This is a genomic window from Methylobacterium sp. Leaf456, from assembly GCF_001425465.1.
Lineage (GTDB): Bacteria > Pseudomonadota > Alphaproteobacteria > Rhizobiales > Beijerinckiaceae > Methylobacterium.
In genome coordinates this window covers 114,831-170,008 of the sequence record NZ_LMQV01000002.1, presented here as the reverse complement: position 1 = coordinate 170,008, position 55,178 = coordinate 114,831, and the positions used below count along the sequence as shown (strand labels likewise).

At 71.0% G+C, this 55,178-nt stretch carries 52 protein-coding genes and 1 pseudogene (2 of these 53 cut by a window edge); 30 read left to right on the top strand and 23 right to left on the bottom strand.

What is annotated here, in order from left to right; all coding sequences use genetic code 11:
* Positions 1 to 963: the 3' portion of an L-lactate permease gene (locus ASG52_RS02890; protein WP_056238733.1), read on the top strand. 768 nt of this gene lie to the left of the window's left edge; the window shows 963 of its 1,731 coding nt (coding positions 769–1,731); its start codon lies off the left edge, out of view; the stop codon is at positions 961 to 963.
* An 83-nt stretch (positions 964 to 1,046) separates the two neighbouring features.
* Here the strand turns inward: ASG52_RS02890 and ASG52_RS02885 are convergent, their stop codons facing one another.
* Entirely contained in the window at positions 1,047 to 1,466 is a 420-nt protein-coding gene (locus tag ASG52_RS02885; protein WP_156383762.1) for a DUF983 domain-containing protein, read from the bottom strand.
* A 196-nt stretch (positions 1,467 to 1,662) separates the two neighbouring features.
* Between ASG52_RS02885 and ASG52_RS02880 the strand changes: the two genes are divergently transcribed.
* The 3 genes from ASG52_RS02880 (at position 1,663) to ASG52_RS02870 (ending at position 3,894) form a co-directional block, all read left to right on the top strand.
* Positions 1,663 to 2,193: a GNAT family N-acetyltransferase gene (locus ASG52_RS02880; protein ID WP_056238728.1), complete on the top strand. Its 531-nt coding sequence runs from the start codon at positions 1,663 to 1,665 to the stop codon at positions 2,191 to 2,193.
* Positions 2,194 to 2,395: 202 nt separating this feature from the next.
* Entirely contained in the window at positions 2,396 to 3,127 is a 732-nt protein-coding gene (locus tag ASG52_RS02875) for a response regulator (RefSeq protein ID WP_056238726.1), read from the top strand.
* 251 nt (positions 3,128 to 3,378) lie between these two features.
* Entirely contained in the window at positions 3,379 to 3,894 is a 516-nt protein-coding gene (locus ASG52_RS02870) for a hypothetical protein (protein ID WP_056238723.1), read from the top strand.
* Here ASG52_RS02870 and ASG52_RS02865 read toward each other — a convergent pair.
* Positions 3,870 to 4,718, bottom strand: a complete 849-nt coding sequence (locus ASG52_RS02865) for a LysR family transcriptional regulator (RefSeq protein ID WP_056238721.1) — start codon at positions 4,716 to 4,718, stop codon at positions 3,870 to 3,872. The two genes, ASG52_RS02870 and ASG52_RS02865, sit on opposite strands and share 25 nt — an antisense overlap.
* A 98-nt stretch (positions 4,719 to 4,816) precedes the next feature.
* Here ASG52_RS02865 and ASG52_RS02860 point away from each other — a divergent pair, with 98 nt between their 5' ends.
* Positions 4,817 to 5,221, top strand: coding sequence for a tautomerase family protein (locus ASG52_RS02860; RefSeq protein ID WP_056238717.1), 405 nt, complete (start codon positions 4,817 to 4,819; stop codon positions 5,219 to 5,221).
* Positions 5,222 to 5,246: 25 nt separating this feature from the next.
* Here ASG52_RS02860 and ASG52_RS02855 read toward each other — a convergent pair whose 3' ends face one another.
* A complete protein-coding gene (locus ASG52_RS02855) occupies positions 5,247 to 7,112 on the bottom strand; it encodes an ABC-F family ATP-binding cassette domain-containing protein (protein WP_056238713.1) in 1,866 nt (621 codons plus the stop codon).
* A 135-nt stretch (positions 7,113 to 7,247) separates the two neighbouring features.
* On the opposite strand from ASG52_RS02855, the gene ASG52_RS02850 reads away from it, so the two are divergent.
* Entirely contained in the window at positions 7,248 to 8,474 is a 1,227-nt protein-coding gene (locus ASG52_RS02850; protein ID WP_056238710.1) for an acyl-CoA dehydrogenase family protein, read from the top strand.
* 66 nt (positions 8,475 to 8,540) lie between these two features.
* Here ASG52_RS02850 and ASG52_RS02845 read toward each other — a convergent pair whose 3' ends face one another.
* The gene (locus tag ASG52_RS02845; protein ID WP_056238707.1) at positions 8,541 to 9,995 is read right to left on the bottom strand and encodes a hypothetical protein; all 1,455 of its coding nucleotides are present in this window, start codon (positions 9,993 to 9,995) and stop codon (positions 8,541 to 8,543) included.
* Positions 9,996 to 10,261: 266 nt separating this feature from the next.
* Here ASG52_RS02845 and mutL point away from each other — a divergent pair, with 266 nt between their 5' ends.
* Positions 10,262 to 12,217, top strand: a complete 1,956-nt coding sequence (gene mutL, locus ASG52_RS02840; protein WP_056238705.1) for a DNA mismatch repair endonuclease MutL — start codon at positions 10,262 to 10,264, stop codon at positions 12,215 to 12,217.
* Between the two features lie 16 nt (positions 12,218 to 12,233).
* Here mutL and ASG52_RS27775 read toward each other — a convergent pair whose 3' ends face one another.
* The gene (locus ASG52_RS27775; protein WP_200945560.1) at positions 12,234 to 12,392 is read right to left on the bottom strand and encodes a hypothetical protein; all 159 of its coding nucleotides are present in this window, start codon (positions 12,390 to 12,392) and stop codon (positions 12,234 to 12,236) included.
* Between the two features lie 85 nt (positions 12,393 to 12,477).
* On the opposite strand from ASG52_RS27775, the gene ASG52_RS02835 reads away from it, so the two are divergent.
* A complete protein-coding gene (locus ASG52_RS02835) occupies positions 12,478 to 12,810 on the top strand; it encodes a cupin domain-containing protein (RefSeq protein ID WP_056238704.1) in 333 nt (110 codons plus the stop codon).
* A 70-nt stretch (positions 12,811 to 12,880) separates the two neighbouring features.
* Positions 12,881 to 15,109, top strand: a complete 2,229-nt coding sequence (locus ASG52_RS02830) for a glycosyltransferase family 2 protein (protein ID WP_056238702.1) — start codon at positions 12,881 to 12,883, stop codon at positions 15,107 to 15,109.
* 160 nt (positions 15,110 to 15,269) lie between these two features.
* Here the strand turns inward: ASG52_RS02830 and ASG52_RS02825 are convergent, their stop codons facing one another.
* Positions 15,270 to 16,163: a LysR substrate-binding domain-containing protein gene (locus ASG52_RS02825; RefSeq protein ID WP_056238699.1), complete on the bottom strand. Its 894-nt coding sequence runs from the start codon at positions 16,161 to 16,163 to the stop codon at positions 15,270 to 15,272.
* A gap of 114 nt (positions 16,164 to 16,277) precedes the next feature.
* Between ASG52_RS02825 and ASG52_RS02820 the strand changes: the two genes are divergently transcribed.
* Positions 16,278 to 16,493: a hypothetical protein gene (locus tag ASG52_RS02820; RefSeq protein ID WP_056238698.1), complete on the top strand. Its 216-nt coding sequence runs from the start codon at positions 16,278 to 16,280 to the stop codon at positions 16,491 to 16,493.
* Positions 16,494 to 16,619: 126 nt separating this feature from the next.
* Positions 16,620 to 17,372: a sulfite exporter TauE/SafE family protein gene (locus tag ASG52_RS02815; protein WP_056238697.1), complete on the top strand. Its 753-nt coding sequence runs from the start codon at positions 16,620 to 16,622 to the stop codon at positions 17,370 to 17,372.
* Between the two features lie 31 nt (positions 17,373 to 17,403).
* Here the strand turns inward: ASG52_RS02815 and ASG52_RS02810 are convergent, their stop codons facing one another.
* Positions 17,404 to 18,306, bottom strand: coding sequence for a LysR family transcriptional regulator (locus ASG52_RS02810; RefSeq protein ID WP_056238695.1), 903 nt, complete (start codon positions 18,304 to 18,306; stop codon positions 17,404 to 17,406).
* A 97-nt stretch (positions 18,307 to 18,403) separates the two neighbouring features.
* Between ASG52_RS02810 and ASG52_RS02805 the strand changes: the two genes are divergently transcribed.
* Positions 18,404 to 19,351 (top strand): alpha/beta fold hydrolase, encoded by a 948-nt coding sequence (locus tag ASG52_RS02805; RefSeq protein ID WP_286158920.1) that lies wholly within the window; start codon positions 18,404 to 18,406, stop codon positions 19,349 to 19,351.
* A 92-nt stretch (positions 19,352 to 19,443) separates the two neighbouring features.
* Here the strand turns inward: ASG52_RS02805 and ASG52_RS02800 are convergent, their stop codons facing one another.
* From ASG52_RS02800 to ASG52_RS02790, 3 genes are all read right to left on the bottom strand, one after another.
* On the bottom strand, positions 19,444 to 20,304 hold the full coding sequence (locus tag ASG52_RS02800; RefSeq protein ID WP_056238693.1) for an AprI/Inh family metalloprotease inhibitor: 861 nt from the start codon (positions 20,302 to 20,304) through the stop codon (positions 19,444 to 19,446).
* Entirely contained in the window at positions 20,301 to 21,272 is a 972-nt protein-coding gene (locus ASG52_RS02795) for a 2-hydroxyacid dehydrogenase (protein ID WP_056238689.1), read from the bottom strand. The genes ASG52_RS02800 and ASG52_RS02795 overlap by 4 nt, the downstream gene beginning before the upstream one ends.
* Before the next feature lie 213 nt (positions 21,273 to 21,485).
* On the bottom strand, positions 21,486 to 21,698 hold the full coding sequence (locus ASG52_RS02790; protein ID WP_056238686.1) for a hypothetical protein: 213 nt from the start codon (positions 21,696 to 21,698) through the stop codon (positions 21,486 to 21,488).
* A 471-nt stretch (positions 21,699 to 22,169) separates the two neighbouring features.
* On the opposite strand from ASG52_RS02790, the gene ASG52_RS02785 reads away from it, so the two are divergent.
* The 4 genes from ASG52_RS02785 (at position 22,170) to ASG52_RS02770 (ending at position 27,442) form a co-directional block, all read left to right on the top strand.
* Complete coding sequence (locus ASG52_RS02785) at positions 22,170 to 24,830, top strand: histidine kinase dimerization/phosphoacceptor domain -containing protein (RefSeq protein ID WP_056238683.1); 2,661 nt, start codon at positions 22,170 to 22,172, stop codon at positions 24,828 to 24,830.
* Positions 24,831 to 24,842: 12 nt separating this feature from the next.
* Positions 24,843 to 25,427: a biliverdin-producing heme oxygenase gene (locus tag ASG52_RS02780; RefSeq protein ID WP_502691019.1), complete on the top strand. Its 585-nt coding sequence runs from the start codon at positions 24,843 to 24,845 to the stop codon at positions 25,425 to 25,427.
* Positions 25,428 to 25,656: 229 nt separating this feature from the next.
* The gene (gene tmk / locus ASG52_RS02775) at positions 25,657 to 26,370 is read left to right on the top strand and encodes a dTMP kinase (protein WP_056238681.1); all 714 of its coding nucleotides are present in this window, start codon (positions 25,657 to 25,659) and stop codon (positions 26,368 to 26,370) included.
* On the top strand, positions 26,360 to 27,442 hold the full coding sequence (locus ASG52_RS02770) for a DNA polymerase III subunit delta' (RefSeq protein ID WP_056238678.1): 1,083 nt from the start codon (positions 26,360 to 26,362) through the stop codon (positions 27,440 to 27,442). Before tmk ends, ASG52_RS02770 begins: the two co-directional genes overlap by 11 nt.
* A gap of 5 nt (positions 27,443 to 27,447) precedes the next feature.
* Here the strand turns inward: ASG52_RS02770 and ASG52_RS02765 are convergent, their stop codons facing one another.
* Positions 27,448 to 29,037, bottom strand: coding sequence for an acyltransferase family protein (locus ASG52_RS02765; protein WP_156383761.1), 1,590 nt, complete (start codon positions 29,035 to 29,037; stop codon positions 27,448 to 27,450).
* A gap of 216 nt (positions 29,038 to 29,253) precedes the next feature.
* On the opposite strand from ASG52_RS02765, the gene metG reads away from it, so the two are divergent.
* From metG to ASG52_RS02750, 3 genes are read left to right on the top strand one after another with little or no spacing between them, the layout of a single operon-like run.
* Positions 29,254 to 30,816: a methionine--tRNA ligase gene (metG, locus tag ASG52_RS02760; RefSeq protein ID WP_056238675.1), complete on the top strand. Its 1,563-nt coding sequence runs from the start codon at positions 29,254 to 29,256 to the stop codon at positions 30,814 to 30,816.
* 43 nt (positions 30,817 to 30,859) lie between these two features.
* Complete coding sequence (locus tag ASG52_RS02755) at positions 30,860 to 31,657, top strand: TatD family hydrolase (protein ID WP_056238673.1); 798 nt, start codon at positions 30,860 to 30,862, stop codon at positions 31,655 to 31,657.
* A gap of 16 nt (positions 31,658 to 31,673) precedes the next feature.
* Positions 31,674 to 32,495, top strand: a complete 822-nt coding sequence (locus ASG52_RS02750; RefSeq protein WP_056238672.1) for an MBL fold metallo-hydrolase — start codon at positions 31,674 to 31,676, stop codon at positions 32,493 to 32,495.
* 87 nt (positions 32,496 to 32,582) lie between these two features.
* Here the strand turns inward: ASG52_RS02750 and ASG52_RS02745 are convergent, their stop codons facing one another.
* Positions 32,583 to 32,975 (bottom strand): group III truncated hemoglobin, encoded by a 393-nt coding sequence (locus ASG52_RS02745; RefSeq protein WP_056238669.1) that lies wholly within the window; start codon positions 32,973 to 32,975, stop codon positions 32,583 to 32,585.
* A 54-nt stretch (positions 32,976 to 33,029) separates the two neighbouring features.
* Positions 33,030 to 33,842, bottom strand: coding sequence for an SGNH/GDSL hydrolase family protein (locus tag ASG52_RS02740; protein WP_286158919.1), 813 nt, complete (start codon positions 33,840 to 33,842; stop codon positions 33,030 to 33,032).
* 542 nt (positions 33,843 to 34,384) lie between these two features.
* On the opposite strand from ASG52_RS02740, the pseudogene ASG52_RS28145 reads away from it, so the two are divergent.
* Positions 34,385 to 34,579, top strand: a pseudogene (locus ASG52_RS28145) (potassium-transporting ATPase subunit KdpA); the annotation flags it as partial.
* 145 nt (positions 34,580 to 34,724) lie between these two features.
* Here ASG52_RS28145 and ASG52_RS02735 read toward each other — a convergent pair.
* The 4 genes from ASG52_RS02735 to ASG52_RS02720 form a co-directional block, all read right to left on the bottom strand.
* Entirely contained in the window at positions 34,725 to 35,777 is a 1,053-nt protein-coding gene (locus tag ASG52_RS02735; protein ID WP_056238667.1) for a sensor histidine kinase, read from the bottom strand.
* A 98-nt stretch (positions 35,778 to 35,875) separates the two neighbouring features.
* Positions 35,876 to 36,805 (bottom strand): DMT family transporter, encoded by a 930-nt coding sequence (locus ASG52_RS02730; protein ID WP_056238663.1) that lies wholly within the window; start codon positions 36,803 to 36,805, stop codon positions 35,876 to 35,878.
* A 132-nt stretch (positions 36,806 to 36,937) separates the two neighbouring features.
* Positions 36,938 to 37,339, bottom strand: coding sequence for a hypothetical protein (locus tag ASG52_RS02725; protein ID WP_056238662.1), 402 nt, complete (start codon positions 37,337 to 37,339; stop codon positions 36,938 to 36,940).
* Positions 37,340 to 37,344: 5 nt separating this feature from the next.
* Positions 37,345 to 37,578 (bottom strand): DUF433 domain-containing protein, encoded by a 234-nt coding sequence (locus tag ASG52_RS02720; RefSeq protein WP_056238660.1) that lies wholly within the window; start codon positions 37,576 to 37,578, stop codon positions 37,345 to 37,347.
* Between the two features lie 232 nt (positions 37,579 to 37,810).
* Here ASG52_RS02720 and ASG52_RS02715 point away from each other — a divergent pair, with 232 nt between their 5' ends.
* Genes ASG52_RS02715 through ASG52_RS02705 form a run of 3 tightly spaced genes read left to right on the top strand, consistent with a single transcriptional unit; the run spans position 37,811 to position 41,047 of the window.
* The gene (locus ASG52_RS02715; protein ID WP_056238657.1) at positions 37,811 to 38,635 is read left to right on the top strand and encodes an SDR family NAD(P)-dependent oxidoreductase; all 825 of its coding nucleotides are present in this window, start codon (positions 37,811 to 37,813) and stop codon (positions 38,633 to 38,635) included.
* A gap of 4 nt (positions 38,636 to 38,639) precedes the next feature.
* Positions 38,640 to 39,554 carry an alpha/beta hydrolase gene (locus ASG52_RS02710; RefSeq protein ID WP_056238655.1) on the top strand — a complete coding sequence of 305 codons (915 nt, stop codon included), beginning with the start codon at positions 38,640 to 38,642 and terminating at the stop codon, positions 39,552 to 39,554.
* Positions 39,551 to 41,047, top strand: coding sequence for a flavin-containing monooxygenase (locus ASG52_RS02705; RefSeq protein WP_056238652.1), 1,497 nt, complete (start codon positions 39,551 to 39,553; stop codon positions 41,045 to 41,047). Before ASG52_RS02710 ends, ASG52_RS02705 begins: the two co-directional genes overlap by 4 nt.
* Here the strand turns inward: ASG52_RS02705 and ASG52_RS02700 are convergent.
* Positions 41,014 to 41,295, bottom strand: a complete 282-nt coding sequence (locus ASG52_RS02700; RefSeq protein ID WP_286158918.1) for a hypothetical protein — start codon at positions 41,293 to 41,295, stop codon at positions 41,014 to 41,016. The genes ASG52_RS02705 and ASG52_RS02700 overlap by 34 nt on opposite strands.
* Before the next feature lie 120 nt (positions 41,296 to 41,415).
* On the opposite strand from ASG52_RS02700, the gene ASG52_RS02695 reads away from it, so the two are divergent.
* The 4 genes from ASG52_RS02695 (at position 41,416) to ASG52_RS25865 (ending at position 45,205) form a co-directional block, all read left to right on the top strand.
* Complete coding sequence (locus tag ASG52_RS02695) at positions 41,416 to 42,894, top strand: MFS transporter (RefSeq protein WP_056238650.1); 1,479 nt, start codon at positions 41,416 to 41,418, stop codon at positions 42,892 to 42,894.
* A 159-nt stretch (positions 42,895 to 43,053) separates the two neighbouring features.
* The gene (locus ASG52_RS02690) at positions 43,054 to 44,064 is read left to right on the top strand and encodes an alpha/beta hydrolase (protein ID WP_286158917.1); all 1,011 of its coding nucleotides are present in this window, start codon (positions 43,054 to 43,056) and stop codon (positions 44,062 to 44,064) included.
* Positions 44,065 to 44,298: 234 nt separating this feature from the next.
* Complete coding sequence (locus ASG52_RS02685) at positions 44,299 to 44,733, top strand: hypothetical protein (RefSeq protein WP_056238644.1); 435 nt, start codon at positions 44,299 to 44,301, stop codon at positions 44,731 to 44,733.
* A 211-nt stretch (positions 44,734 to 44,944) separates the two neighbouring features.
* A complete protein-coding gene (locus tag ASG52_RS25865) occupies positions 44,945 to 45,205 on the top strand; it encodes a DUF3892 domain-containing protein (protein WP_082552312.1) in 261 nt (86 codons plus the stop codon).
* A gap of 207 nt (positions 45,206 to 45,412) precedes the next feature.
* On the opposite strand, the gene argF is transcribed toward ASG52_RS25865, so the two are convergent.
* The 4 genes from argF to ASG52_RS02665 form a co-directional block, all read right to left on the bottom strand.
* Positions 45,413 to 46,378, bottom strand: coding sequence for an ornithine carbamoyltransferase (gene argF / locus ASG52_RS02680; protein WP_056238642.1), 966 nt, complete (start codon positions 46,376 to 46,378; stop codon positions 45,413 to 45,415).
* A gap of 71 nt (positions 46,379 to 46,449) precedes the next feature.
* Positions 46,450 to 47,646 carry an aspartate aminotransferase family protein gene (locus ASG52_RS02675; protein ID WP_056238638.1) on the bottom strand — a complete coding sequence of 399 codons (1,197 nt, stop codon included), beginning with the start codon at positions 47,644 to 47,646 and terminating at the stop codon, positions 46,450 to 46,452.
* Positions 47,647 to 47,812: 166 nt separating this feature from the next.
* Positions 47,813 to 48,700 carry a helix-turn-helix domain-containing protein gene (locus ASG52_RS02670; protein ID WP_056238635.1) on the bottom strand — a complete coding sequence of 296 codons (888 nt, stop codon included), beginning with the start codon at positions 48,698 to 48,700 and terminating at the stop codon, positions 47,813 to 47,815.
* A 563-nt stretch (positions 48,701 to 49,263) separates the two neighbouring features.
* Entirely contained in the window at positions 49,264 to 49,464 is a 201-nt protein-coding gene (locus tag ASG52_RS02665) for a hypothetical protein (protein ID WP_056238633.1), read from the bottom strand.
* 408 nt (positions 49,465 to 49,872) lie between these two features.
* Between ASG52_RS02665 and ASG52_RS02660 the strand changes: the two genes are divergently transcribed.
* Complete coding sequence (locus ASG52_RS02660) at positions 49,873 to 51,159, top strand: HlyD family secretion protein (protein WP_056238630.1); 1,287 nt, start codon at positions 49,873 to 49,875, stop codon at positions 51,157 to 51,159.
* On the top strand, positions 51,156 to 53,306 hold the full coding sequence (locus ASG52_RS02655; protein WP_056238628.1) for a peptidase domain-containing ABC transporter: 2,151 nt from the start codon (positions 51,156 to 51,158) through the stop codon (positions 53,304 to 53,306). Before ASG52_RS02660 ends, ASG52_RS02655 begins: the two co-directional genes overlap by 4 nt.
* Positions 53,307 to 53,546: 240 nt before the next feature.
* Here ASG52_RS02655 and wrbA read toward each other — a convergent pair whose 3' ends face one another.
* Positions 53,547 to 54,146: an NAD(P)H:quinone oxidoreductase gene (gene wrbA, locus ASG52_RS02650; RefSeq protein ID WP_056238625.1), complete on the bottom strand. Its 600-nt coding sequence runs from the start codon at positions 54,144 to 54,146 to the stop codon at positions 53,547 to 53,549.
* A 133-nt stretch (positions 54,147 to 54,279) separates the two neighbouring features.
* On the opposite strand from wrbA, the gene ASG52_RS02645 reads away from it, so the two are divergent.
* Positions 54,280 to 55,178 carry the 5' portion of a LysR family transcriptional regulator gene (locus tag ASG52_RS02645; protein ID WP_056238622.1) on the top strand. Its footprint extends 19 nt past the window's final position, so the window shows 899 of its 918 coding nt (coding positions 1–899); it begins with the start codon at positions 54,280 to 54,282; its stop codon lies off the right edge, out of view.

Genomic DNA, 55,178 nt, shown 5'->3' with positions numbered 1-55,178 from the left:
ATCTCGATGGGCTGCCTCGTGCTGTTCCTGAAGTTCTGGCAGCCGGCCAAGGTCTGGACCTCGCCGGCCCTGCGCGGCCACGATCCGTCGATCGGCTACAACAGCCCCAAGGCACTGGGTGCCGGCGTGCCCGGCGAGCCGCCGCGCGCGGTCTCGATCAAGCGCACCGCCACATCCTCCGAGATCATCATGGCCTGGGTGCCGTGGATCGTGCTCTCGGTGATCCTCGGCTTCTGGGGCACCAAGTGGTTCAAGGACATCGTCGACCCGATCTTCACGTGGAAGTACGAGGTCCCGGGCCTTCACAACGTCATCCTGAAGGTGCCGCCGGTCGTCGATAAGCCGATCGCGGAGAAGGCCGTCTTCGCCTTCACCTACATGTCCTACACCGGCACCGGCGTGCTGCTCGCCGCGATCATCTCCGGCTTCATCATGCGGTTCTCGCCGCAGCGCCTGGTGATGGTCTACCTCGAGACGATCTGGGTGCTGCGCTACTCGCTCATCACCATCGTGGCGATGCTCGCGCTGGGCGTGCTGACGGGCTACAGCGGCATCGACGCGACGCTCGGCCTCGCGTTTGCCGGCACCGGCATCCTCTACCCGTTCTTCGGCACCTTGCTCGGCTGGCTCGGCGTCGCGCTGACCGGCTCCGACACCGCCTCGAACGTGCTGTTCGGCAACCTGCAGAAGATCACCGCCGAGCAGCTCGGGCTGAACGGCGTGCTGATGGCCTCGGCCAACTCCTCGGGCGGCGTGATGGGCAAGATGATCGACGCGCAGTCGATCGTCGTCGCCTCGACCGCCACCGGCTACTTCGGCCAGGAGAGCAAGATCCTGCGCTTCGTGTTCTGGCACTCCATCATCCTGGCCTGCCTCGTCGGCGGTCTGGTGATGCTCCAGGCCTACGTGCCGCCGTTCACCCACATGGTGATTCCCGCCCCCGTCGTGACGGGCGGCCACTGAGCCTCACCCGACACGCGATACGAAAAGAAGGCCCGCCCCGTCGCCACGGGGCGGGCCTTTCTCGTTCGGGCGGTGTCGGCGGCTCAGGCCGGGCCGGACGATCCCGGCTCGGCGGGCGCCGCCGGGGCGGGGCGCGCCAGCCGCCCTTCCGCCGCCCGGTGGATGTACTGGCTCGCCACCAGCCAGCCCTTGAAGAAGCGCAAGGGGAGCGTGCAGGTGATGAGCACGACCGGCAGCGTCAGCACGAAGTGGAGCCAGACCGGCGGGTCGTAGGTCAGTTCCAGCCACAGGCCGAAGGCGACCGCGGGGATCGCCGTCGTCATCATCACGAAGAAGGCGGGGCCGTCGGCCGGGTCGGCGAAGGAGAAGTCGAGCCCACAATTGTCGCAGGATGGCGCGACCTGCAGGAACCCCTTGAACAGGTGGCCGCGGCCGCAACGCGGGCAGGCGCTGCGCATGGCGCAGGACAAGGGCGACTGGGCGGTATAGGCGGGATCGGGCATCGAACCTGTTCGGACCTCGTCTGACATCTCCTGTCGGGGCAACGGGCCCCGGCCGCGATGGTTCTTTCCCATCACGAACCCGCGACATCCCGGCAAGGGCCGGGCGGACCCGGCTGGTATACGCCGCCGGGCCGGGATTAGGCTTGCCATGTCGGACGTGCCTTTCCCCGCCCGTCCACGCGCCCACATGCCAGGGATGTTGTTCCGGCGCGCCCGCAGCGAAAGCCTCCTCGACCTGCCGCGGATCGAGACCGAGCGGCTGGCGATCTGTCCGCTGGAGCGGGCCGATGCGGCGGCCCTGCACCGACTCACCGACGATCCGGCCATCACCGGCGCCATCGACTTCCTGCCCGATCCCTTCACGCTCGCGGATGCCGAGGGGCTGATCGCAGGCGGGCGGCACGGGCGCGACCGCTTCCTCGGGGCGTGGCTGCATGAAGACAGGACGCTGGCCGGCATCGTCGGCGCGCATCTGCGCGGGGAGGGCGCCCTTGAGATCGGCTACTGGGTCGGGGGCGCGGCGCGCGGGCGCGGCTTCGGCACCGAGGCGGTGGGCGGCGTGCTCGGCCTGCTGCGGACGCGCTTCCCCCGCCGGGCGATCCTGGCCGAGTGCCGCCGCGGCAACGTCGCCTCCTGGGGCCTGCTGCACAAGCTCGGCTTCCGCGAGACCGGCTCGGAAGGACACCGTCCGGGCCGGCGCCAGCTCGTGCTGGAGGGCGGCGCGTGATTGGACGAAAGCACGGGCAGCCAGCTTTTTGAAAATGCCCTAATACTGGAGAGAGATCGATCGACGATGGTTCATCCTCGATGGCCCGCGCGACGGCGTGGCGGCGATCGTCCGCCGGGCGCATGGATCAGGCCACCGGCCCTGTTCCATGCAGCCTAGTAGAGACCGGGCCCTCTCGGCCCATCGGAAGGCGTGACCCGCGATGATGGCCAGCGCAACAACCGATCCGGCGCATGAATCTGCTCATGGGCCCGCCCCGCGCGCGGGGGAGGGCGCCCTGCGGCTCCTACTCGTCGACGACCACCCGCTGTTCCGCGAGGCGCTGGCGAGCGCCATCGCCCTGGCCTTTCCCGGCGCCGAACTGCACGAGGCCGACGGCATCCGCGGCGCCTGCGACATCCTCGACCGCAATCCGGCGATCGACCTGACGCTGCTCGACCTCACCATGCAGGGGGTGGCGGGCTTCGACGGGCTCGTCACCATCCGCACCCGGTTTCCCCGCGTGCCGATCCTGATCGTCTCGGGGCTCGAAGAGCCGCGCATCATGCACGAGGCCCTGCGCCACGGCGCGGCGGGCTTCGTGCCCAAGGCCGTCGACAAGGCGACGCTGACGCGGGCCATCTCCGAGGTGCTCGGCGGCGCCCTGTTCATGCCGCCCGACCGCGCGGCCCCGCCCGCGCCCGCCCGCCCCAACAGCAAGAAGCCGCCGCTCGCCGAGCGCGTCGCCCGGCTGACGCCGCAGCAGATGCGGGTGCTGACGATGATCCGCCAGGGCAAGCTCAACAAGCAGATCGCCCACGAGCTTCAGGTCGGCGATTCGACCGTGAAGGCCCACGTCTCCGAGATCCTGCGCAAGCTCGAAGTCATCAGCCGCACCCAGATCGTGATCGAGACCGCCTATCTCGACTTCGACCAGACCGGCGGGGGGTTTTGAGAGTCCGCTCGTCCGCCCCCCCCTCATCCTGAGGTGCTCAGCCGCAGGCTGAGCCTCGGAGGAGGGCTCCAGCCAGCCGCGCGATATCTGGAGACCTCCTTCGAGGCCTCTGCTGCGCTGCGGCACCTCAGGATGAGGGGAGGGTTGGGAAAAACCGCGGCTCGTCGGACGTTGTGCAAAAAGAATCCGGTCGCCGGACGGCATGCGATGCACGATAGTGCTGACGTCAGGCGAGGGTCGAGGGGCGTGACATGGCCGAGGGTGGCATCGCCGTGCCTGAGATGGCCGAACCCGGAACCGGCATCGCGGCGGAGAGTCCGTCCGCGCCCGTGACGCTGGCGGAGTCGCTGATGCGCGAGGCCGGCTGGGGCCCGGCGCAGTTCGGCCGGGAGGGCCCGAACCCGCCCTACCTGCGGATCGGCGGACGCCTGCGCCTGTCGCTCTCGGCCTACGAGCCGTGCTTCGCCGCATTCCACCGCGACCGCGGACCGTTTCGCTCCAAGGTCGGCATGGCGGCGCATCTGGCCCAATACGACGCCCTGATGGTCGATCCGATCGCCTTCGAGGACTATTTCGGGGCCGGCGAGGGCAACGAGACGGTGTTTCCCTTCGGCGCGTGGCTCACCGTCCGCCGGGTCGGCTTCGGCGGGCTGGAATTGTGGGGCAAGCGCCAGGGCGCCGTGACCCTGCCGCTGGAGCCGCTGACCGTGGCATCCGCAATCTGGCTGCGGCGGGCGGCGACTCAGGCACCGCGCAACATCGACTGAACCGCGGCCTCCAGCGCACGGGCCGCCGCGGCGGCGACCGGGGAGTGGGCGCGGGCGAACATCACGATCTCCGAGGGCGGGAGCGCAGGCAGGTCGTAGCGCGGTCCCACGTCGCCCATCCGCCCGGACGCGACCGCGCCCATCGGCGCGATCCCGAGGCCCGCCCGCACCGCGGCGACGAGCGCGCTGCACGAGCCGCCGACGAAGGCCTCGCGCCAGGGCCGGTGGGCGGCATCGAGATGGCGCAAAGCCATCGAGCGCACGCCGCAATGGGGGCCGAGCGTGACGAGGGGGATCGGCCGGTCCGGCGCGACGATGTCCTCCTCGGTGGCGCGCCAGCCCAGCGGATCGAGCCCCAGCACCTCGCCGTCGGCGCCGCCGGCCTCGCGCCGGATGATGACGGCATCGAGTTCGCCCGCGTCGAACGCCGTGCGGATCGGCTGCGACAGCCCGAGGCGCAGCTGGACCGCGCTGCGGTGGGGAAGCGCCGCGCGCACGTGCCGGATCACGTGCTCCAGCCCGGTGCCCAGCGCGTGGTCGCTCGCTCCGATGACGAGGCGCACGCTCGGCGCGTCGTCGAAGTGCATCGCCGCGTCGTGCGCCGCCATCAGCGCCCGCGCCTTGGCGAGGAAGGCGAGGCCGTCCTCGGTCGGCCGGACGAAGCGGGGCGTGCGCTCCAGGAGCTTGCGGCCGAGCGCCGCCTCCAGCGCCTTGATCCGGGCACTGACCACCGGCTGCACCGTGCCGGCGGCCTCCGCCGCCCGCGTCAGGTTGCCGAACTCGACCGCGAGGAGGAACAGCCGCACCGAGGCGAGATCGAGCATGATCTGGTTTTGCTATGATGACGACAGCGCATCATAGCGTTTCGCATTGATGCTGCAACGGCCAGATTGCTCCTGCGACCCGCACACAGGAGGCTCCCATGCCGATGATCATCGTCCGCTACGTCACGCCCACGCCCCGCCCCGACCTGCGTCCCCGCATCGCCGAACTGGCCGCGCGGCTCGGTGCCGAAAAGCTCGGCAAGGACCCCGGCGTCACCGCCGTGCTGATCGAGGAGGCCGACCCGAAGAGTTGGTTCATCGGAGCCGAAAACCCCACCGACGACGGCCTCTCGGCCTTCTGGATGGACTTCAAGATCACCGCCGGCACCAACACCAAGGACGAGACCACGGCCTTCGTGAAGGCGGCGTTCGAGGGCATGGAGGCCCTGCTCGGGCGGCTGCACGAGGAATGCTACGTGCTGGTCCACGCTGCCGACGGCGACGCCTACGGCTATGGCGGGCGCACCCAGAACGGCCGCTGGGCCGCGGCCCATCCGGGCTGAGCGAACGGCGCGCGGGCTTCGAGCCCTACGCCGCCCCCTCGATCTCGCCGCTCACTTCCAGCCACTCTTCCTCGGCCTTGGCGAGCGCCTCGGCGGCCTCCGCCCGCATCCGGGCGAGGTCGCCGGCCTTGGCCGCGTCCTTGAGGAAGGCGGTGCCGTCGGCGAGCGCCGCGTCGATCTTGGCGATCGCCCCCGAGAGCTTGCCCATCCTGGCCTCGATCCCGTCGAGCCGCTTCTTGAGCGGCGCGAGCGCGGCCCGGCGCTCGACCGCGGAGCGGCGCGCCTCGGCCTTCTGGCCGCCGGTGGATTCACCCGCGGACTCCGCCCGCTCCGGGCCGGCGAGCACGAGGCGGCGGTAATCGTCCATGTCGCCGTCGAACGTCTTCACCGAACCGTCGCGCACCAGCCACAGCCGGTCGGCGCAGGCCTCGATCAGGAAGCGGTCGTGGGAGACGAGGATCACCGCGCCCTCGTAGTCGTTGATCGCCTCGACCAGCGCCTGCCGGCTCTCGATGTCGAGGTGGTTGGTCGGCTCGTCGAGGATGAGCAGATGCGGCCCGTCGAAGGCCGCCAAGCCCATCAGCAGCCGCGCCTTCTCGCCGCCCGAGAGCTTTTCCACCGGCGTGTCGGCCTTGCTCGCGGGAAACCCGAGCCGGGCTGCGGCCGAGCGCACCTTCGCCTCCGGCGCGTCGGGCATGCGGTCGCGCACATGCGCCACCGCGCTCTCGCTGGGCCTGAGTTCGTCGAGCTGGTGCTGGGCGAAATAGGCCACCTCCATCTTGGAGGAGCGCTTCATCTCGCCCGAAAGCGGCGGCAGGCGCCCGCCGATCAGCTTGCAGAAGGTCGACTTGCCGTTGCCGTTGGCGCCCAAGAGCGCCACCCGGTCGTCGGGAGCGAGCGACAGGTTGAGCCCGGACAGCACGATGCGCTCGCCGTAGCCGGCCTGGACCCGCTCCATCGCGACGATCGGCGGCGAGAGCGGTTTTTCCGGGCTCGGCAGATGGATCACCGGCACGTCGTCCTCGATCAGCGCCGCGATCGGCTCCATCTTGGCGAGCCGCTTCATCCGCGACTGGGCTTGGCGCGCCTTGGTCGCCTTGGCCTTGAACCGATCGACGAAGCTCTGGAGATGCGCCCGCTCGGCGTCCTGCTTGGCCTTGGCCTTGGCCTGGAGCACCCGCTTCTCGGCGAGTTGGCGCGCGAAGCTGGTGAAGCCGCCGCGGTAGATCGTGAGCTTTCCGCGATCCAAATGGAGGATGTGATCGACGCTCGTGTCGAGCAGTTCCCGGTCGTGGCTGATGATGATCGCCGTGCGCGGGTATTTTTCGAGGTAGTCGTAGAGCCAGAGCGTGCCCTCGATGTCGAGGTAGTTGGTCGGCTCGTCCAAGAGCAGCAGGTCGGGCTCGGAGAACAGGACGGCGGCGAGCGCCACCCGCATGCGCCAGCCGCCGGAGAAGTCCGCGCAGGGCCTCCCTTGCGCTGCCGCATCGAAGCCGAGCCCGTGCAGGATCGCCGCCGCGCGGGCCGGGGCAGAGTGGGCGCCGATATCGACGAGTCGGGTCTCGATCTCGGCGCGGGCCACGCCGTCCGCGTCTTCCGCCTCCCGCATCAGCCGGGCGCGCTCGGTGTCGGCGGCGAGCACGACCTCGTGCAGGGTCTCGGGGCCGGCGGGCGCTTCCTGCGCCACCGCGCCGATCCGCATGCCTTTCGGCACCGAGACCGCGCCGGTGTCGATGGCCAACTCGCCGAGGATCGCCCGGAACAGGGTGGTCTTGCCCGCCCCGTTCCGGCCCACCAGCCCGACGCGGGCCCGGTCGGGGATCGCGAAGGAGGCGGATTCGAGGATGACCCGCTCGCCGATGCGGTAGGTGAGATCGTTGACGCGCAGCATGGCCGCGTTCTGAGGGCGGGCGGAGGCGAGCGCAAGCCCGCAAGACCCTACGGAATTCGCGGCCTGCGCGAACGTTTCGCCGCCTCGAACGTTCGGCTCCCACGAACAAACGTTGCCGTGGGAGGGTGGGACGCGATGGGCAAGCCCGAGACGATGGAGCCGCGCCCGCCGGAACTGCTCTCGCCCTGGCGCACCGACGCCCGCGTCGCCCTTCAGGAAGAAGCCCGCGCGTTTGCCCGCGACGTCATCCTGCCGCTCGCCGACGAGCTCGATCCGCAGAAGGGCGAGATGCCCCGCGCGCTCATCGACCAGATGGCGCAAAAAGGCTGGTTCGGCATCACGATCCCCGCCGAGTACGGCGGCATGGGCTTGGGCGTCTTCGAATACTGCCTGATCTCGGAGGAATTGGCCCGGGCGTGGCTCTCCACCGGTTCGATCCTCGCCCGCGGCCAGGGGCTCGGCACCCAGACGCTCGACGACGAACGCCGCACGGCGCTGCTCGGAAAATCCGCGCGCGGCGCGTGGATCGGCTCGATCGCCCTGTCCGAGCCCACAGCCGGCTCGGATCTCGCCGGCGTGCAGACGCGGGCCGTGCGCGAGGGGGACCACTGGTATCTCACCGGCACCAAGCGCTGGGCCGGCTTTGCCCAGGGCGCCGACTTCATCGAGGTCTTGGCCCGCGTGCGCGACCCAAAACCCGGCGAATCGCGCTCGGCCGGGCTCGAACCCTTCCTCGTGCTGAAAGAACCCGGCACCTTCCCCGAGGGGATGACCGGCACGGTCATCGACAAGATCGGCTATCACGGCTTCCTCACCTTCGAGCTCAAGCTCGACCGGGTGAAGGTGCCCGAGCGTGACCGGCTCACCGGCCTCTACGGCGACGAGGGGGCGGACGCCGATTCCGGCGGCTTCGCGTCGGTCCAGCGCGGTCTCAACATCGCCCGCGTCCACACCGCGGCGCGTGCCGTCGGCGTGGCCCGCGCGGCGGTCGAGGATTGCACCGCCTACCTGCAGGAGCGCGAGCAGTTCGGCCGGCCGATCGGCCAGTTCCAGGCGCTGCGCTTCGCGCTCGCCGACATGGCCGCCGAGGTGGCCCAGGCCCGCGCCTACTGGCAACAGGTCGCCCACCTGCTCGACGAGGGCCTGCCCGCCGAGAGCGAATCGGCGGCGGTGAAGCTCTTGGCCACCGAAATGGCGGTGCGGGTGACGAACCAGGCGATGCAGCTCCACGGCGGCAACGGCTACACCACCGAGCGGCGCGTCGAGCGCTACTGGCGCGACGCGCGGCTGACCACGATTTTCGAAGGCACCAGCGAGATCCAGCGCCGCATCATCAGCGACCGGATGCTGCCGCGGGGGTGAGGACGCGGGAATAAATGACGTTTGGGCCGGCCCTCGCAGGGAAGGCTGGCCCCTGCGCGCGACCGGTTACTGCTGCGCGTTGATGATGAAGCTGTGATCCGAGGCCTTGTTGGAAGGCGAAGCGGTCGCCCCCGTGTGGCATTGCACGCAGCCATACGTCGCGGCCCCCGGCTTCACGTAGGTCTCGATGACTGAGTTGCCGAGTTGCACCGGATTGGGATTGAGAGTCTCGCCCAACCACTGCGCCGAGATCAGCTGGTAGAAGGCGAACGGCGTACCCTGCAGCAAGCCCTGGAAGTTCGGGTTCCGGCTGATCGCCGCGCCGTCCGGTTGGATCACCGGCACGACCTGCGTCGGAGGATTGAGAGGCTTTCCGGTGGCGTCGAGTTCCCGGTAAGGCACGAGCGTCGGCGGCTGGTTCGCCACGCAGGTGGTGCAGGCGGGGTTGGCGAAGGAGCGGGTGGTGTTGTCGACCTGCTCGAAGGTCGCCCAGACCCAGTTGGGCTGACTCTGCGTCTTGCGCACGAGATGCAGCCCCGCGAGGCCGACGGTGACCGGGTTCGGGCCCGGGCTCGGGCTGCTGTCCTCGTCGTTGTAGACGATCGCCGTCTGCGTCAGGAACCGGCTCGCGTCGTCGCCCGCGCCCAGCACCTTCCAGGCCGCCTTGACCTCCATCGAGCCGAGCGCCCCGGTGCTCTTGCTGCTGGCCGGGAAGGAGATCGTCGTGACCTTCTGCTGGCCCGCCTTGGTCCAGAGGTCGTTGGCCGTTAGGTAGGCGTACTCGACATCGTTCATGAAGACCGAGTAGCGCGCGAAGCGGCCGTTCTGGTCGACGACGGGCTGGCCGGTCGCCTGGAGGATGCCGGAGACCGGCACCGCGTCCGCGCCGGCCAGCGCCATCCGGTCGTGCAGCAGGCCGGCGCCCTTGGCGTTGTGGGACAGGAACAGCGACACCTGCGGATGGGCCTCGGCCAGTGCCCGCACCTTCTCGGGCAGCCGCGCGACCCGCGCCGCCCGCTGGGCGGCGAGCGCCTGGAGCCGCAGCTCCGCCCCTTGCAGGGATTGTTGCGCGGCTTGGCCCGCGCCGACGCCTTGAGGGCACCACGGCGCCGGGACCTGGCCCGCCGGCACGAAGACGCTGGTGTCGGAGGCGTAGGTCAGCCAGACCGGCGCGACGGGAGCCGACAGGATCGAGACGCCCTTGTCCGCCGTGCAGGTCGCCGGATCGACCGGCCAGTTCACGGCGACGAAGCTCAGCCACGCGAACAGATCGACATTGCCTTGCGCCGAACCTCCGGGGACATCGATGGGCAGGGCTGCGCAGCTCGCGTCGATCTGCGTCGGCGCGGGTGGGAAGAAATTGGGCGAGCTCGGGATCTGCCCGCAGGTCACCGGGGTCGTCGCCTGCGCCGTTTGCGCCCGTGCCTCGGGCGGCGCGAGGAGTGGAACGAAGCCGATCCAGCCGGCCAGGGCCGCGGCGAGGCCGGCGGCGGACGAGATGCGTGGTGCCGTCACGGTCATGTTCCCCCTCGTATGCGCCGGGTCCCTCATGCGTCCGGACACGCTCCCGCCCGGAGCGCCCGGCCGATCGCTCGGGCGCCCTGGAACACGAGGTTCGTTTCGTGCCGGTGATTCTCTTTGAGGTTGGCCCAGGGAGGGTGCATTCGTCGGGAGGCCGACGCAAGCGAAAGTTGTGACGTTCGGACGGCCGGAGCGGTGAAGAGTCGAGGGGAACCGGCCGCGCCCGCTATCGAACCGACCGGGCGCGGCCTATATTCTCGGGACAGATGTCCGCCGCCTCCGCCCTCCTGCCGCCGCGTGCCGGCGTCCGCCGCCTCGATCCGATCCTGGTCGATCGCATCGCCGCGGGCGAGGTGGTCGAGCGACCGGCCTCCGCGGTCAAGGAACTGGTCGAGAACGCGATCGATGCGGGCGCGCGCAGCGTCGAGGTGACGATCGAGGCCGGCGGACGGCGCCTCATCCGCGTCGTCGATGACGGCATCGGCATGGGAGCCGAAGATCTGGCGCTCGCGGTCGAGCGCCACGCCACCTCGAAGCTTCCCGACGGCGACCTCACCCGGATCGGCTCGCTCGGATTCCGCGGCGAGGCCCTGCCCTCGATCGGCGCGGTCTCGCGGCTGTCGATCACCTCGCGCACCGCGGACGGGGAGGGGGTGAGCCTTCTGATCGAATCCGGCGCCAAGGGCCCGGTGCGGCCGGCCCCCGCGTCGCGCGGCACCCGCATCGAGGTGACGGACCTGTTCGCCGCGACGCCGGCCCGGCTCAAGTTCCTCAAATCCGACCGGGCCGAGACCGCCGCCGTCGCCGAGGTGTTGCGGCGCTTGGCCGTCGCCCAGCCCCAGATGCGCTTCACGCTCCGCACCGAGAGCGGCAGCCCGACCGTGTTCCCGGCCGAAGCCGAAGCGAATGAGGCCGCGCTGCTGCGCCGGCTCGGCAGCGTGCTCGGGCCGGATTTTCCGGCCAACGCCGTGCCGCTGTCGATGGCCCGCGAGGGGTTTTCGCTGGAGGGCCATGTCGGCCTGCCGACCTTCCACCGCGGGGTCGGCACCCACATCCACTTCGTCGTCAACGGACGCCCCGTACGCGACCGGCTGCTGCTCGGCGCCGTGCGCGGGGCCTACGCCGACACGATGAGCTCCGACCGCCATCCGGTGCTGGCGCTCTACCTCGCCTGCGAGCCCGGCCTCGTCGACGTCAACGTGCATCCGGCCAAGACCGAACTCCGCTTTCGCGAGCCGGGGCTGGTGCGGGCGCTCGTCGTCAGCGCGATCCACGAGGCCCTGCGCCGGGCCGGCGCCCGCTCGTCCACGACCGGCGCGCGCGCCGCCCTCGACGCCCTGCGACCGGGGGGTGACCCGGTGGGGGAGGGGCGTTTCACGGTCCATACCGGCGCCACCGTGCCGAGCCTGATGCCGCGCCCGGCCCGCACCCTGTTCTCCGGCCCCTCGCTCGCCGCCCCCTCGGGCTGGCGTGCGCCTGCTGCCACGATGCCGGATCGGTCGGGCTTCGCCGAGACGCCGCAGGCCGCCTTCGCCCACGACAGCGATGCGCCCGACTTGGCCCCGCCCTCCGCCGACCTGCGCCCGGAGGCCGCAACCGAGGAAGCCGAGGCCCATCCGCTGGGCGCCGCACGCGCCCAGATCCACGGCACCTACATCGTGGCCCAGACCCGCGACGGGATCGTGCTGGTCGATCAGCACGCCGCCCACGAGCGCCTCGTCTACGAGCGGTTGAAGGCCGAGCGGGCCGGCGGCGGCGTGGCGCGGCAGGGCCTGCTCATCCCCGACGTGGTCGAGATGGCGCCGGAGGCCGCCGACCGCCTCGTCGAGGCCGCCCCCGAACTGGAGCGGCTCGGCCTGTCGCTGGAAGCCTTCGGCCCCGGCGCGGTGCTGGTGCGCGCCGTCCCCGCGGCTTTGGCCGGCGGCTCTATAAAAAACCTCGTCCTCGACGTGCTCGACGCGCTGGAGGCCAGCGGCGTCGAGGAGGGCGGCCCGGCGGGCGCGGGCGATCCCGACCCGGTCAGCCGGCGCCTCGACGCGCTGCTGTCGCGGATGAGCTGCCACGGCTCGATCCGCGCCGGGCGGCGTCTGAAGCCCGAGGAGATGAACGCGCTCCTGCGCCAGATGGAGGCGACCCCGCTCTCCGGCTCGTGCAACCACGGCCGCCCGACCTTCGTGAGCCTGGGGCTCGCCGACATCGAGCGGTTGTTCGGGCGGCGGTAGGTATTTGCGGGAGCGATCAGTCCCCGGTCTTGCCGTCCGCGTCGTCTTCGGAGGCCGGTTCCGGCGGAAGCTTCGGCGGAAGCTTCGGCGGCGGCACCCGGCCGGGGCTCGGCGGGGTCGGCAGGCCCGCATCCGGGTCGGCGGGCGGGGGCGGCGGGGGATCGGTCTCGGGCATGGCGCGGCTCACGGGCGGTTGGGCTGTCCGTCAACGCCGCCGGGGCGCATCGGTCGCAGGCCGGCCGATCACGAAGGCGACGTGGATGAGCGACGAGACACCGAACCTGTTCGCCGGCCTGCCACCGGAGGGCGCCACCGAGGAGGCCTTCGCCACGCTGCTGGCCGCGCCGGGCGCCCGGATCGAGCGGATCGTCTCCCGCGGGCAGGCGAGCCCGCCGGGCTTCTGGTACGACCAGGCCGAGGACGAGTGGGTTGCGGTGCTCGCTGGCAACGCCACGCTCCGCTTCGAGGACGCGCCCGAACCACTGCATCTCAAGGCCGGCGACCATGTGCTGATCGCCGCGCCTCGCCGCCACCGCGTCGAGGCGACCGCCGATCCGACGATCTGGCTCGCGGTTCACCTCGCGAGGCGCTAGGTACCTGTGCCGCATCGGCTTTTCCGAAAGCCGTTGCCACCTTTCGGGCCGATGCTCTAACCCGGCCGGCATGATCGCCTGTCATATCGAACCGAAGGGACAGCTGGAGCCGGAGGGCGAGGGCCTGTGGCGCTCGACCGGGGCCGACCCGCAGTTCCGCCTCACCCGCCCCGGCGGCGGGCGGCTGTTCCGGTTCCGCCTGAGGGGCGGTTGGGTGCGGCTGCGGCTCGATCTCGCCCCCCTGGGCACGACCAAGCTCGTCCCGCTCCTCTACGTCGATGACGGCTCGGGCTTTCGCGAGGACGGCGCGCTGCGCCTCGAGCTCCGGGAGGCGGGCGGGATCGACGATCTCGTGCGCCTGCCGCGCCGGGTGCGGGGCCTGCGCCTCGATCCGCTGGCCGCGAGCGGGCGGTTCCACTTGGCCCGGGCCAGCCTCGAACCCCTGAGCGGACCCCGCGCCGCGCTTGCCGTCGCCCGGCGGCTCCTGGCGCGGCTGGAGCCGGACGAGCGTCGCCCCGCCGCCCTCCTCCCGCGGCTGGCCCGGCTCGCCCTGTCGCGCCCGCCCGGCGCCCTGTGGAAGAAATTCTGGGACAGCGCCCGGCCGCGCCCGGCCGCGGCCTCCTACGCCGCCTGGATCGAGCGGATCGAGCGGCCGGCCCTGCCGAGCCCGGAGGCGATGCGCGCGGCCATCGAAGGCTTCGCGCTGCGCCCCCGCATCTCCATCGTCATGCCGGTCTACAACACGCCCGAGCCCTATCTCGCGGCGGCGCTGGCCAGCATCCGGGCCCAGGCCTATCCCAACTGGGAGCTGTGCCTGTGCGACGACGCCTCATCCGCCCCCCACATCGCCCCGATGCTGGCGCGGCTGGCGGCGCAGGAGCCGCGGGTGCGCCTGCATTCGCGGAAAAAAAACGGCGGCATCGTCGCGGCGAGCAACGACGCTTTGGCGCTCGCCAGCGGCGACTGGCTCACCCTGATCGACCACGACGACACGATTCCCCCCCACGCCCTCTTCGCCCTGGTGGCGGCGCTCAACGACGCCCCGGAGACCGACTTCGTCTATTCCGACGAGGACAAGATCACGGTCGACGGCGAACGCTACGAGCCGTTCTTCAAGCCCGACTGGTCGCCCGAGACGCTGGAGGCCTGCATGTACACGGCCCATCTGGCGCTCTACCGGATGGACATCGTGGGCCGTGTCGGCCGCTTCCGGGCCGAATGTGAGGGCGCGCAGGATTACGACTTCGTGCTGCGCTACACCGAGCACGCGCGCCACGTGCGCCACGTGCCCCAAGTCCTCTACCACTGGCGGGCGATCCCCGGCTCGACGGCGCAGGCCATGGACAACAAGGGCTACGTGGTCGCCGCCGCGATCCGCGCGCTGGAGGACCGGGCCCGCCGCACCGGCGGGCTCGACCGCGTCCGCCCCACGGCGTTCGCCGGCAGCTTCTCCTTACGCCGACCCCTGAAAGAGCGCCCACGGGTCTCGATCGTGATCCCGACGGCGGGGCGCGACAGCGTGGTGCGGGGCGAGAACGTCGATCTCCTGGCCGCTTGCCTCGCCAGCCTCCGGGCGACGAGCACCTACGAAAAAATCGAGATCGTCGCGGTCGACAACGGCGACCTGCGGCCCGCGACGAAGGCCGCGCTCGCGCAGCACGGCGCCCGCGCGGTGACGTGGGAGCGGCCCGAGTTCAACGTCGCGGCCAAGATGAACCTCGGGGCCCGCGCGGCCACCGGCGACGTGCTGGTCTTCCTCAACGACGATGTCGAGATCATCTCGCCGGACTGGATCGAGGCGATGCTGGCGCTTCTCCTCATCCCCGGCGTCGGCGCGGTCGGGGCGAAGCTCCTGTTCGAGACCGGCGAGTTGCAGCATGTCGGCGTCAGCGTGATCGACGCCACGCCGGACCATCCCCGCCGCACCTACCCGCGGGAAGACCCCGGCCACTTCTTCTCGACCGCGGGCAACCGCAACTACCTCGCGGTCACCGGCGCCTGCGTGATGGTGCGCCGCGCCGAATTCGAGGCGATCCAGGGCTTCGACGAGGGATTCGCGATCAACTACAACGACGTGGACCTGTGCCTGCGCCTCTACGAGCGCGGCCTGCGCAGCGTCTATTGCGCCGAGGCCGAACTCTATCACTACGAGAGCCGCAACCGCGCCCGCACCGTCGATCCGGCCGAGCACGCCCGGTTTCGGGCGCGCTGGGCGGAAAAACTGCCGCGCGATCCCTATTACGGCGAATGGTTCGAGGCGCTGCCGCCGACCTTCGAGCTCGACCCGGCGCGGTTCTGACGAGCCTGCTTCGCCGGCCCGTCTCATCCAATCCCCCTCATCCTGAGGTGCTCCGCGAAGCGGAGCCTCGAAGGAGGGCTCCAGAAGTCGCGCGATCCCTGGAGCCCTCCTTCGAGGCTTCGCACCTCAGGATGAGGGGGTTTGGTGGAAAAAACCGCCTTCAACCGCTCGCCTCCGCGGTCAGGTGGTCCACGAGCTGGCGCGCATGCGCCGGCAACGCGGAAAACCGGCGGGCGGCGAGCACGAGTCGGCGGCAGGCCCAGGGGTCGGCGAGCGGCACGATGCGGATCGCCGCCGTCTCGCGGGCGCGGAGCGCGGCCGCCTCCGGCACGATGGCGATGCCGACGCCGCGGGCGACCATGCGGCAGACCGCATCGAGCCCGCCGAGCCGCACCCGCAGCTTGAACGGACGGCCCGCGCGGGCCGCGTGGCCGGCGAGGTAGGTCTGGAGCGAGCGGCTGTGGCTCAGGCCGACGAAGGGCTCGTCCAGCACCTCCCGGAGCGCGACCGCCGCCCGCGCCGCCAGGGGATGGCCTCCCGCCACCACGAGGACGAGCCGGTCGGGCCGAAGGGGCCGCGTCTCCAGATCGGCGAGTTCGGTGGTGTCGGCCACGATCCCGAGGTCGGCCAAGCCGCCGGCCACCGCATCGACGGTCTCGCGGCTGGTGCGCTCCTCCAGATCGATGTCGATGCTGGGATGCGCCGCGAGGAAGTCGGAGAGCGCCTCCGGCAGGAAGGCCGCGACCGCCGCCGTCACCGAGAGCAGCCGGACATGGCCGCGCAGGCCGCGGGCGTATTGGCCGAGTTCGCCGCGCATCTGTTCGAGCTGGGCCAGCACCGTGCGGGCGTGGTGCGCCACCGCCTGCCCCGCCGGGGTCGGGCGCACCCCGCGGGGCAGGCGTTCCAAGAGCGGCACGCCGCCGTCGAGTTCCATCCCGCGGATGCGCTCGCTCGCCGAGGCCAGCGCGAGGCCGGCCCGCTCGGCGCCGTGGGTGATGCTCTCGGCCTCGACCACGTGCAGAAAAAGGCGGAGATCGGTGAGGTCGAAGCGCATCGGGCCATGGTCCGCCGCCCGCCGCGCGACCGCAAGAGCCTTCGGCTCAGCCGAAGGCTGAATGGGGCGAGTTCCGCATTGTGGTGGGCGCTGGCTCCGCCGAAGTTTTGGCCCATGGCACGCCAAGCTCCCACCCTCGTCTCGGGACAAACCCTTCTGGAGAGCACCGCGATCTTTCTCGCGGCGCTCCTCGCCCTCGTGGCCTTCGCGACGCGCTCCGATGCGGGGCGCAGTTGCACCGTCCCGGCCCACATCGTCGCGCCGCCGGCGGCCGCCGCCGGCCCTGAGCCGGAGACCGATTTCCGGAACGCGCTGCTCCTCGGCGACTGATTTTTTGTGACTTCGATGCCCCGGCCGACGCCTGACTCTCCTCGCAAGGACGGCGCGGGTTTTTTCTGAGCCGTCATGGCGCATGACGGCGCGCCTGCCTCTCCAAGAAGGCCGACTGACAAGACAATGATCTTCCCCCTCGATCCGTCGGCGCTCGCCATCGCGGCCTTCGCCTTCCTGCTGGCCGGTTTCGTCAAGGGCGTGGTCGGGCTCGGTCTGCCGCCCGTCGCGGTGGGGCTGCTCAGCCTCGTCATGACGCCGGCGGAGGCCGCGGCGATCCTCGTGGTGCCGGCCTTCGTCACCAATGTCTGGCAGCTCGTGGCGGGCCCGCGATTCGGTTCGCTCGCCCGGCGGCTGTGGCCGCTCTTGGTCGCGAGCACGCTGGCGACGCTCGCCGCGGGCGCGCTGCTGCACGGGCGCTACGGACGCGAGGCCACCATCGCCCTCGGAATCGCCCTGATGATCTACGCGGCCTACGGGCTCGCCGCCCTGCGCCTCACCGTGGCGCCCGCCGCCGAGCGCTGGCTCGCGCCGATCATCGGCGCGGCGACCGGGGTGGTGACGGCGGCGACCGGCGTGTCCTCGTTCCCGGCCGCACCCTATCTCGGCGCGCTGGGGCTCTCCAAGGACGATCTGATCCAGGCGCTCGGCCTGTCCTTCACCGTCTCGACCATCGCGCTCGCCGTCGCGCTCACCGGCACCGGCGTGCTGGGGCCGAAGATCGCGGGCGTCTCGCTGCTGGCGCTGCTGCCGGCGCTCGGCGGGATGTTCGTCGGCGGCTGGGTGCGCGGCCGGGTCAGCGAGCCGGTTTTTCGCAAGGTCTTCTATGTCGGCCTGCTCGGGCTCGGGGCGCATCTCGCCGCGCGGGCGGTGTTTTGACCGGTGAGCCGGTTCGGCCCCCCTCACGCGATCAGACGATTCCTTCGACGCTCCGCAGCGCCGGGACCATGAAGTCGATGAACGCCCGAACGACCGGCCTCATGAACTTCGTGGACGGATAGGTCAGGAACAGCTCGCTCGCCCTGACCTCGTCCTGGGGCAGGACGCGGACGAGACGACCCGACGCCAGGTGATCGGCCACGAGCAGAAGCTGCGCGGTGCCGATGCCGCGTCCGGCTTCGAGGGCGCCGATGAGCACCTGGGGGTTGTTGGTCTTGAGGACGGGATGCGCCTGCACCTCCGTCGTCGACCGCCCGCGGCAGAGTGTGACCGTGCCCTGGCGGGACAGGATCGTGGTCGAGACGATCAGCCCGTGGCGCGCGAGGTCGCGGCGGCTCCGGGGCGTCCCGTTCCGCGCGAGATAGTCGGGCGACGCGACCAGCAGGCGCCGGCTCGCTCCGATGCGCCGGACGATCAGGTCTTGCGCCTCGGGCCGGCCGACGCGCACGGCGAGATCGATGTTGGCCTCGATCAGATTGATCGCGCGGTCTTCGAGGGTCAGGGAGACCCTCACCGCGGGGTGACGGCCCTGGAAGTCGAAGACGAGCCGGCTCAGATGGCGCTCCCCGACGCAGACGGGGCCGTGGATGTGCAGATCGCCCGTGATCGAACCGGAACCGCCGCGGACATCCTCGATGGCGGCATCGATGGTCGAGAGCGCGCCGCTCGTTGCCTGGTAGAGCAGGCGCCCCTGCTCACTGAGCCGCATCGCTCGGGAGCTTCGCTGCAGAAGACACGCGCCGATATGTCCTTCGAGGTCGCGCAGGATCTTGCTGACGGCGGGCTGCGAGATGCCGAGGTCGCGGGCGGCGGCGGTCATGGAGCCGCGCTCGACGACGCGGACGAAGACCCGCAGGGCGGAGACGGCGTTCATCGATAACCATGGGTTATGGAAACCATACCCCCGCCACCGATAGTCGGGGTCGCGGAAATCATCAAACTCGCGCCGTCGAAATCGATGGAGCGGGCCCGTGAATCTCAGACGTCGAACCCTTCTGCTCGGCGCGATGGCCGGCTCCCTGCTGCCGCGAAGGCAGGCGCTGGGCGAGATCGCTCCAGACCGCGAGGCGGACGCCGCGTCGCTGCCGCCGGGCGGTCGCCATCGCTTCATCGAGGCGAACGGCATCCGGCTCCACGCCGTCACGCTCGGCAAGGGTCCGCCGGTCGTCCTGCTGCACGGCTGGCCGCAGACTTGGTTCGCGTGGCGCGACACGATGGAGCGGCTGTCCGGCTCCTTCACCCTCATCGCCCCGGACCTTCGCGGTATCGGCCTCTCCGAGCGGACCGTGGCGGGCTACGACAAGCGCACGCTCGCCGCCGACATCGCGGCGCTGATCGTCGAGGCGGCCGGTGGCCGGGCCCATGTCGTCGGCCACGACATGGGCGGCAAGGTCGCCTTCGCCCTGGCCTACCTGCATCCCGAGCGCGTCGATCGGCTCGTGATGGTCGATTGCGCGGTGCCCGGCACCGAGAGCGGCGACGCCCTGCGCGGAGGCGCCTGGCACTACGGCTTTCATCGAGCGCCCGGATTTCCCGAGATGCTCACGCGAGGCCGCGAGCGCGACTACATCCGTGCGCAGATCAGGGCGTGGTCGCACCGCCAGGATGCGGTGACGGAGGCGGCGATCACGGAATATGCGCGACACTACGCGACGCCCGGCGGCATGACGGCCGGCTTCAACCTCTACCGCGCCCTGCCGGACGACGCCGCGCTCGCCGCATCGTTCGGTCGGCGCAGGCTCGACATGCCCGTGCTGACGATCGGCGGTCGACACAGCATCGGGGACCGTCTCGCCGCCGCGATGCGACCGCGGGCGACACGGCTGGAGAGCCTCGTTGCCGAGGGGAGCGGACATTTCGTGGCCGAGGAGGAGCCGGCGTTCTTCTGCGAACACGTCGGCCGGTTTCTCTCGGCATAGAGCATCGGCCCGAAGGGTGGCTGCCAGCTTTCGGGTCGATGCGGCACAGGAACCGAGAGCGTCGGCACCGACCGGGCCTCGACCCAACCGCCCTACGGCTCGACCTTCCGCAGCACGAAGGTGACGCCGACATCGGGGTCTCGCCGCCAACGGCCGTCGGGGAGGGCGATGAGGTTGACCGCGTGGCCGCGGCGGGCCTTGAGGGTCAGCTGGCCGGCGGCGAAGCGCCAGGAGACCGGATCGAACACGGTGATCCCGCTGTCGCGGCAGCCGGGCAGGAGGCGCACGGGGGCGTCCTTGCCGGCGGCGTCGGGCGGCGACAGCTCGATGCGGCAGGCGTCCCGCTGCGTGGCGCGGTCGAGGGCGTAGAGACCCGGCGCCGGGCCCTCCGGCGGGGGCGCCGGGCCCTCCGGCGGGGGCGCCGGGGCGGCGGCCGGCTCCGCGGCGGGCGAGGCCGCGGGCGCGGGCGGCATCTCGGAGGCCGGGCGCATGGCGGCGATCTGAAGGGGCACGAGGCTGTAGCGCTCGCCGTTCCCGGCGCTGGCGCCGAGGCTGCGGCCGTCGGGCTCGCGGGTGAAGGCGAGGATCGGCCGCACGTTGGCGTCGACGAGGCGGAGGCCGTCCTCGCCGTAGAGCCAGCCGGCGATGCCGGCCATCACCGGCAGCGCCCGGCGGCAGCCCGCGGGGAAGCGCACGATCCGGCCGGCCGGGCCGCTGTCGGCCGACAGCGTCAGCACGCAGCGCCGCTGCCCGCCCGCGATGGCGAGGTCCCAGGTTCCCGCCGCCCCGGCCAGGGTGTCGGGCAGGGTGGCGGGCATCCCGCTCGGCGGCGGGGGCGCGGCCTCCTGCGCGCCGGCGGGCGCCCCCGCCAGCGGCAGGACGGCCAAGAGCGCGAGGGCGGTGAGAGCGCGGGAGGCGGGGCGCAGGCGCGGCGACACGAAAGGGAACCTCATCGGGCGTCCGGCACCGGCGTCTCGGGAACGGGGGTCAGCGGCGCCCGGCCCTCGAACCACGCGAACAGGTTGTCGGTCAGGAGCCGGCCCATCGCCGCCCGCGTGGAGTGGGAACCGGAGCCGACATGCGGCAGCAGCACGGTGTTGTCGAGGGCGGCCAAGTCTTCGGGCACGTGCGGCTCGTTCTCGAACACGTCGAGCCCGGCCCCGAGGATCGTACCGGCTTGGAGCGCCGCGGTGAGCGCCGCCTCGTCGATCACGCTGCCGCGGGCGATGTTGATGACGATGCCGTCCGGCCCGAGCGCGTCCAGCACCGCGGCATCGACGATCCCCTTGGTGTCCGGCCCGCCGGGGGCGGCGACGATCAGGATGTCGCTCGCCCGCGCCAGCCCGATCAGGCTGTCGTGATAGGCGTAAGGCCCATCCTGCGGATTGCGGCCGTGATAGGCGATCGTAACGCCGAAGGCTTCGAGCCGCGTCGCGATGGCCCGGCCGATCCGGCCGAGGCCCAGAATGCCGGCCTTGCGCTCGCGCAGGCTCGTCGTGAGCGGAAAGCTCGCCTGACGCCAGCGCCCTTCGCGCAGGTAGCGGTCGGCCTGCGGGATGCGCCGCACCGTGGCGAGCAGGAGGCCGAGCGCGAGGTCGGCGACCTCGTCGGACAGCACGTCGGGAGTGTGAGTGACGACGATCCCGCGGCGGGCGGCCTCCACGGCATCGATGGTGTCGTAGCCGACGCCGAAGCTCGACACGATCTCCAGGTTCGGCAGCCGGTCGAACAGGGCGGCATCGATCGGGCTCATGGCGCCGACGGCGAGCCCCCGGATGCGAGGGCCGATCCGGCTGAGGAAGGCATCGCGGTCGGGCGCGTCCTCCAGCCGGTGCAGGCGGAAGCGCGTCGAGAGCCGCTCGGCCACGTCCGGCCGGGTCTGGCGGATCAGCAGGATCTCGGGCGTGTCGTCGGCTGTCACCCGGGCGTCCTCCCGCCTTTTTTACGAGTCTTGCCGGAGTAGTCCTGCGCCGGGCGGCGGTCCAGCGTATCGGTCGGCAGGGCTGCTCGTGCAGGGTGACAGGTGCCGCCGGATCGTGGGTCGCTCGTTCCTGCCCCCACCGTCGTTCCGGGGCCGGGTTCCGCTCCGCGGCCCCGGAACGACGCGCGTTCCGGGTGAAGAGAGGGGCGGACTTTATTGCGGCTGCGCCCAGATCAGGTGCAGCCCGGTGCGGCTGCGGAACCAGCGCGTCATCGGCGGCAGGTCGCAGCCGTTCTCCTCGAACACGCCGGCCAGACTCTCCACGAGCTGCCCGGCGGTGCGCCGTCCTTCGATGTCGATAGCCAGTGTCTGGGACGGATGGACGACTTCAGGATCGATCCGGCGATACTTGATCGCAAAACGCATAGCACACATCCTTACGCGTTGTTGACGAAAGTCCGAGGCGGCACGTCGTAACAATCGCACGACTTGATGCAACGCTGCATACGCAAAATGAGAAACTTCGTTGTTGTGCGGACAACGCAAGAATATTCATAAAATTTTCAATATTAGGATATTGGCCGTGCGGCGGATGCCCGATACGGCATGTGGGGAGGGCCGGCCGGGCACGATCCGACGCATCGCCCGCCCCTTCGGATGAACGATCCGCTCCGCTCAATCGTTAAGGTTCCGACAGGCCTCCGCCCGACCGGTTCGGCGGGGGCTCGAGCGGGAGCCGCGGGAGGCGGGTCGGTTCGGCATGCGCGTTCTGTGTGGTTCCAGACAAAACGCCGAGAGCACAACAGCTTGGCCTTATGCCGGGCCGGTCTCGGACCTCGAATCCTGCCCGCCGGAGCATTGCGCAAAGGGCGCGCCGCGGGCATATCGGACGGCATAATGGTCGATCCGTCGCAGATGCACGCCAGCGGGGCGGACCATGCCCCGATCGACCCTCCCGTCGATCTCGACGCCCTGACGGCGGCCGAGCGGGAGGCGGTCGAGGCGGGGCTCCTCGCCCTCGATTCCAGCGGGACCGTGCTGGCCTGCAACCGGGCGGCGGCGGCGCTCTGCGGCTTCGCGCCCGAGGCCATGATCGGGCGCAACTACTTCCGCGATCTCGTGCCGAGCGCCCGCGTGCCGGGCTTCTACGGCCGGTTCCTCGCGACCCGGCGCAGCAGCCTCGGTGCGCAGAGCTTCGAGTTCGTGTTCGGCCGCCTACCGGCGCCGTTGCGGGCGCGCATCGAACTGCGGCCCGGCGCGGACGGGCGCACGTGGCTCGTGATCAGCCCCATGGCGCAGATCGCCGCCGGCCCCTCGCGGGAGGCGGTGCTGGCAGCCATCTCCCGCCGCAGCCGGGCCGAGCCGGTCGATCCCGGCCTGTGCGAGCGCGAGCCGATCCACATCCCCGGCTCGATCCAGCCCAACGCCGTGATGCTCGCCGCCGACGCGGCCACCTTCGAGATCCTGGCCTTCAGCGCCAACGCGGCGGACGTGCTGCCGCCCGACTTGTTCCCGCCGACCGGGCAGCGCCTGGAGGCGGTGCTGCCGGCGCATATCGTCTCGGCGATCCGCGATGGGCTTGCCGCCCACAGCCTCACCGACGGGCGAGGCCTGCGCCGCACCATCGCGCTGCCGCCGCGGGACGAGAACTTCCACCTCGTCGCCCACGTCCATCTCGGCCGGGTCATTGTCGAACTCGAACTCGCGCCCGAGCGGGCCGAGGATTTTGCTTCTGCCAGCCCGCTCGACACCGAACTCGCCATGGCGCGCCTGCGCGCCGCCGAGAGCCTGACCGAGGCGGCCCAGATCGCGGCGCTCGAAATCCGCGCCGTCACCGGCTTCGAATCGGTGCTGGTCTACCGCTTCGACAGCGATTGGAACGGCGAGGCCATCGCCGAGGACATGGTGCCGGACTGGCAGCGCCCGCTGATCGGCCTGCGCTTTCCCGCCTCCGACATCCCGGCCCAGGCCCGCGCCCTCTACACCAAGGCCAAGAGCCGCTTCGTGATCGACCGCGACTGCGTGCCGGTGCCGCTGGTGGCCGACCGGGCGGCGGGCAACGCGCCGATCGACCTCACCTTCGCCCAGAACCGCACGCTCTCGCCGATCCATCTCGAGTATCAGCGCAATCTCGGCGTCGACGGCTCGATGTCGATCTCGATCATGGTCGAGAACCGGCTCTGGGGCCTGATGATCGGCCATCACCGCCGCCCGCACTACGTCGCCCCCGAGACCCGCGCGGCGGCGACCGTGCTCACCGACGCCTTCGCCATGCGGGTGCAGGAGATCGAGGGCAAGGCGCTCTGGAGCGAGCGCCAGCACCATCTCGACATCCAGGGCCGATTGGTACGGCGGCTGACCCGCTCGGACGATTTCGCCCACACCCTGATGCAGGGCGAGCCGGCCCTGATCGACCTGTTCGGTGCGACCGGGGCGGCGATCGTCTCCGACGACACCGTCTGGCAGGCCGGCGCGACGCCGGGCGAGGCGGGAATCGGCGCGCTCGCCGCGTGGCTGCGCGCCGAGCTGCCCGCGGGGGCGCGCAGCTTCGTCACCGACACGCTGGTGCTGCACCACGCGCCGGCCTCAGCCTACACCGAGACCGCGAGCGGCCTGCTCGCCGTCTTCGTCGGCGCCGAGCGGCGCCATATGCTGCTGTGGTTCAAGCCGGAGATGCCGAGCACGGTCACCTGGGGCGGTGATCCCCGAAAGCCCGTCCTGCCCGGGAGCGGGCCGGTGGCGGTGCTGCCGCGGCGCTCGTTCGAGCGCTGGGTCGAGGAGCGGCGCGGCCATTCGGCGCCGTTCGCCGCGTGGAAGGTCGACCTCGCCGAGCAGTTGGCCGAGGCCGTCGACGGCGTGGTCCTGCGTCAGCGCCGCAAGATCGCCGAGCTGACGGAGCTTCTTGCCGAGAAGGAGCGCCTGCTGGAGCAGAAGGACCTCCTGACCCGCGAGATCGACCACCGGGTCAAGAACTCGCTCCAGATCGTCACCGCCTTCCTGCACATGCAGCGCCGCCAGATCGCGGATCCTGCCGCGCGGCAGGCCTTCTCCGAGACCTCGGCGCGGGTGATGAGCGTGGCCCGCGTCCACGACAGCCTGTACCAGGGCGACAGCCTGGAGGAGGTCGATCTCGGCCAGACCATCCAGGCTCTGTGCGACGACCTCGCCGGCATGGCGGGCGACCAGCACAGCGTCGAGATGACCGCCGAGACCGGACTGATGGTGCCCTATCGCCACGCGGTGGCGCTCTCGCTCATCACCACCGAACTCGTCACCAACGCGTTCAAGTATGCGGGCCGGCCCGATAAGGGCGCCCACATCATCGTGACGGTGAAGAGCGAGCGCCGGGACGGCTCGCTGCCGGAGGCCGGCGAGGCGGGCGAGGCCGTGCGGCTCACCGTCTGCGACGACGGCGACGGCATGCCGCCGGACTGGGAGAGCGGCAAGGCGCGGGGCACCGGTCTCGGGATGAAGCTGGTGCGCGCCATGCTGGAGCAGATCGGCGCTCGGCTGGAGGCCGAGAACGCGGGCGGCGCCTGCTTCACCGTCCACGCCTGAGCCGGGGTTTTTTTGACACAGCCCGAGAACCTGCAAACCGGCCTGCACATCCGCCTGCGCGCGGCGACGGCGGAGCCGCACGAGGCGCTGGAACGCGATCTCGACTGGCAAGGGAAGGTGGCGACGCTCCCCGGCTACCGCGCCCTGCTGGCCCGTCTGCGCGGTTTCCACGCGGCCTACGAGCCCGCCATCGCCCTAGGGCTTTCCGACGAAGCCTTCTTCGCGCCGCGCCGCCGTCTCGCGGCGCTCGACGCCGACCTTTCCGCCCTCGGCCTGGATTTTTTCGCCCGCACCGCCCTGCCGGCCCCGCCCGCCCCCCGGCTCGAAGGGGAGGGGGCGGCCATGGGCGCGCTCTACGTGCTGGAAGGCTCGACGCTCGGCGGCCTCGTCATCGGCCGCCATGTCGGCGGCCTGCACGGCGATGGCGTGCCGCTGGCCTACTATTCCGGCCGCGGCCGCGAGGCCGGGCCGCTGTGGCGAACCTTCCGCGAGCGGCTGGACGGTTTGGCTTCGACGCAGGAGGGGGCGGCCTTCGCCGCAGGCGTCGCGACCTTCGAGGCGATGCGGGTTTGGCTGACGACGGCGCTGGCCGTCTGAGCCCCCCGATTTCCCCCGTCATTCCGGGGCCGCGCAGCGGAACCCGCAATCCACCCGTGATGCGACGCCCTTCGCACCGTCGAGGTCAGTCGTGGATTGCACGCCTCCGGCGCGCCCCTTCGGGTCCGGGTTCGCTTCGCGCCCCGGCATGACGGGGGAGGGTGTTCGGTGTCGCCGCCGAACCTGCCTCCGCTGTCGCGCGGCCCAACCCTGTGCTAGCCCGCTGTCCATGTCGAGCGATGCGCCGCGGGGCGTCTTCATCACCTTCGAGGGCGGGGAGGGGGCGGGCAAGTCCACCCAGATCGCGCGCCTCGCCGCCACCCTGCGGGCCGGGAGCGGGCGCGAGGTCGTGACGACGCGCGAGCCCGGCGGCACGCCGCGCGCCGAAGGGTTTCGCGAGGCGTTGCTGCGGGGCGTGGCCAAGCCGTTCGGGCCGTTCGCCGAGGCGCTGATGTTCGCCGCCGCCCGCATCGACCACGTCGATGGTCTGATCCGCCCGTCGCTGGAGCGCGGCGCGATCGTGCTGTGCGACCGCTTCGCCGACTCCACCCGCGCCTATCAGGGCGCCGCGGGCGGGCTCGATCCGGCGCTGATCGCCAGCCTGGAGCGGGTGACGCTGGGAGACCTTCGCCCCAACCTCACCCTGATCCTCGATCTGCCGGCACCGGCCGGCCTCGCCCGCGCCCGTCGGCGCGGGGAGACGGAAGCGCCGGACCGGTTCGAGGCGGAGGCGCTCGGCTTCCACGAGCGCCTGCGGGCGGCCTTCCTGGCCATCGCCGAGGCCGAGCCGGCGCGCTGCCGGGTGATCGACGCGTCCCCCGGCCCCGATGCCGTGGAGGCGGCGATCCGTAGGGCTGTCGCGGCCCATCGCCCCGACCTCTTGCCCGCCCCCTCGCCCGCCCCCTTGCCTGGCGAGACGGGAGACCGCGACCATGCCGCCTGAGGGAGGCCGCGCCCGCAAGGAGGCGCCTGCCGTCTCGGAGGCCGAGGTCGGCGACCTCGCCCACGTGCCGCGCCCGCGCGAGCAGGCCCGCCTCGTCGGCCACGCGGCGGCGCAGGACGCCTTCGCCGAGGCGCTGGCCGCGGGCCGCCTCCACCACGCATGGCTGATCGGCGGCCCCGTCGGCATCGGCAAGGCGACGCTCGCCTACCGGGTCGCCCGCCGTCTGGTCGCCGATCCCCGCACGCTGCCCGCTTCCGAAAAGCTCGATCTGCCCGAGGGGCACCCGGCGGCCCGCCAGGTCGCAGCCCTGTCGCATCCGAACCTGGTCGCGCTGCGCCGGGTCCAGGCGCCGGGCGCCAAGACCCTGCCGACCCGCATCTCGGTCGATGCCGCCCGCGAGGCGCTCGCGCTGTTCGCCACCACGGCGGGCGGGGAGGGGGGCTGGCGCGTCTGCATCGTCGACAGCGCCGAGGACCTGAACGCCAACAGCGCCAACGCGCTCCTCAAGATGATCGAGGAGCCGCCGCCGCGCGCCATTTTCCTGATCGTCTCGCACGCACCGGGGCGGCTGCTGCCGACGATCCGCTCGCGCTGCCGCGCGCTGACGCTCCGCCCGCTCGCGGACGAACAGGTCCGCACCGTCATCGAGGGCTTCCCGGCCCCCTTCCCCCGGCCCGAACCGGCGGCGCTCGCCCGCGCCGCCGCGCTCAGCGAGGGCTCGGTGGCCCGCGCCGTGGCCCTGCTCAATCCCGGCACGCAGGCCATCGAGGCGGAGGTGTCGAGCCTGCTCGGCGGCCTGCCCGATCCGGATTGGCGCCGCGTGCTCAAGCTCGGCGAGAGCCTGGCCGCCCGCGACGCCGAGCCCCTGCTGACCGCCGTGCTCGACGCGATCCAGCGCCACGTCGCCGCCGAGATCGACCGTCGCCAGGGCGAAGGCCCGGCCCGGCTCTTAGCCCTGGTCGAGGCCGCCGAGCGCATCGCGGCCTCCGCCCGCGAGGCCGCGATCTACAACCTCGACCGCCGCCCGCTGGTGCTGGCGGCGTTCGAGACGCTGGCGGCGGCGGGGCGGTAGCGGCTTCAGCGCTCCGGTAGCACGCCCATGCCCCCATCCGTATCGACGACGACGGCCAGGGGGGCGGCGTCGGCCGGGCAGGCGGTGAGCGGGATCGGCATCCCGTAGCCGATCCGGCGGCGTCCGAGGCCGTCGAGGCCTAGTTGTCCGGCGAGATCCCGGCGGCCGCGGCGCGGCCGGTCGATCCCGACGAGGCGGCCCCCGCAGAACAGGGCAAGGTGCATCGCGCGCCGGGGCGTCGCCGGATCGTAGGCCCAGGCCTTGACCAGGGTCTGGGTCGCGGTGGCCTCGATGGCTTCCAGCCGGCCGCGCACCGAGGCCGGCAGCGCGAGGCCGCGTTCACGAAACGCGCGCTCGGCCCGCTCCCGGCTCGTCCACGTCTCGGGCGGCAGGGCCGCCAGCGCGGCGCGGGCCCGGACTTCGCGCCAGTCCTGCACGGCCGTCTCCGTACTGCCCCAGGCGGCGCAGCCCAGGAACAGGAGCAGGTAGGCGGCCAATCCTCCGCGCAGGCGAAGGGCCGCCGCCCGATCGACCCGGCGGCGCAGCGTCCGGTAGAGCGCGAGGTCGAGCGGACCAAGGAGCGCGGTCACGGCGAAGGCGACCGCCGCGCAGACGAGACCGTAGGACAGGGGCGACCACTCGGCGGGCAGGAGGCGTGCGACGACGACGAGCACCGGGAAGTGGACGAGGTAGAGGATGTAAGACCCGTCCCCGAGGGCCAGCAGGCCGCGCACCGGCCGCCCCGTCCCCCGCACCTGGGGGCTGCTCGCCGCGGTGCCGACGAGCAGCACGGCGGCGATCCCGCTGAGCCAGCGCGCCGCGTCGGTCTCCACGAACAGGCAGGCGGTGGCGAGCGGCAGCGCGAGCAGGCCGAGGCCGGGGCGCATCCGGCCGCTCGCGAGGAGCCGGGGCAGCAGCAGCCCGCCCGCGAAGGGCACGCAGGCGGCCACGAACGGCAGCAGGTAGGCCGGCGGCTGGTAGCGGTCGCGGGACGCCTCCGGCAGCAGGACGAAGGCGAGCGCAAGCAGCGCGAGCCAGAGCAGCGCCAGCGAGAAAATCCGGCGGGCGAGGCCGGCCCAGGCCACGACGAACAGGCCGACATAGAACGACACCTCGAAGACGAGGGTCCATTCCACGATGAGTGGGTAGCTGCGCGGGCCGGCCGGGGCGAGCGACAGGGCGATCGGCGCGATCCCCGACGGCGCGATGCCGCAGGCCGCGTAGACCGGCACGGTCAGCGCCACCACGAGGAGGTAGGTCGGGACGATCCGGATCAGCCGGTGGGCCAGGAAGGTCGAGGGCGGATCGCGCCGGATCAGCCCCGCCATCAGGAAGCCCGAGATCGCGAAGAAGACCGCCACGCCGCCGATGCCCATCAGCGTGTCGAGCGGCTGTGCCGGGCGCCCCGCCCCCCGCTCCAGTTGCGCGTAGGCCGCGGCATGGTGCGAGAACACCGCACTCGCGGCGAGGCCCCGCAGGATCTGGATGTTGGAAAAGCCCGCCGGGCCGGCCTCTCGCGCGCCGGCATCGGCAGGGGGAGCGACCTCGACCGCGCGGAAGCGTCTTGGCAGCATCGTGGCGAGGCGGGCGATCATGACGGCGATCCCGGAGCCGGAAGTCCGGGCTCGTGACGGGTTGGGAGGGATGCAGCGCAGACAAGCCACATCGGCAGGGCGCGAACATATCGGGAAACGTGGCCAGAATGGCGCCGCCTCGACCCCCGAGGCCCGAACCGCCTCGGTTGCGTCGCGGGACGCGGCGCGCCACAAGGCCTGTCGGTCCATGCTCGAACCAACCGGGACAGTTCAGACGTGAGCGAGACGCCGGACAAACCCTTCCTCATCACCACGGCGATCTCCTACCCCAACGGCGCGCCGCATATCGGCCACGCCTACGAGGTGATCGCCACCGATGCGATCGCGCGGTTCCAGCGCCTCGACGGGCGCGCGGTGCTGTTCTCCACCGGCACCGACGAGCACGGCCTCAAGATCCAGCAGGCGTCGGCGAAGGCCGGGATCAGCCCGCGCGCCTTCGTCGACGACATGGCGGGGCGCTTCAAGGCGATGGCCGACCGGCTCAACTGCGCCTACGACCGCTTCATCCGCACCACGGAGGCCGACCATTACGCCGCCGCCCAGGAGCTGTGGCGGCGCATGGAGGCCAACGGCGACATCTATCTAGCGAAGTATGCCGGCTGGTACTCGGTGCGCGACGAGGCCTATTACGACGAGGCCGAGACGGTGCTGGGTCCCGACGGCAGCCGCCGCTCGATCAAGACCGACACGCCGGTCGAGTGGATGGAGGAGGAGAATTTCCTCTTCCGCCTGTCGAAGTATGGGGACAAGCTGCTCGCGCTCTACGCCGAGCGGCCCGATTTCCTGAGCCCGGAGACGCGACTGAACGAGGTCGCGAGCTTCGTGCGCTCGGGCCTCAAGGACCTCTCGATCAGCCGCACCACCTTCGACTGGGGCGTGCCGGTGCCGGGGCATCCGGCCCACGTCATGTACGTCTGGGTCGATGCGCTGACGAACTACCTCACCGTCTGCGGCTTCCCCGACGAGACCGACCCGCGCTGGCCGTTCTGGCCCGCGGACGTGCACGTGATCGGCAAGGACATCGTCCGCTTCCACGCGGTCTACTGGCCGGCCTTCCTGATGTCGGCGGGGCTGCCGGTGCCGAGCCGCGTGTTCGGCCACGGCTTCCTGCTGTCGCGCGGGGAGAAGATGTCGAAGTCGCTCGGCAACGTCGTCGATCCGATGGATCTGGCCGAGACCTACGGCGTCGATGCCCTGCGCTACTTCGTGCTGCGCGAGGTTCCGTTCGGCGGCGACGGCAATTACAGCCACGAGGCGATCATCAACCGCATCAACGCGGACCTCGCCAACGATCTGGGCAACCTCGCCCAGCGCTCGCTGTCGATGATCGCGAAAAACCTCGAAGGCGCCGTGCCGGAGCCCGGAGATTTCTCCGAGGCCGACACCCGGCTGCTGGCCGCCGCCGCCGCCTTGCCGGAGAAGGCGAGGGGGCTGATGCGGGACCTCGCCCTCCACACCATCCTCTCCGAGATCTGGACCGTGGTGGCCGACGCCAACCGCTACTTCGCGGGCGAAGAGCCGTGGCGCCTGCGCAAGACCGACCCCGAGCGGATGGCGACCGTGCTCTACGTCACGGTCGAGACCCTGCGCCGGGTCGGCCTGATGGTGCAGCCCTTCGTGCCGACGGCGGGCGCGGCGCTCCTCGACCTGCTGGCGGTGCCGGTGGACGCGCGCGGCTTCGCCTTCACGGATGAGGCCCACCGCCTGGCCCCCGGCACGGCGCTGCCGGCACCGACCCCGATCTTCCCGCGTTTCGAGAAGCCGGAGGCCGCGGCCTGACGGCCTTAGGCTCTCCGCTCTCCCTCCCCGATCAAAAGAATCCATGCTGGTCGACAGCCACTGCCATCTCGACTTCCCCGACTTCGCCGAGGACATCCCGGGCGTCGTCGCCCGCGCGGCGGCGGCGGGGGTGACGCGGCTCGTCACCATCTCGACGCGGGTCGCCAAGGCCGACACCTACCGGGCGCTAGCCGAGGCGAATCCGGCGGTCTGGTACACCGTCGGCACCCATCCGCATGGCGCCGCCGAGGAACCGGACGTGCCGGCCGACACGATCGCGGCGCTGGCCGAGGCTCCGCGCTGCGTCGGCATCGGCGAGGCCGGGCTCGACTACCATTACGAGGATGCGGCGCCCGAGGCCGTGCAGGAGCGGGTGCTGCGCGCCCATATCGAGGCCGCCCGCCTGTCCGGCCTGCCGCTGGTGATCCATTCCCGCGACGCGGACAGTCATATGGAGGCGGTGCTGACCGACGAGATGGCCCGCGCGCCGTTCCGGGCGGTGCTGCACTGCTTCTCGTCGGGCGCGCGGCTGGCCGAGGTCGGGGTCGAGCTGGGACTGTTCGTCTCGTTCTCCGGCATCGTCACCTTCCGCCGCTCGGACGCGCTTCGCGACATCGCCCGCAGCGTCCCGCGCGAAAGAATCCTGGTCGAGACCGACGCGCCGTTCCTGGCGCCGGAGCCGCATCGGGGGCGGCGCTGCGAGCCCGCCTACACCGCCGACACCGCCCGCGTGCTGGCGCGTGCCCTCGACCTGCCGTTCGAGGATTTCTGCGCGCTCACCACAGGCAACTTCTACCGGCTGTTCGCGAAGGCGGCGGCCCTCGACGGGGTCGCGGCATGACGACCGGGGAGGGCGCATGGCCAGCCTGAGCTTGCGCATCCTCGGCTGCGGCTCGTCCGGCGGCGTGCCGCGGGTCGGCTCCGGCTGGGGCGCCTGCGACCCGGCCGACCCGCGCAACCGCCGCCGCCGCTGCTCGCTGCTGGTGGAGCGGCGCGAGCAAAGGGTCGGGCAAGGGGAGGGGGCGCCGACCACGGTGCTCATCGACACCTCGCCGGATCTCCGCGAGCAGCTGATCGATGCGGGCGTGACCAGCCTCGACGCCCTGCTCTACACCCACGCCCATGCCGACCACACCCACGGCATCGACGACGTACGCCCCCTCGTGATCCAGATGCGCCGCCGCATCCCGGTCCACGCCGATCCCCTCACCCGCGCGCTGCTGACGGCCCGGTTCGGCTACGCGTTCGAGACCCCGCCGGGCAGTGCCTACCCGCCGATCCTCGACCTGCACGAGCTGCGCGCGGGCGAGCCGGTGCGGATCGACGGCGCGGGCGGCACGATCGAGGCCCTCGCCTTCGCGATGGAGCACGGCAACGAGGCCGCCCACGGCTTCCGCTTCGGCCCCGCCGCCTACGCCCCCGACGTGAGCCTGATGCCGGAGCCCGCCAAGGCGGAACTGCGCGGCCTCGACCTCCTCATCATCGACGCGTTGCGCGAGACCCCTCACCCGTCGCACTACTCGGTCTCGGACGCGCTCGCCCTGATCGAGGAAGTCGCGCCCAGGCGCGCGATCCTGACCAACCTCCACACCGATCTCGACTACGCGACGCTGGCCAAGAAGCTGCCGCCGGGGGTGGTGCCGGCGCACGATGGGTTGAGCGTGGCGGTCGATCTGTAGAGCGCCGTTCGGACGGTTTCTCCCACCCAACTCCCTCATCCTGAGGCGCTCAGCCGAAGGCTGAGGGAGTTGGGTGGGAAAGGCCGACTACGCCCGCACGCCCGCGAGATCGGACCGGAAGAACAGCCCCGCCTTCAAACTGTCGCCGATCCGGTGCGCCCGCCCGACGACCTCCTCGGCCAGCTCCGGAGAAAAGAACTCCGCCGCGGTCGCCTCGAACAGGCCGAGCCAGCGGGCGAAATGGTCCGGGGCGAGACCTGGGAGGCCGAGATGGCGGCCGAACGGGTTGCCCTTGTAGCGGCCGGTCCGCAGCAGCACCGAGGACCAGAAATCGGTCACTCGCACCATGTGGTGGGGCCAGTCCGCGTCCGAAATTTTTTGGGCGAAGACCGGCCCGATCAGCGGATCGCGGCGGACTTTGCCGTAGAACGCGTCGAGGAAGGCGGCGAGCGCCGCCTCGGTCAGCTCGGTGTGGGGCATGGTGGGCGGGGAGTGGGCTTCGGTGGCCTCTCGATAAGAGGCCCCTGCCCCGGCTCAGTTCCGGGCGAGCGAGGGCTGGATCAGGCCAGCGCCGACGAGGATCTGGGCGGCCGCCGCCTTGGCGAGCTGGCGGTAGCCGGCATCCGTCATGTGCAGGCCGTCGGGGCCGATCATCTGGGCCGGCGTCATCAGGCCGTGGGTGACCCAGGACTGCATCAGGGCGCGGCGGCGGATCACCGGCACGTTCAGCTCGGCGGCGAGCGCATGCAGCGCCTCGCCGTAGCGCTCGGCGCCGTCGACGCCGGAGAGCTTGCGGCACCATTGCTGGTCCATCAGCACCACGTCGGCGCCGGTGGCCCGGATCGCCTTGAGCCCCTCGCGGGTCAGTTCGACGAAGCGCTCCACCGGCACGCCGCGCAAGGGATCGTTGCTGCCGGTCTGCCAGACCACGAGGTCGGGCCGTTCGGCCAGCACGTCGCGCTCCAGGCGGCTCGCCATCTCCTCGGAGGTGTCGCCGCCCTTGCCGCGGTTGATCACGGTGATGGAGCGCCGGCTCGACGCGCCGATCTGCAGCCGGTCCTCGAGGTCGCGCTCCAGCAGGGCAGGGTAGGCCATGGCCGGCGAGGACGCGCCCGCCCCTTCCGTCGAGGACGAGCCGAACGCCACGATCCGCACATCGCCGTCGCGGCCGAGCATCGAGGCGAGCCGTGCGAGCTTGGCCGGCACCCGCTCCGCGGCGCGCTCCTGTACGACCGCCCCGGTGATCGGCGGCGCGTCGGGCTGGGCGAGCACCGGGCCGGCGAGGGCTGCGACCGCAACGACCGACAGCAATCCGGGGAGCAGGCGGAGCGGCATGGGGACCGACATGGCGAAACGCTTGAGCGGGTTCATCGATTCGGCCGTGTTGCCCGGGAAATGTGACGATTGCGAGGGTCGCGCCGCCATCAGAGCCCGAATTGGATACGTTATGCACGATTTTGCCGCCAGCGCTGCCGGGATGCAATTTCGTGCCGGACTGTCGGTGGTCCGTGCAGGCATCATCGGGCCGAACCGATCCGATTCCCTGGCGGAATTCGATAAAATGCGATGGGGTTATGGTTAATGAAATTAACCATAAGAGGGACGGCGCGGCCTGGGGACGGCCTCTAGTTCCATAATATATCTTATGCGAACGACTTTGGTGCGGGCTGGGGTGGGCTTTTCCCGTCCTCGCGAGGCGAAGCCGGAGCGATCCCGGCCGCCACGATGCCGAACGATGCGGAGCGTGTGCCGACGAAGCCGCTTCATCCCGCGGCGTGCTCTTTTGGGAACCTGCGGAGCGCTGGATTGCTTTGGCTTCGACTCGCCTTCCGGGGTAGGGCACCCGCCCAAACTCCCCCAAAACCCCCTCCCCGGCCGATCCGGGATCGTCCGGCAACTTGGCGGACAAGGAGGCGGTCCCGGCCTCCGCCGGCACCGTTCCGACCGATCGCGGGCTGTTCGTCGGCCTGCTGATCGGCGTCATCCTGATCGTCGGCGGGCTGACCTTCTTCCCCTCGCTCGCCCTCGGCCCCGTGGCCGAGCATTTCGCCGGGGCGGTGGGCCAGACCTTCGGGGCAGGGGGTAAGAAAGATGCCGCGCCCCCTCCCCGCCAGCCGAAGGACTCGCCAACGCGGGCTTCGACATCGCGTGCTCTCAATCGGCCCGGACCGAAGCCAGCCGGTCAGGTCAGGGGGATCGGCGGCTCAAACAAGCCGAAGCGGCAAACCCTTACGCCGCCGCCCGCATCGTCGGAAACACCAGTCGCACCACCGTGCCGCCCTCGTTGGCGTAGGTGAGCTGGCCGTCGAGCTGGGCGGCCAGCCCCTGGACGATGCGGAAGCCGAGGCTACGGCTCGCCGCCGGGTCGAAGCTCGCCGGGATGCCGGGGCCGTCGTCGGCGATGGTCAGGGCCGCGAGCGGGCCCTCCAGCGGCTCCAGGCGGATCGTGATGGTGCCGCGCCCGGCCTCGGTGAAGGCGTGCTTGAGGGCGTTGGTGACGATCTCGACCACGAGGAGCGACAGGGTGGTCAGCCGGGCGAGGTCGAGGCGCAGCGGCGGCACGTCCACGAGGCAGACGATGTTGCGCGCGCCCGTGGCCTCCAGCAGGTCGGCGCAGAGTTCCTGCAGGTAGAGCCCGACCGGCTGGTCGATCCGGCTCGGATCGTAGAGGCGGCGGTGGATGCGGGCGATGGTCTCCAGCCGGGCCTGCGCCTCGTCGAAGGCGGCCATGGCCGCCTTCGGGTCGTCGGCGATCTTGCGCTTCTGTAGCGACAGCAGGGCGGCCACGAACTGCATGTTGTTGGCGACCCGATGCTGCAGCTCCTGGAACATGGTGCGCTGCTGCTCGTAGAGGTCGGCCGTCACCGCCCGCTCGGCGGCGAGCCGGGCGCCGGACACCTGCATCCGATGGATCAGGGCGATGTCGACGGTGACGATGAAGGTGTAGAACGCCATCGTCAGCGCGGTCGGACCATTCAGCACGAACGTCTCGACCGGGCTGATGAAGAAGTACCACGCGGTGAGCCCCGACAGCACCGCGCAGACGATGCCCGGCCGTAGCCCCAGGAAGAACGTCGTCAGGATGACGGCGGGAAAGAAGGTCAGGAACGGGAAGCCCGGCGGCAGCACCGGATCGAGCCCGAAGCGCAGGCCCGCCGCGAGCCCGGCCACCGCCGCGGCCAGCAGCTCGCCCGCCCAGACTTCTCCCCCCCAGGACGGCAGGCGCGCGGGCGCGACGGCCGGATCGCCGGCCCGCGACAGGGGAGCGGGAAGCTGGGACATGGGCGGGGCGAAAAGTCCCGAGGCGGTGATTCGCCACCTTAGCGCATCGCCGGGCCGAACCTGTGTCCGCTTGGCCGCGATGGTTGCTTTTTGGTGTTTTATTTCGTGGCCGCCGCCCGGCGTCCGGCGGTCTCGGCGATCAGGATGCCGCCGAGCACGAGCGCCAGCGCGAGCCCGTCGAAGGCGTCGAACGGCTCGCCCGCCAGCAGCACGGCGAGCCCTGCCCCGAACACCGGCACGAGGTTGACGAACAGCCCGGCCCGGTTCGGCCCGATCAGCTCGACGCCGCGGATGAAGGAGAGCTGCGCCAGTAGCGATGGCCCCAACGCCACGAAGGCGACGAGCGGCCAGCCGACATGCAGCGAGGGCCAGATCAGCCGTCCGGCCGCCCATTCGGCGGCGAGGGGCGGCAGCGAGGAGAGGAGGGCGGCGAGCGCGAGCCCGGTGAAGAAGGCGAGCCCCGACACCTTCGGCCGCGACGGCAGCGCCACGGTGTAGCCGGCATAGACGAGGCAGGCGGTCAGCATCAGCCCATCGCCGAGGTTGAAGCTGAGGCTGAGCAGCGCCTTCAGGTCGCCGTGGGAGGAGGCCACCGCCACGCCCGCGAGCGTGACCGCGGCGCCTACGACCTGCCATCCCCTGACACCGGCGCCGCGGGCGAAAAAGTTGAGCAGCATGACGAAGATCGGCACCGCCCCCTGGAGCAGCGCGACGTTGAGCGCGGTGGTGCGCGCGCCCGCGGCGTAGAACAGGCTCGCGAACACGGTGTAGCCGCTCGCCCCCATCAGCAGCAGGTAGCGCCAGCGCGCCACGAGCCGGGGCCACTCCGCCGCCACCTGACGCCGGGCGATGACGGCGAGCAGCCCGAAGGCGAAGAGCCAGCGCAGCGTCGTGAGCGCCTGCGGCGACACCTCGCCCACCGCCCACTTGCCGGCCACCGCGTTGCCGGCCCAGAGCAGGGCGGTCAGCGTCAGGATCGCGTAGGCGGTGGCCGTGGAGCCGCGCCGCCGGGTGGGGGTTGCCTGCACGGGTGGGTTTGTCCGGGTTGTGGTGGGCGACTGAGGTCTGGTCGGCTCTTCATCGAAGGGCGGGTCGAAGAAGTGTCCCCGGTCGATCTAGGGCAGAGGCACACCCGCGCTATCGGATCGGTACGGTTGCCGTCAAAACCGGAAATGCGGGACCGTGGGAAACTGTTCGACGACGAGTTGGCCCCCGACCAGCCGGCGAGCGGTGCGCGTGCCGTCGAGTTCGATCACGATGTGGGCACCGGGGCCGGCGCGGCGGATCGTGTCGGCGACATCGTCCGCCCGTTCGAGGATGGCGCGCCGCCGGTTGTGCGGCAGGGCGATCACCGTGAGGCGCCGCCCGTGCAGGCTCTGCTGATCGGCGATGTTCTTGTCGTTGGTGACGAGGATGTCGAAGCCCGCGGCCTCGCAGGCCCGGATGAGCGCGCCGTTGCTCAACGAGACCCAACCACGGGGAAAGCGCGCGGCGTCGACGCCGCGCTCCGTCAGGGCCTGCACCAGTTGCCGAGGCACGCCTTCATCGATGACGACGCGCATGCGTCTCAGGCCGCCCGCGGCGCGGCCAGCGAACGGGCGGTGAGCTCGAGAACCGCGACCACGTCGCCCCGGTCGAGGCTCTCGTAGGCGTCGAGGATTTCGTCGAGGGACAGGCCGTCGGCGAGGTTCTCGAACAGGACCTCGACCGGCACGCGCGTGCCCCGAAACACGCGCCGCCCGCCCATCACGGCGGGATCGGACGTCACGAGGTCGTCGAGGCGGAGGGCGGAGTCGCGCATCGGTGATGCTCCGGTTCAGCGGCCGGGTCGTCGTGATTGGTAGCGGGGGAGCGCTACCAAATCCAGCGAGCGTCGAAGCGCGCCGTCCTGGCTGCGCAGTCGCCCTCTCCTTTCGTCGGCTTGACGAAAGGGGGCTTGGGCGCGACCTCACGTTCTGCCGCGCCGGAGCCCCTGCCCTGTCCGTTTCCCCCTCCCCTCACCGCGGCCCCGCGCGGGCCCGACCGGCTTCGTGATGGCCGGGCGCTTCGTCTTTTCGGGCCGTACCGCCCTCGTCACCGGGGCGGCGAGCGGCATCGGCGCGGCGCTGAGCCTCGCACTCGCGGCGCGCGGTTGCGCCCTGGCGCTCGCCGACCGCGACGGCGAGGGGCTGGCCGCGGTGGCAGCCGCCGCCCGCGCCGCGGGCGTGGCGGTGAGCGAGCACGTCATCGACCTCACCGACGCCGCCGCCATCGCGGCGCTGCCCGCGGCTGTGCAGGCCCGTCACGGCGGGCTCCAGCTCCTGATCAACAACGCGGGCGTGGCGCTCGCCGGGCGGTTCGAGGAGACCGACCTCGACGACGTGGCGTGGCTGATGGACGTGAACCTGCACGCGGTGATGCGGCTGACCCACGCCTGCCTGCCGCTGCTGCGGGCCGCGCCGCAGGCGCAGATCGTCAACCTGTCGAGCGTGTTCGGCATCGTCGCGCCGGCCGGCCAAGTGGCCTATGCGGCGAGCAAGTTCGCGGTGCGCGGCTTCTCGGAGGCGCTGGCGCATGAATATGCCGGCACCGGGCTCGGCGTGACGCTGGTCCATCCGGGCGGCGTGGCGACCCGCATCGCGCAAAACGCCCGCATCCCCCAGGGCCTCGACCCGGAGAAAGCAGCGCGGGGTCTCGCCGCCTTCGAGCGGCTGCTGACGATGAACTCGGAAACCGTCGCCGCCGCGATCCTGCGCGGCGTCGAGGCGCGTGCCCCCCGCCTCGTGATCGGCCGGGATGCGCGCCGCGCCCTGCTGATCCAGCGCCTGATGCCGGTGCGCTACTGGTCGCTGATCCGCCGCACGGTCGGAGAGAGGTGAGAGCATGGCGAGCCTGCGCGCGCATTTCTACGACATCGCCGTGCGGGTCGCCGTGAAGGCGCGCGTCGGCCGGCAATCCGACATCGGGGCGATCCGCCGGGCCTTCGACCGCGAGACGTTTCCTTCCCCCCTCGGCGTCACCTTCACGGTCGGCGAACTCGGCGGCGTGGCCGGCGAGTGGGCGGAACCCGAGGGCGGGCCGCAGAATGGATCGGAGGAGCGCCCTGCCCTGCTCTATCTCCACGGCGGCGGCTTCATCGCCTGCTCGGCCCGGATGTACCGGCCGATCACCGGCCATTTCGCCAGGGCCGGCCTGCGGGTGTTCGCCCCCGATTACCGGCTCGCCCCGGAAGACCCGTTTCCGGCGGGCGTCGAGGATTGCGTCGCGGCTTGGCGCGCGCTGTCGGCGCGGGAGCCCGCCGCCATCGCGGGCGATTCCGCGGGCGGAAACCTCGCGCTCGCCACGATGGTCGAGGCGCGCCGCCTCGGGCTGCCCCTGCCCGCCGCCGCCGCCCTGTTCTCGCCCGCCACCGACCTCGTCGGCCGCAGCCCGTCCTTCCGCACGAATGCGCGGCGCGACGCGATGTTTCGTCCCGAGGCGCTGACCCGGCTGGTGCCGGCCTATCTCGACGGCGCCGACCCGGCCGATCCCCGCGCCTCGCCGATCGAGGCCGATTTTTCCGGGTTTCCGCCGCTCATGATCCATGTCGGCACCCGCGAGATCCTGCGCGACGACTCTCTGAGGCTGGCGGACAAGGCCCGCGCGGCCGGCGTGAGCGTGTCGCTCACCCAGTTCCCGGTGGTGCCGCATGCTTGGCAACTCGCCGAAAGTTTTCTGCCGGAGGCCCAGGCTTCGCTGACGGAGGCGGCCGTGTTCCTGCGCCGCGCGCTCGAAGCGGTTCCGGAGGCGGTGGCGTGAGCGGGAACCCGCTCGATCTCGTTGTCGTCGGCGCCGGTTTTTCCGGCCTCGCCATGGCGATCCGGGCGGACCGGGCCGGGTTCTCGCGGCTCATCATTCTGGAGAAGGCCGACCGCATCGGCGGCACGTGGCGCGACAACACCTATCCGGGGGCGGCGAGCGACGTGCCGGCCCATCTCTATTCCCTGTCCTTCGCCCCCCGCTCCGACTGGTCGCGGCTGTTCCCCCGCCAGGGCGAGATTCAGGCTTATCTCCAGGGCCTTGTCGCCGAGCATGGGCTGGCGGATCGCCTGAGCCTCGGCACCACCGTCCGAGGCGCGACCTACGACGAAGCGTCCTGCCTGTGGCGGGTCGAGACCGACCGGGGCGTGATCGTCACCCGCGTCCTCGTCGGCGCCGTCGGCGCCCTGCACGCGCCGGCCCGGCCCGCCCTGCCCGGCCTCGATCGCTTCGCAGGCCCCTGCTTCCACACCGCCGAATGGAACCACGGCTGCGACCTGACGGGCCGACGCGTCGGCGTGGTCGGTACGGGGGCGAGCGCCGTGCAGATCGTGCCGGAGATCGCCGGCGATGCGGCCCATCTCACCCTGTTCCAGCGCAGTCCGGCCTGGATCCTGCCCCGCCACGACCGGCCCTACGGCGCGGTCGCCAAGACGCTTCTCGGGCTCGCCCCGCTGCGCCGGCTCTACCGGGCGAGCCTGTTCTGGCGGCGGGAACTCACGGCTTTGTTCGGCTTCACCCGCGTCTCGCGGCTGACCGCGGGGGCGGAGTCGCTGGCCCGCGCCCACCTGAAGCGCACGATCGCCGATCCCGATCTGCGGCGGCGGCTGACGCCGTCCTACCGGCTCGGCTGCAAGCGGGTGCTCCTGTCGGACGACTTCTATCCCACCCTCGCCCGGCCCGATGTCAGCCTCGTCACGGAGGCGATCCGCGAAGTGACGCCCCACGGCGTCGTCACCGCGGACGGGGCCGAACACCCCCTCGACGTGCTGATCCTCGCCACCGGATTCGCCCCCTCCGGCAGCTTCGACCGCCTCGCCCTCACCGGCCGCGACGGCCGCACCCTGGCGCAGGCGTGGCGCAAGGGAGCGGACGCGTTCCACGGCATCGCCATGGCGGGTTTCCCGAACCTCTTTCTGCTGCTCGGGCCGAACACGGGACTCGGCCACAACTCGGTGCTCGCCATGGTCGAGGCGCAGGTCGCCCACGTGCTCGGGGGCCTGCGGTGGCTGAAGAAGAATCCGGGCCGGGCCGTGGAGGTGCGCGCGCAGGCGCAAAGTGCGTTCCGCGCGTCCGTCGATGCGCGGCTCGCCGACAGCATCTGGGCGCGCGGCGGCTGCGGCAGCTGGTATCTCGACGAAAAGGGCCGCAACCGCACCCTCTGGCCCGGCACGGCCACGGCCTATCGCCGCGGCGCGGGGCGACTGCGTCGGCGGGATTATACGCTGGTCGGGCCGCTTCAGCGCTCCGAGGCGGCGGCGACCGGCCCGTAGCCCTGGTAGATCACCCGAACCGAACGCCGCTCGCCGGGCAGATCGGACAGCGGGATCGCCTTCACGCCCCGCAGCACCGGGACAGGCGCCGGCGCGGGCTCGGGGCTGCGCGTCGTCGGCCGCAGCGCCCAGCGCTCGGCGCCCGACGACGGCCGGTCGGAGGCCAGCGCCGAGGCGGCGAGCAGCCCGCCGAGGCCGGCGAGCGGAAGGAAGGCGGTGCGTGAGAACGCTCTGACGGAAAAGTTCATGGCGACAGGCCCGAGGAATGGGGCCATTTCGCGCTACGAGGCGTTGCGGGAGTCGGATACGCGCCGCGCCTCACGCGTCGTTGCGAACAAGAGTCCGGATTCACGGTAAACGGGGGCCCAATGACGAGCCGCGTGGAAGGTCAGGCCGGCGCCCAGGCGCCCGAACGGGTGGCGGCGGGCAGCGTCATCGAGACCGACATCGCCGCCCGGCTCGACCGGCTGCCGTTCGGCCGCTTCCACACCCTCGTCATCGTGGCGCTGGGCATCACGTGGATCCTCGACGGGCTGGAGGTGACGCTGGCCGGCGCGCTGGTGGGTGCGCTGCGCAAGGAGCCGATGGCCTTCACCGAGTTCGACGTCGGGCTCGCGGCGAGTTCCTACCTGATCGGCGCCGTGACCGGCGCGCTCGGCTTCGGCTGGCTCACCGACCGGATCGGCCGGAAAAAGCTGTTCTTCATCACGCTGGCCCTCTACCTCGTGGCGACCGCCGCCACCGGCCTGTCGTGGAATATCTACAGCTTCTGCCTGTTCCGCTTCCTCACGGGCGCGGGCATCGGCGGCGAGTACACCGCGATCAACTCGACCATCCAGGAGCTGATCCCGGCCCGCGTGCGCGGCTGGACCGACCTCGTCATCAACGGCTCGTTCTGGATCGGCGCGGCTTTGGGCTCGTTCCTGTCGATCGCGCTCCTGCGGCCTGAGGTGATCGACCCGGCCTGGGGCTGGCGCGTGGCCTTCTTCGTCGGCGGCGGCATCGGCCTCGTGATCCTGCTCCTGCGCACGTGGATTCCCGAGAGCCCGCGCTGGCTCGTCACCCACGGCTACGCCGCGGAGGCCGACCGGGTCGTGACCGGCATCGAGAAGCGCTTCACCGACGCGGGCGTCACCCTGCCTCCGCCCGACCCGAACCGGCGCCTCAAGCTGAAGGTCCGCAACCACACGCCGCTCTCCGAGGTGGCGAACGCGATGTTCGTGTCGAACCGCCGCCAGACCTTCGTCGGGCTCGCGCTGATGATCGCCCAGGCGTTCTTCTACAACGCCCTGTTCTTCACCTACGCCCTGGTGCTGGAGCGGTTCTACAACGTGCCCGGCAGCGATGTCGGCTGGTACCTCTTGCCCTTCGCGCTGGGCTCCTTCCTCGGTCCGCTCCTGCTCGGGCGGCTGTTCGACACCGTGGGCCGGCGCCCGATGATCGCGGCGACCTACGGCATCTCGGCGGTGCTGCTCGCCGTCGTCGGATACCTGTTCCATCTCGGCATCCTCGGCCCCGTGGGCCAGACCGCGGCCTGGATGGTGGTGTTCTTCTTCGCCTCGGCTGCGGCCAGTTCCGCCTACCTGACGGTGGCCGAGACCTTCCCGCTGGAGATCCGCGCGCTCGCCATCGCGGCCTTCTACGCCATCGGCACCGGCATCGGCGGCGTCTCGGGCCCGCTCCTGTTCGGCACGCTGGTCGAGACCGGCTCGCGCGATTGGGTGCTGGTCGGCTACCTCATCGGCGCCGCGCTGATGGCGGTCGCGGCGGTGGTCGGCGGACTCTACGCCACCGCGGCCGAGGGCAAGTCGCTGGAGGACGTGTCGAAGCCGCTGGCTTCGGCCTGAGACGGGAAACCTCTGCCTGGCCTCGCGTTGTCGCCGGACATCGCTGGAGCATCGGCCCGAAAGGTGGGAACCGGCTTTCGGAAAAACCGATGCGGCACAAGAACCTGAAGCATCGTCTTGGATACGATCCAGGACGATGCTTCAGGCCGGAGGATGCGGGTGGATCGGACACGGAGATCGGTCGGGCGGGGCAAGGCCCTGAAGGCCGCCGCCCTGCTGCCGCTGGCGGCGGCGGGCGCCTGGATCGCCTGGAGCCATCTCGGCCGCACCCGCGGCGGGCCCCTCCCCCCGGCCCTGCCAGGGCGCCGGACGCGGCTGCGTACCCGCGCCGGCGCGGTCGGCCTCTACGCGGCGGATGCGCGGGCGGGCCGTCCGCTGCTGCTGATCCACTCGATCAACGCGGCGGCCAACGCCTACGAGGTCCGGCCGCTCTACGAGCACTTTCGCGGATCGCGGCCGGTCTACGCTCTCGAACTGCCGGGCTTCGGCTCGTCCGAGCGGGCGGATCGGATCTACACGCCGCGCCTCATGGCCGACGCGATCCTCGACGCAGCCGCCGAGATTTCCGCCCGCCACGGCGGCGTCCCGATCGATGCGATGGCCCTGTCCCTGTCCTGCGCGTTCCTGGCCCGTGCCGCCCTCGACCGGCCGGAGGTGTTCGCCAGTCTGGGCCTGATCAGCCCGACCGGGTTCGACGCCCGCCTCTCCGGCCGCGGCCCGCTCGATAGCCACCGCGGCAGTGCGATGGCGCGCCAAGTCGCCGCCTTCCCGCTTTGGGGCCGCCCGCTCTTCGACGCGCTGGTGAGCGCGCCCAGCATGCGTTTCTTCCTCGAAAAGACCTGGGGCAGCCGCGACATCGACGAGGGCCTGTTCGCCTACGACCAGCTCTCGGCCCACCAGCCCGGCGCCGAGCACGCGCCGTTCTCGTTCATCGCCGGCTACCTGTTCCCGGACGACACCACGCGGGTCTACGAGGCGCTGCGGCTTCCGATCTTCATGGTCCACGGGTCGCGCGGCGACTTCGTGGATTACCGCCACGTCGGCGAAGTCGTTGGCCGCCCGAACTGGACGGTGCTGCGCCTGCCGACCGGCGCGTTCCCGCATTTCGAGCGGACGGGGGCGGTGACGACGGCGTATGGGGCGTTTCTGGAGCGGGCGGAAGCCGATTAGGCGTTCGGATTCAGCCGAATGTCCCCTGTCCCCGTACGGGGGAAAGAGGTCTGTCCATGATTGCCCGAATCGCTGCAGAGTATGCTCGGTCCGACAGTCCCTGTGGATAAGCTGCCATGGCCAGCCGCTGGATAGCGGCTTGGCCTTGTGCTCATCAGGGGCGCCGTAGTTAATGGGACGTTAAATCATTCGATTGCACTAGACAGCGAACTCTGCGCCCTGCATACTCTAGCGATGGGTGCCGCTCAGGAATACCGCTCCGACACTGCCGACGATGCCTCGGCCCTTCGCGTAGATGCGATGGTCCGCGGCATTCTCAGCCTGCTTGAGACTCTCTCGCCGGTTGAGAAGCAGCAGGTTGTGCAGCGGATCACCGATGCGCTTCGCCCGATACGAACGCCAAACGCGGGTGACGTTCTTGGGGTCGTCGTCCAACTTATGCCGCGCACCGGCACTTGGACGGTCGAGGACCTTAGGAAGACAATCGAAAAATCAGGCGTCGAAGCAAAGCCTAAAGAGATTTACAATGCTCTCGGCTATTTAACGCGACGCAAGCATATCCAGAGGGTTTCCTACGGTCGGTACATGGTCGATGGCGCCATGATCGAGACCGCGGAGGATCTAGGCGAAAGCAACCGTTACGAGGAGTCTTATCAGGAACAATCCTGACGCCTCGAACTTCGAAGTTACGCACGAAAGTGCGTGCACAAGATTGACTGCCGGAAATGGAAGGACCGTTGGGTCTCGTACACCCAACGGCCCGGAAGTTCCGACCCGCACAGCTGGATGCCGGGCGCGGGACAGGCTACTCTCACAGCAGGCTCTATAATTGCGCCTGCCAGCCCTGGGTCAAGCCCGGCTCCATCAAAGGAGCTATGAAATGGCAGATCGTCCGGTAACGAAGACGCGTAAGGACTGGCAGGGCGACATCACAGCCTTGTGTGCGGATGGCCACTCTTGGTCACCCCGTGCAAAGGCGGATGCCATCTACGACATCGAGAACGGCCTTCACACTTACTATGTCCCCTGGACCAGCGGACGGACAGAGATCCGTGTCGTGCCGGGGCCAAACGGTAAGTATCTTCGCACCGACCGGGATAACACCACGCGCAATAATCTGGATGAACTTCCGGACTGCTAACTGACAGCAGGGGCCTGGGCACTAAGCCCAGGCCCCTGCTTTGATGCGCTCGGATGAGTAGGCCGTAGCCGCAACAATGCAGCGCTTCGAAAATACAGAGCACAAGCAGGTCACACCTTCGCTTGGCCGACGACACCCTCTCCCCGCGTGCGGGGCGAGGGGATGCGTACGAAGCGCCTCGATCGATCGGCTTCGGTACGGAGAGGCTTACGCCTCATCCCCCAAGCACCACGCCAGAATCCCCTTCTGCGCGTGGAGCCGGTTCTCGGCCTCGTCGAACACCACCGATTGCGGGCCGTCGATGACTTCCGCCGTGACCTCCTCGCCGCGATGCGCCGGCAGGCAGTGGAGGAAGATCGCGTCCTGTGCCGCATGCGCCATCAGCGCGGCATCGACCCGGTAGGGCGAGAGCAGGTTGTGGCGGAAATGCTCGTCGTCGTCGCCCATCGAGACCCAGCAATCGGTCACGACGGCATCCGCCCCCTTCACGGCCTCGTAGGCGTCCTTGGTGGCGTGGACGCGCGCGCCCTCGCGCTCGGCCCAGGCGACGAGGGCGGCCGGCATCGCCAGCTCGTCGGGCGCGGCGACGTTGAGGGTGAAGTCGAAGCGGGCCGCCGCGTGGACCCAGCTCGCCAGCACGTTGTTGGCGTCGCCCGACCACGCGACGGTGCGGCCCCGGATCGGCCCGCGATGCTCCTCGAAGGTCATGAGGTCGGCCATGATCTGGCAGGGATGCGAGACCTTGGTGAGCGCGTTGATCACCGGCACTTCGGCGTGCTCGGCCAGCTCCAGCATCAGGGCGTGGTCGAGGGTGCGGATCACGATGGCGTCGACGAAGCGCGACAGCACGCGGGCGGTGTCCGCCACCGTCTCGCCGCGGCCGAGCTGCATCTCCTTGCCGGTCAGCATCAGGGTGTCGCCGCCGAGTTCGCGCATGCCGACGTCGAACGAGACGCGGGTGCGGGTCGACGGCCGGTCGAACACCATGGCCAGGGTCTTGCCGGTGAGCGGGCGCTCGGCGGCCTGCCGGCCCTTCACCCGCGCGCGCTTGATGTCCGCGCCGGAATCGAGGATGCCGCGCAGAGTCTCGGCGGAGAAATCCTTGAGGTCGAGGAAGTGACGGACTTGGGTGGGGTGGGCTTGGCGCCCGCTGCCGTTCAGGGTCGTGCTCATTGAATCTTCGCTTCGCGAGGCGGCCGGGGGCCCTTGAGGCGCCGCTCAAGGCGACTCAAGGGAAAAGCCCTTCAGGCCGCGCCGCGCATCTGCGCCTCCAGATCGGTCGCCGCGGCCTCCAGCCGGGCCACGGCCTCGTCCACCTCCGCCTCGCCGACGATCAGCGGCGGCAAGAGACGGACCACGTTGTCGCCCGCCGGGATCACCAGGAGGTGCCGCGCGCGGGCGGCGGCGGCGAACTCGGTGTTCGGCAGGTTGAGCTTCAGGCCGCGCATCAGCCCCTGCCCGCGCATCTCGACGAAGACGTGCGGGTGGCGGTCGATGAGGCCGGCGAGCTTCTGCGTCAGCAGCAGGCCCATCCGCTCGACATGGGCCAGGAAGCCCTCGCCCAGCACCACGTCGAGCACGGCGTTGCCGACTGCCATGGCGAGCGGGTTGCCGCCGAAGGTGGTGCCGTGGGAGCCGGCGACCATGCCGCGGGCGGCTTCCGCCGTGGCGAGGCAGACGCCGAGCGGGAAGCCGCCGCCGATGCCCTTGGCCGCGCTCATGATGTCCGGCGTCACGCCAGACCATTCATGCGCGAAGAACTTGCCGGTGCGTCCGACGCCGGTCTGGACCTCGTCCATGATGAGGAGCAGGCCATGCTCGTCGCACAGCGCGCGCAGGCGGCGCAGCATCTCGCCGGGGATCACCCGCAGGCCGCCCTCCCCCTGGATCGGCTCGATCATCAGGGCAGCGGTCTCGGGGCCGATCACGGCGTTCAGCGCGTCGATATCGCCGACCGGCACCTGATCGAAGCCCTCGACCTTGGGACCGAAGCCGTCGATGTATTTCTGCTGCCCGCCCGCCGCGATGGTGGCGAGCGTGCGCCCGTGGAAGGCGCCCTCGAAGGTGACGATGCGGTAGCGCTCGGGATGGCCGCCGGCCGCGTGGTACTTGCGCGCCATCTTGATGGCGGCCTCGTTCGCTTCGGCGCCGGAATTGGCGAAGAAGGCCACGTCCGCGAAGGTCGCGTCCACGAGCCGCCGGCCGAACCGCTCGCCATCTGGAATCTGGAACAGGTTCGAGGTGTGCCAGAGTTTTTGCGCCTGGGTGGTGAGCGCCTCCACGAGGTGGGGATGCGCGTGGCCGAGCGCGTTGACCGCGATGCCGGCGCCGAAATCGAGATATCGCTCGCCGCGCTCCGTCACGAGCCAAGCGCCCTCGCCGCGCTCGAAGGCGAGCGGTGCGCGGGCATAGGTCGGCAGCAGGGCGGAGGTCGCGGTCATCCGGGTCCTCGACAAGGGGACGAAGAGCGTTCCAAACGAAAGTGCCGCCTCGGGACGCGGGCGGCACGGTCGCGATTACACTGGAAAAGGGGGTGTCCGCAACGTTGCGGACGGCCGGGTGTGTCTTGACAGCGTCCTTTGCCGGCTCAGCCGTGGCGCGGTCGGATCAGGCGCTGCGCAGCCGGGCGGTGGCGGTGGGGGAGCGCCCCGTCACCTTGCGGAAGGTGCGACCCATGCGGCGGGCGTCGGGAAACCCTGAGCGGGCGGCGGCCTCGCTGAGCGAGACCGTGCCGGTGCGGATCAGCGATTGGGCCAGGGCCACGCGCTCGCGCAGCACGTATTGGTAGGGCGTCACCCCGAACGAGCCCTTGAAGGCGCGCACGAAGTAGCCCTCGGAGAGGCCTGCGGCCTCAGCCATCTCGCCCAGCGTCAGCGGCGTGCCGATCCGGGCGGCGACGAGGTCGCGGATGCGCGCGGCCTGGCGCCGGGTCAGGGTCGCGCTGCGGCGTGCGGGCGCGGCGGGCAGCGCCCCCGACGCCCGCAGGACCGCGAGCCCGACGCTGTTGAGGAGCAGCGGGTCGGCGCCACCGCCCTCCTCCTCGGCCTGCCGACCGAGCGCCGCGAGCAGGTGGAAGACGGTCATCCGCTCGGTCAGGTCGCAGGCGGTCGAGGGAACGGGGAGGTCGGCGAGCGGCGTCTCGGTCATCCGCTCGACCGCGCCGGGGGAGAAGGCGATGTAGCGGGCGCGGTAGCGGCCGTTCCAGCGGGTGTGGCCGGCATAGCCCGGCCCGCGCAGCACGAAGGTCTCGCCCGACCATTCCTCGGGCGCCTCGCCCTCGGCCTCGCCGGCGAAGGTCAGCCGGGTCCAGGGCTCGCCGTGCCACGTGCCGACCAGCAAGCCGCCGACGCTGTGCGTGCTGTGGCCGGGCGCGCCGTAGGCGTAGTCGATGAAGGCCAGCCCCTCGACGCCGCTGGCCTCGATCCGCCCGAACACCCGGTCGGGCGGGGCACTCACCTCTCCCTGCACGCATCCGTTGGCGAAGGGCACGCCCATCCTTGGCATCGCTCCCGAATGTCGGCGCCGTCGGGCGCTCCATTGACGATCTTGGACGATCCTTGGCGGCGCCCGCTTCCCCTGCGGACGGCCGCGTCGCGGATGTCGCTCCCTCTCCACCGACCGGGCCCGTCGTATCCGGGCCGTGTCATCGGGTGAACGGACGTTTTTCTCGCCCGTTCCGCTGCCGCGTTTCCCGAGACGGGAACGGGCAAAGGCCCACCCGCGCGGCGGGGCTGAACTCGCTGCGCGCGGGCGGGCCGGGTCTTTGAGAGCGCATTCCGACGAAGCGGAGGCCGGTTCGTCGAAAGAATGCGCAGTAAAACAAGACCTTAGAGACGCCGACCTGATGCGATCAGGTCGGATCCGGCTCTCGAGCATCGTCCTGGATATCGGATCCAGGACGATGCTCTGTATCCTTGTGCCGCATCGTCTTTTTCCGAAAGCCGGAAACCACCTTTCGGGACGATGCTCCAGGGTGTCTCACGACACGCCCGACCGCCGTCCGGCCGGAGCCGGTGCGGCTCTGGGCGTCGCGCGAGGCATGCCGACCCTGTCAGGTCTCAGACGAGGCCGCCGGCCGCGCCGAGCACCTTGTCGAGCACGCCGCCCACGAGGCCGCCGACCTGATCGACCGTGCCGGACACCGCGCCCAGCTCCTGGCTGAGATCGACCTCGAGGCCGAGGCCCAGGGACAGCCCGCCGCCGACCTGATCCAGCTCCGCAGCGTCGAGCTCGCGAATGGTGTCAATGTTCTGCTGCATGGTTTTCTCCTGCGGATCGCACGATACTGAGAAAGACGTTCTGTCTTTTTGTCTTCCCGTGGAATAAGAGCGGCTCGTTGTGCTGCTCTGCTGTCGAAGTTACGGATATTGTCTCAGCGCGCAACCCTTGCCGTTGCCTGGATCGGCTCCAGACTGCTCGGGAACACGATCGATGGTCACATTTTGCTCTTCGCCGGCCGCAACCGAGGATCGCGGCAGCGCTCGGGCCCCGTTGACGGAATGTCGCGGGGGGGACCGTGAGGGATCAAAAATTGACCTGGGAGCCGGCGAGAGGCCGCGGCCGGGGAAATTGGGAGCTAACAAACTGAAAAAATTGAGATTAATCGAAATACTGCGGCGGGATGACGCATCTTCCGCGACCCGAATCGACGCCGAGGGGGGCCGCCGGTGACCAAGCCCCTGTTCCGCCAGGAGGTCGCCGAGGCCCGCCGCAGCGCGTGGCTCGGCGAGGCGCAGATCGTCCAGCCGCTGCCGGTGCGCATCGTCGTCCGGCTCTGCCTCGGCTTCGTCGCCGCGGTCGCGCTCTACGCGTGGCTCGGCACCTATACCCGCCGCGTCCACGCCGACGGGCTGCTGGCGCCCGATGTCGGGCTCATCACGGTCGCGAGTCCGCTCGCGGGCCGGGTCAGCGCCTCGGGGGTGAAGGAGGGCGAGCGGGTCGAGCGCGGGCAACTGCTGTTCACCATCGATCTCGATGCGGTTTCCGCGAGCGGCCCGACCCAGGAGCGGGTGATCGCCCAGCTCGCCCGCCAGCGCGACAGCGTCGAGCGCCAGCGCACGGCGCGTGCCGCCATGGCCGAGGCCGAGAAGCGCGGCCTGGAGGAGCAGATCGCCAACTTGGAGGAGCAGGGCGAGCGCGTCGCCGAGCAGGTCGCACTTCAGGAAAAGCTGGTGCCCCCGCTCAAGACCCGCGCCCAGGAACTCGCCGACGCGGTGGCCAAGGGCTTCGCCCGCGCCGCCGACTTCCAGACCCAGAACTACCTCTATCTCCAGGCGACCTCGCAGCTCGCCCAGTTCCGCCAGAACGGCCTTCAGGTCTCAGGGAAACTCGGCGACCTGAAGGCCAAGCTCGCGACCTACGACGAGACGCTCGCCCGCGATCTGGCCGAACTCGACCGCACCGCGGCCCAGCTCGAACAGCAGCGGGCCGAGAGCGAGGCGCGCCGCGCCATCGAGGTCCGCGCACCCGAGCGTGGCATCCTCACCTCGATCCGGGCGCAGGCCGGCCAGACCGTGGCGGCGGGCGCGAGCCTGCTCACCCTGCTGCCGAGCGAGGGGCGCTTGCAGGCCAACCTCTATGTCGATTCCTCGGCCATCGGCTTCATCGAGCCGGGTGCGACCGTGATGCTGCGCTACGCCGCCTTCCCGTTCCAGCGCTTCGGCCTCTATGGCGGCCAAGTCACCGAGGTGACCCGCGCGCCGTTGGAGGACGGGAACGCCGCCCCCGATGCGGGCCGGGATCCCGCGAACAAGGTCGGCGGCGTCTACCGCATCGTCGTGCGGCCCGACGCCGACAGCGTGACGGCCTATGGCGAGCCGCGGCGGCTGGAGGCCGGCATGCGGGTCGAGGCCGACATCGCGCTCGAGAAGCGCCCGCTCTACCGCTGGCTCCTCGACCCCATCACCCGCGTCAAGCGCAGCGTCGATCTCGTGACCGACGGAGGCATCCGATGAGCCTGATCGCCGACCTCAAGTTCGGCTTCGGCCGCCGCCTGCCCGTGCTGCTCCAGGCGGAAGCCGCCGAATGCGGCATGGCGTGTCTCGCGATGGTGCTGGGCTATCACGGCCGCGCGGTCGATCTCGGCACCATGCGGGCGCGCCACGCCCTCTCGCTCAAGGGCATGACGCTGCGCAACCTCATCGACCTGTCGGGCACGATGGGTCTCGCGGCCCGCGCGCTCCGGGTCGAACTCGACGACCTCGGACGGTCGCGCACCCCGTGCATCCTGCATTGGGGCCTCAACCATTTCGTCGTGCTGGCCGAGGTGCGCCGCCGGGACATCGTCATCCACGACCCCGCCCGCGGCCGCCGGACCTTGAGCCTGGTGGAGGCCTCGCGCGAGTTCACCGGCGTGGCGCTGGAGGTCCAGCCGAACCAGAGCTTCGTGCGGGAGAAGCTCGAGCGCCGGTTCGGCATCCCCGACCTGTTCCGGGGGTTGGCCGGCATCCGCGGGGCGATGGCGCAGATCCTGGCGCTGTCGCTCGGCATCGAACTCGTCTCAATCCTGATGCCGGTCGCCTCGCAGATCGTCATCGACGAGGTGATCGTGAACGGCGACCGCGACCTGCTGCTCGTGGTCGGCCTCGGCCTCGCCCTGCTGCTCCTGCTGCAACTGGGCCTCGGCGTCACCCGCACCTGGGCGATCATGCTGACGGGCTCGAAGCTGAACTACCAGTGGTCGGGCTCGCTGTTCGACCACCTGTCGCGGCTGCCGCTCGACTATTTCCAGAAGCGCCATGTCGGCGACGTGATCTCCCGCTTCGGCTCGCTCTCGACCATCCAGAAGGGGCTGACCACCGACCTCGTTCAGGCGGCGCTGGACGGCATCATGTCGGTCGGCATGCTGATCATGCTGTTCGTCTACGGCGGCTGGCTGGCGCTGGTGGCGCTCGCCTCCACCGTGCTCACCGCGGGGCTTCGCATCATCGCCTACAAGGCCTATCGCGAGGGCACCGAGGAGGCGCTGGTCGCGGAAGCGCGCCAGCAGAGCCACTTCATCGAGACCGTGCGCGGCATGGCGAGCGTCAAGCTGCTGAACCTGCGCGAGCGCCGCCGCGGCGTGTGGATGAACCAGTTCGTCCAGGCGCTGAACGCCCGGCTGCGGCTGCAGCGGCTCGATCTCGTGTTCGGGCGCGGCAACGAGTTCCTGTTCGGGGCCGACCGGCTCGTGCTGCTGGTGCTGGGGGCCGGCGCCGTCATCGACCAGCGCATGTCGCTCGGCATGCTGGTGGCGTTCCTGGCCTATCGCGACCAGTTCTCGACCCGCATCGGCAACCTGATGCAGGCGGGCTTCCAGCTGCGCATGCTCAACGTCCAGACCGACCGGCTCGCCGACATCGTCATGACCGAGCCGGAGGAGCACGCCGCCGGGACGCTGAGCCCCCCGGAGGCCGTGGCCGCCCCGGCTTTGGCCCAAGGCGAAGTGCGCGGTGCGGCGCTGCGGGCGGCGGGCCTGTCGCTGCGCTACGGCGCCGACGAGCCCTGGGTCTTCCGCAATCTCGGGCTGTCCGTCCCAACGGGGGCGAGTCTCGCCATCACCGGCCCCTCGGGCTGCGGCAAGAGCAGCGTGATGCGGGTGCTGATGGGCTTGATCGTGCCGAGCGAGGGCGCGGTGCTGGTCGACGGCCGCGACATCCGCAGCCGGGGTGCGGCCGCCTACCGCTCCCGCATCGCCGGCGTCATGCAGGACGACGGCCTGTTCGCCGGCTCGATCGCCGAGAACATCGCCTGCTTCGACGAGCGCCCCGATCCCGGCTGGATTCGCGAATGCGCCGCCCGCGCCGCGATCCTGGAGGACATCGCCCGCACGCCGATGGGCTTCGAGACGCTGGTCGGCGACATGGGCTCGACGCTGTCCGGCGGCCAGCGCCAGCGGGTGATCCTGGCCCGCGCCCTCTACCGGCGCCCGGAGATCCTGTTCCTCGACGAGGCCACGAGCGCGCTCGACGAACCCACCGAGGCGGTCATCGCGGCGGCGCTCCGCGACCTCAAGATGACCCGCATCATCGTCGCCCACCGACCCGCGACGGTGGCGCATGCCGACCTGCGCTACGATTTTTCCGCAAGCCGGGCGGAGGCGCGGGAGACGGCGACGGTGTGAGAGCCGGTTTGATTGGGGGGTGGTTCATCCCACCCAAATCCCCTCATCCTGAGGTGCGGAGCGTAGCGAAGCCTCGAAGGAGGGCTCCAGTACGCGCGCGATCCCTGGAGCCCTCCTTCGAGGCCGCTAACGCGGCACCTCAGGATGAGGGCGGTGGGTGGGAGGATGAGGGGAGGACCGGTTGCCCCGCGGCGGGCCGGGCATGGCCCGCCGCGGGGAAATCCCAAAAAACCAAAAAAATCAGCCGGCGAGCTTGGCGGCGATGCCGGCGACGTGGCGGCCCTGGTAGCGGGCGCCGTCGAGTTCGACCTCGCTCGGCTGGCGCGAGCCGTCGCCGTCGGCGATGGTGGTGGCGCCGTAGGGCGAGCCGCCCTTCACCTCACCGACGCCGTTCTGGCCCGCGAAGCTGTAGGGCAGGCCGACCACCACCATGCCGTGGTGGAACATCACGGTGTGGAAGCTCGTCAGCGTGGTCTCCTGGCCGCCGTGCTGCGAGGCGGTGGAGGTGAAGGCCGAGCCGACTTTGCCGACCAGCGCGCCCTTGGCCCACAGGCCGCCGGTCTGGTCGATGAACTGCTTCATCTGCGAGGCCATGTTGCCGTAGCGGGTCGGCGTGCCGAAGACGATCGCGTCGTAATCGGCCAGTTCCTCGACCGTGGCGACCGGCGCCTGTTGGTCGAGCTTGTAGTGGAACTGCCGGGCGACCTCTTCCGGCACCAGCTCGGGCACGCGCTTGACCGCGACCTCGGCCCCGGCCTCGCGGGCGCCCTCGGCCACGGCTTGCGCCATGCGCTCCACGTGGCCCCAGGACGAGTAGTAGAGAACCAGAACCTTCGCCATCGCTCGAATTTCCCTGTGCGGCCCGCGTGCCCGCGGCCTCTTTTCGATGCGGGGAGTATGGCGGTTCGGCCCGCTTGCAGAAACGCTCCCGTGTGCAAGATCATCCTTGCATCGATGCAAGGAGGGTGGGGCGTTGGCGGTCGCGTGGGACGAGTTCCGCCTCGTGCGGGCGATCGCCGAGCGGGGCGCTTTGGCGCCGGCCGCGGCGCATCTCGGCATCAACCCCTCGACCGCCTTCCGGCGCCTCGCGGCTTTGGAGGCGGGGCTCGGCGCGCGCCTGTTCGAGCGCCACCGCTCCGGCTACGTGCCGACGCCCGCGGGCGAGGCGATGGTCGCCGCCGCCGGCCGGATGGAGGAGGAGGCTGCCCGGTTCGACCGCGAGGTGGCGGATCGCGCCTCGGTGCCGTCGGGGAGTTTACGGATCACCGCGCCCGCGGGGCTCGCGGTCGATCTCCTGATGCCGATGCTCGCCCGCTTCCGCGGGCTTTATCCGCGGGTGCGGCTCGATCTTGTCGTGTCCGAAGAGGCGCTGAACCTGTCGCGGCGCGACGCCGACGTGGCCTTGCGCGCCACCCGCGAGCCGCCGGACAACCTCGTCGGGCGCCGCCTCTCGGGCGTGGCCTGGGCGGTCTACGGCCCGGCCGGAGAAGAGCCGGGAGCGGACCCGCTCTGGGTCAGCCCGGACGAGGGCGTGGCGGGCGGCCTGTTCGCCCGCTTCGTCGCCGCCCGCGCCGCGCCCGAGCGGGTGGCTCTGCGGCTCAACTCGGTGCAGGGCCTGTGCGAGGCGGTGGCCGCCGGGATCGGCATCGGGGCGCTCCCCTGCTACGTCGCCGACCGCCATCCTAGCCTTCGCCGCCTCTCCGGCCCGGAGCCGGAACTGGCCGCCGACCTCTGGCTCCTGACCCATCCGGACCTGCGCCGCTCTGTGCGGGTGCGCGCCTTCCTCGAACACATGGCGGCCGAGATCGCGCCGCTGCGGGCGGCTCTGGAGGGGCGGGGGACGGAAAGGGTTTTCGAGCACCCGCAACCCGC

Excerpts from the sequence above, each read along its gene's own strand:
- ASG52_RS02875 (WP_056238726.1), top strand. The coding sequence starts at position 2,396 with ATGATGGCCAGCGCAACAACCGATCCGGCGCATGAATCTGCTCATGGG.
- ASG52_RS02715 (WP_056238657.1), top strand. The coding sequence starts at position 37,811 with ATGGCCGGGCGCTTCGTCTTTTCGGGCCGTACCGCCCTCGTCACCGGG.
- ASG52_RS02700 (WP_286158918.1), bottom strand. The coding sequence starts at position 41,295 with ATGAACTTTTCCGTCAGAGCGTTCTCACGCACCGCCTTCCTTCCGCTC.
- ASG52_RS02820 (WP_056238698.1), top strand. The coding sequence starts at position 16,278 with ATGGCACGCCAAGCTCCCACCCTCGTCTCGGGACAAACCCTTCTGGAG.
- ASG52_RS02710 (WP_056238655.1), top strand. The coding sequence starts at position 38,640 with ATGGCGAGCCTGCGCGCGCATTTCTACGACATCGCCGTGCGGGTCGCC.
- ASG52_RS25865 (WP_082552312.1), top strand. The coding sequence starts at position 44,945 with ATGGCAGATCGTCCGGTAACGAAGACGCGTAAGGACTGGCAGGGCGAC.
- ASG52_RS02880 (WP_056238728.1), top strand. The coding sequence starts at position 1,663 with ATGTTGTTCCGGCGCGCCCGCAGCGAAAGCCTCCTCGACCTGCCGCGG.
- ASG52_RS02860 (WP_056238717.1), top strand. The coding sequence starts at position 4,817 with ATGCCGATGATCATCGTCCGCTACGTCACGCCCACGCCCCGCCCCGAC.
- ASG52_RS02735 (WP_056238667.1), bottom strand. The coding sequence starts at position 35,777 with ATGTCCCAGCTTCCCGCTCCCCTGTCGCGGGCCGGCGATCCGGCCGTC.
- ASG52_RS02670 (WP_056238635.1), bottom strand. The coding sequence starts at position 48,700 with ATGGGCGTGCCCTTCGCCAACGGATGCGTGCAGGGAGAGGTGAGTGCC.
- ASG52_RS02655 (WP_056238628.1), top strand. The coding sequence starts at position 51,156 with ATGAGCCTGATCGCCGACCTCAAGTTCGGCTTCGGCCGCCGCCTGCCC.
- ASG52_RS02740 (WP_286158919.1), bottom strand. The coding sequence starts at position 33,842 with ATGTCGGTCCCCATGCCGCTCCGCCTGCTCCCCGGATTGCTGTCGGTC.
- ASG52_RS02810 (WP_056238695.1), bottom strand. The coding sequence starts at position 18,306 with ATGAACGCCGTCTCCGCCCTGCGGGTCTTCGTCCGCGTCGTCGAGCGC.
- ASG52_RS02725 (WP_056238662.1), bottom strand. The coding sequence starts at position 37,339 with ATGCGCGTCGTCATCGATGAAGGCGTGCCTCGGCAACTGGTGCAGGCC.
- ASG52_RS02720 (WP_056238660.1), bottom strand. The coding sequence starts at position 37,578 with ATGCGCGACTCCGCCCTCCGCCTCGACGACCTCGTGACGTCCGATCCC.
- ASG52_RS02800 (WP_056238693.1), bottom strand. The coding sequence starts at position 20,304 with ATGAGGTTCCCTTTCGTGTCGCCGCGCCTGCGCCCCGCCTCCCGCGCT.
- tmk (WP_056238681.1), top strand. The coding sequence starts at position 25,657 with ATGTCGAGCGATGCGCCGCGGGGCGTCTTCATCACCTTCGAGGGCGGG.
- ASG52_RS02755 (WP_056238673.1), top strand. The coding sequence starts at position 30,860 with ATGCTGGTCGACAGCCACTGCCATCTCGACTTCCCCGACTTCGCCGAG.
- ASG52_RS02685 (WP_056238644.1), top strand. The coding sequence starts at position 44,299 with ATGGGTGCCGCTCAGGAATACCGCTCCGACACTGCCGACGATGCCTCG.
- ASG52_RS02825 (WP_056238699.1), bottom strand. The coding sequence starts at position 16,163 with ATGCGCTTCGACCTCACCGATCTCCGCCTTTTTCTGCACGTGGTCGAG.
- ASG52_RS02850 (WP_056238710.1), top strand. The coding sequence starts at position 7,248 with ATGGGCAAGCCCGAGACGATGGAGCCGCGCCCGCCGGAACTGCTCTCG.
- ASG52_RS02675 (WP_056238638.1), bottom strand. The coding sequence starts at position 47,646 with ATGACCGCGACCTCCGCCCTGCTGCCGACCTATGCCCGCGCACCGCTC.
- ASG52_RS02815 (WP_056238697.1), top strand. The coding sequence starts at position 16,620 with ATGATCTTCCCCCTCGATCCGTCGGCGCTCGCCATCGCGGCCTTCGCC.
- ASG52_RS02750 (WP_056238672.1), top strand. The coding sequence starts at position 31,674 with ATGGCCAGCCTGAGCTTGCGCATCCTCGGCTGCGGCTCGTCCGGCGGC.
- ASG52_RS02885 (WP_156383762.1), bottom strand. The coding sequence starts at position 1,466 with ATGCCCGATCCCGCCTATACCGCCCAGTCGCCCTTGTCCTGCGCCATG.
- wrbA (WP_056238625.1), bottom strand. The coding sequence starts at position 54,146 with ATGGCGAAGGTTCTGGTTCTCTACTACTCGTCCTGGGGCCACGTGGAG.
- ASG52_RS02765 (WP_156383761.1), bottom strand. The coding sequence starts at position 29,037 with ATGATCGCCCGCCTCGCCACGATGCTGCCAAGACGCTTCCGCGCGGTC.
- ASG52_RS02870 (WP_056238723.1), top strand. The coding sequence starts at position 3,379 with ATGGCCGAGGGTGGCATCGCCGTGCCTGAGATGGCCGAACCCGGAACC.
- ASG52_RS02865 (WP_056238721.1), bottom strand. The coding sequence starts at position 4,718 with ATGCTCGATCTCGCCTCGGTGCGGCTGTTCCTCCTCGCGGTCGAGTTC.
- ASG52_RS02855 (WP_056238713.1), bottom strand. The coding sequence starts at position 7,112 with ATGCTGCGCGTCAACGATCTCACCTACCGCATCGGCGAGCGGGTCATC.
- ASG52_RS02845 (WP_056238707.1), bottom strand. The coding sequence starts at position 9,995 with ATGACCGTGACGGCACCACGCATCTCGTCCGCCGCCGGCCTCGCCGCG.
- ASG52_RS02835 (WP_056238704.1), top strand. The coding sequence starts at position 12,478 with ATGAGCGACGAGACACCGAACCTGTTCGCCGGCCTGCCACCGGAGGGC.
- ASG52_RS27775 (WP_200945560.1), bottom strand. The coding sequence starts at position 12,392 with ATGCCCGAGACCGATCCCCCGCCGCCCCCGCCCGCCGACCCGGATGCG.
- ASG52_RS02770 (WP_056238678.1), top strand. The coding sequence starts at position 26,360 with ATGCCGCCTGAGGGAGGCCGCGCCCGCAAGGAGGCGCCTGCCGTCTCG.
- ASG52_RS02790 (WP_056238686.1), bottom strand. The coding sequence starts at position 21,698 with ATGCGTTTTGCGATCAAGTATCGCCGGATCGATCCTGAAGTCGTCCAT.
- argF (WP_056238642.1), bottom strand. The coding sequence starts at position 46,378 with ATGAGCACGACCCTGAACGGCAGCGGGCGCCAAGCCCACCCCACCCAA.
- mutL (WP_056238705.1), top strand. The coding sequence starts at position 10,262 with ATGTCCGCCGCCTCCGCCCTCCTGCCGCCGCGTGCCGGCGTCCGCCGC.
- ASG52_RS02745 (WP_056238669.1), bottom strand. The coding sequence starts at position 32,975 with ATGCCCCACACCGAGCTGACCGAGGCGGCGCTCGCCGCCTTCCTCGAC.
- ASG52_RS02695 (WP_056238650.1), top strand. The coding sequence starts at position 41,416 with ATGACGAGCCGCGTGGAAGGTCAGGCCGGCGCCCAGGCGCCCGAACGG.
- ASG52_RS02830 (WP_056238702.1), top strand. The coding sequence starts at position 12,881 with ATGATCGCCTGTCATATCGAACCGAAGGGACAGCTGGAGCCGGAGGGC.
- ASG52_RS02785 (WP_056238683.1), top strand. The coding sequence starts at position 22,170 with ATGGTCGATCCGTCGCAGATGCACGCCAGCGGGGCGGACCATGCCCCG.
- ASG52_RS02665 (WP_056238633.1), bottom strand. The coding sequence starts at position 49,464 with ATGCAGCAGAACATTGACACCATTCGCGAGCTCGACGCTGCGGAGCTG.